This window comes from Streptacidiphilus neutrinimicus (assembly GCF_000787815.1).
GTDB lineage: Bacteria > Actinomycetota > Actinomycetes > Streptomycetales > Streptomycetaceae > Streptacidiphilus > Streptacidiphilus neutrinimicus.
Window position 1 is genome coordinate 51923 of the sequence record NZ_BBPO01000021.1, and the last position, 57006, is coordinate 108928.

Genomic DNA, 57006 nt, shown 5'->3' on the forward strand with positions numbered 1-57006 from the left:
GGCTGAACCCGCCCCGGGGCGGGGCCGCGTCGCCCCGCCGACGCGTTCCCGACGTGTTCCTGGCAGGTGCCGACGTGGCGTCACCGGCTCAGCCCAGCAGGTAGGGCAGCCTCTCCCGCAGGAAGGCGCGCGGGAACGCGTCGCGGAGCCGCCACAGGCCGGCGTCCAGGACGAAGTGCGCCATCACCGCGCCCAGGTAGGCCCCGTAGAGCGCACGCTCTACGGGGCCACCGCTGTGCAGGTGGGAGGCGAGGTTCAGCAGCAGGCCGAGCAGCAGCGCGACGTTGAGCAGCACGGCCAGCGAGATCAACCGCGGTATTCGCTCGACCGGGCCGCCGCCCGCCACCAGCCCCATCATCACCAGGTACTGGAAACCGTGCGCCATCGTCAGCCCGGCGACCGCCGCGTACGGGGAGTCGAACAGGAAGACCGGCAGGAAGAAGCCGAGTGCCGTGCCGAACAGTACGGCCACCTGCCACGGCCGCTGCTCGGGGCGGCGGCGCAGCAGCTGCACCACGCCGTAGCCGACCGAGGCGGCGAACAGCGCGGCGGCGAAGGGGAAGAGCGCGGTCAGCCGCGGCACCGAGCCCGTCAGCTGGAGCAGCGCCGGGTGGCAGAGCAGGCCGAGGATGCCGAACACCCCGGCCGCGGTGACCGCGAGGCGCTCGCCCGGGCGCAGCGGCCCGGTGCCGTAGGCGGCGGAGGCGAGCGCGGCCAGACCCAGGTTCTGCTTCTGGAAGTGGAAGAACTGCCAGGCGAAGAAGGCGAGCAGCAGCAAGGCGAACGGCTTCGGCGGGACCAGGGCGCCCAGCACCGTCATCCCGGCGACGAGGCCGATCGGCGCCGCCACGTACCGTCCGCGCCGGGCGGCCATGAACCGGCGCACCTCCGGAACGGTGCAGAACCAGGCGCTGCTGGCGACGTGCACGGAGGAGCCGAGGAAGAGCAGCAGGCCGAACCCGCGGCCGGCGCCGACCCCGGCGGGGGGCGCCGCGAGCGCGGCACCCAGCAGCGAACCCAGCGTCAGCAGCAAGGTGACGCACAGCCATACGTCGCGCGGCACGGCCCCGGACGCGTAGGGGCCGATCGCTCCGGCGCGGGGCCGGGTGCGGGCGGGGTCGACTGCTGGCATCGCGCCAGCATAGGGCGGCCGACCGACAGCCCGGCCACCCCCGACCGGACGGGCCCGCACCACCCGGTGGCGGGAAGCCGCCGTTCGGCCGACCGACGGACAGAAGACGCACAGGAAGCCGACAAGAGACCGCACGAGGAACTCAGCCGGAACTTCCCGGGCCCTTGCCAGACCTTAACCGTTGGCCCGTGTCCGTCCGCATATGATCTGAGTGCGCTCGACGGACCCCGACCGGGGGGAGGGGGTGCTGCAGCCGTTCGACGGCAGGGAGCCGGCAGTAGGAGGCCTCCTCGGAGCGTCGGCTGTTCAGCGACCGTCCCACCTGGGGGCGCCCCGGGCCTCTACTCATGTCGCGGGCGTTGCGCTGGCCCAGACCACTTGATCACTCAAGCCGACAGCGCTCGACGAGGAGAAGCAACAAGTGACCCGACGTACTCTGCGCCTCGCGGCCGTGCTCGGCTCCGCCGGGATGCTCGGCGGGGCGTTCTTCGCCCAGGCCGTGGCCTCCCCGCTGAAGAGCGCGCCGACCAGCAAGCCGCACGACGTCCTGGTCCTGTCCGTCGACGGCATGCACCAGTCCGACCTCCAGTGGTACGTCTCGACCCACCCCGGCTCGGCGCTGGCCCAGCTGGTGGAGAGCGGGACGCAGTACACCCAGGCGAGCACGACCGTCCCGTCGGACAGCCTCCCCGGCATGATCGCCCAGTTCACCGGCGGCGCCCCGGGCCTCACCGGCGTCTACGGCGACGACGCCTGGAACGCCAGGCTGCTGCCCCCAGGCACCACCGACTGCAAGGGCGTCAAGCCCGGCGCCAAGGTCGACTTCACCGAGGATCTGGACAGGAACAAGTCCAGCATCGACGCGGGCGAGGGCCTCGGGGGCCTGCCCGGCTCGGTCCTCCAGATGTCCGGCGCCCCGCAGAAGCTGATCGACCCGAGCAAGCTGCCGGTCGACCCGAAGACCTGCAAGCCGGTGTATCCGCACTCGTACCTGCTGGTCAACACCGTCTTCGAGGTGGCCCAGAACGCCGGCCTGCGCACCGCCTGGTCGGACGACCACGCCGCCGACGAGATCCTGAACGGCCCCACCGGGACGGGCATCGACGACCTGTTCACGCCGGAGATCAACTCCGACGCGCCCGGCTACCCGGCCGGCGGCGACTGGACCACGGACAGCAAGGCCACCGAGCAGTACGACAACACCAAGGTGCAGGCCGTCCTCAACGAGATCGACGGATTCAACCACCAGCACTCCGACCGCGTCGGCACGCCGTCGATCTTCGGCATGAACTTCCAGGCGGTCTCCACCGCCCAGAAGCTCCCCTCCTCCGACGGTCTGAGTGGCGGCTACGTCTCGGCGAACGTGCCTGGCCCGCTCCTGGTCAAGAGCCTCGACTTCGTCAGCGACGAGATCGGCCGCATGGTCTCCGAGCTGCACAAGCGGCGCCTGGACAAGACCACCACGATCATCCTCTCGTCCAAGCACGGCCAGTCCCCCACCGACCCGAAGGCGCTCACCCGGATCGACGACGCCCCCCTGCTGGCCGGCCTGAACGCCGCGTGGAAGAGGCTCCACCCGAGCGCGGGCAACCTCGTCGCCCACTCGGCCGACGACGACGGCATGATGCTCTGGCTGAGCGACCGCTCCCCGGCGGCCACGGACTTCGCCAAGTCGTACCTGCTGGCGCAGTCCGGCAAGGGCACCACGATCGACAACGCGTCCAAGGCGTTCACCCACAGCGGCCTCGACACGGTCTACGCGGGCGCGGCGGCGGCGAAGTACTTCGGCGTGAAGCCGGGCGACGCGCGGGTCCCGGACCTCTTCGGCGTCAGCCAGCCCGGCGTCGTCTACACCGCCGGCACGGGCGAGATCGCCGAGCACGGCGGGGCGCAGCCGGACGACCTGAACGTCCCGCTGGTGATCAGCGGCGCGTTCACGCCCAACCACGTCGTCGACACCGCACCCGTCGAGACCAAGCAGATCGCCCCGACCATCCTCACCCTCCTCGGCCTCGACCCGAGCTTGCTCGTCGGGGTCGACAAGGAGCACACCGAGGACCTCCCGATCCGCTGAGCGGATCGACCGAGCGGACCGACCGAGCGGACCGACTGAGCAGACCCGCCATGTGCCCAGCCTCCCCGAGGCCGGGCACGGTCGTCCCGTCGCGGCTCAGCGTTCGGTCGCCGGGTCCGCCCAGGTGACGAGCATCAGGGCGGCGTCGTCGCGCAGCGGGCCGCCGGTGGTACGGGTGACGTCCGCGTGGACGGCGGCCAGGCAAGCGCCGAGGTCGGGGCCGGCGGAGCCGATCAGCTCGGGGGCGCGGTCCGCGAGCGGGTAGAACGTGCCGTCCACGTCGCGCGCCTCGGCGACGCCGTCGGTGTAGAGCAGGAGCCGGTCGTCGGGGGCGAAGTGTTCGCGCCAGGGCTGGGGCTCGCCCCCGGCCAGCCGGGCCAGACCGAGCGGGACCCACGGGTCCGGCGGCTCCAGCAGGCTCGCCGTGCCGTCCGGGCGGACGCGCAACGGCGGAACGTGACCGCAGTGGACCAGCTCGATGATGTCCGGCGGCTCGAACTGCACCAACAGCGCCGTCGTGAACTCGCCCGTCGCCGCGTGCCGCGCCACGCTCCGGTCCAGCCGCGCGGCGACGCCCGCCAGCTCCGGCTCGTCGTAGACGGACTCGCGGAAGGCGCCCAGCACCAGCGAGGCCATCCGCACGGCCGGCAGGCCCTTCCCGCGGACGTCGCCGATCAGCGCCCGCACGCCGTAGGGGGTGTCCACCACCGCGTAGAGATCGCCGCCGATCTGGGCCAGGTCGGCCGCCGAGACGTACCGCGCGGCCACCCGGACGGGGCCGACGCGCGGCTCCGGCGACGGCAGCAGGGCGAGCTGGGCCGCCTCGGCGACCGTGCGGACCGCCACCAGATGACGGGTCCTGACGATCCGGGCCTGCGAGATGAACGCGGCCCCGACGGTGAGCGCGGCATAGGCCACCAGGGTGCCCTCGAAGAGCCGACGCGCCTCGGAGTCCCCGAGGCCGTCGTACCGGGTGAGCACCACCATCAGCAGCAGGCCGAGGCAACTGCTGACCACCACCTCCAGCGGATACAGCAGCAGCGCGGCCAGCGGCGGGACCACGGACATCAGCGAGGCCAGATAGGTGTCCTGACCGGACAGCAGGTCGGCGGCGCAGACGATCGCCATGGCCCCGCCGACCGGCAGCACCCGCTGCCACATCGGCAGCCCCAGCAGGGCGGCGCCGTCGTCGAGCGCCAGCCCGGCCGATGGCGCGGGGGCGCCCGCCCGGTCACCGGGCCGTGTGCGTCTCACAGGCCGAATTTATCGGAACGCCCTGTAAGCAACACGTCTGGATCACCGCAGCACCGCGCTGCGACCGATTCGGAAATATGACAGAAAGGGAGGTATCCACTCGCCTGGAGGCCCCATCATGTCCGCTGCGGCCGCCCCGCCCCCGCGCGCGCCGCAGCGCCCTCCGCTCCCCGACATGCGCACCCACCGCTGGCGCACCTGCTTTCTCGTGGGGCTCGCACTCTGGCTGGCCAGCGTGGCCGTCACCTACTGGACCGGCAACCGCAACCTGGTGCCGACCGTGGTCCTGCTGGGCAGCTTCCTCGTGCCGGGCAGCTTCGTGGTCTGGGCTCACGAGCGCTACGGGCAGGATCTCGGGACCGACCGGATCATCGCCTGCTTCGCCGTGGGCGGGGTCATCGGGGTACTGGGCTCCTCGCTGCTGGAGTACTACCTGCTCAGGTCCACGGTCTGGCTCTACCTGGGGGTCGGCCTGATCGAGGAGGCAGTCAAGGCCTGGGCGCTGATCCTGCTGACGCGGCGGATCCCCGCGGGCGGCGTCCGGCACGGCCTGGTGCTCGGCGCGACGGTGGGGTTCGGCTTCGCGGCCTTCGAGAGCGCCGGATACGCCTTCAGCGCGGTGCTGACCGAGCACGGCTACTCGCTGCCGGACCTGGTCACGACCGAGATCCTGCGGGGCGTCCTGACACCGCTGGGGCACGGCCTGTGGACGGCCATCCTGGGCGCGGTGCTGTTCCACGAGAGACGCGGCGACGGCCGGTTCCGGTTGAATCTGCGGGTGCTGCTCACCTATCTGGGCGTCTCGGTGCTCCACGCGCTGTGGGACTCCACCCACGGCATCACCACCTGGCTCGTCGGCGAGCTCACCGAGACGCGGTGGCAGCGGACCGTCTTCGAGCTCGGCTACCTGCCCAACCCGACCCGGCACCAGGTGGAGCTGTTCGCCCTCTTCTCCACGCTCGGCCTGGTGGCGGTGTCCTGCCTGGGCCTCGGCTGGCTCGGCCTGATCGTCCCTCGGGCCCGCCGCGAGGGCGACCTTCCGCCACGTCGTCGCCGCCCGCGCCCGCCGCAGCCCCCGCTCGAACCGCACCAGCACTGGTACCGGCCGCCGGCCCCGCCGAACCGGTAGCCCGGCCGCGGCCGGTACTCCGCACGATCCCGGTGAAAAAACCCAGGGCCGACCAGGAACCGGTTCGGTGAGGGCGTGAGGGCTCGGCCGGTGTGGCGTCACAACGCGACACCGGCCGAGGCGTCGCGGGGCGCGTATTCCTCGAATCGAAAGTGGCTCATCTCACCATCGTCAAGGCCTACCTACGGTGGCGTAGGTCACTTCATGAGGTGAAGTATCGTGCCATGCCGACTTCGCGATCACCTCAGGAGACCCCAGAGATCACGTCCTACGTGGCCATCGGTGACAGCTTCACCGAGGGGCTGAACGACCCCGGCCCCGACGGAGGGTTCGCCGGGTGGGCCGACCGGCTGGCACGGCTGCTGGCCGAACAGCGCCCACTGTCGGAGTCCGGCCGCTACGACCTGCGCTACGCCAACCTCGCCGTACGCGGCCGGCTGCTCGACCAGATCGCCGCGGAGCAGGTGCCGCAGCTCGAGCAGATGCAGCCGGACCTGGTCAGCATCTGCGCCGGCGGCAACGACATCCTGCGTCCGGGCAGCGACCCGGACGACGTGGCCGAACGCTTCGAGCGGGCCGTCGTGCGGATCACCCCGCACGCCGAGCGCGTGCTGATCTTCACCGGCTTCGACACCCGGGACACCCCGGTGCTCAAGCACCTGCGCGGAAAGATCGCCACCTACAACGCGCACCTGCGCGCGATCGCGGACCGCCACGACCTCGCCGTCGCCGACGTCTGGGCGCTGCGCTCCGTGCGCGACCGCCGGGCCTGGAGCGAGGACCGGCTGCACCTCTCGCCCGAGGGCCACGAGCGCGTCGCCCAGCTCGCCGCCCGTGCGCTCGGCGTGCCCGCCGGGGACCCGGAGTCCCCGTGGCCGCTGGCCGCCCCGCACACCCCGGCGGACCTGCGCCGGGAGAACATCCAGTGGGCGCGCGAATTCCTGCTCCCCTGGGTCGGCCGCCGTCTGCGCGGCGAGTCCTCGGGCGACCACGTGGTCGCGAAGCGCCCGGAGCTTGAACTGCTGTAGGGCCGGTCCACCGCAGGGCCCGTCGGGCTCGGTTGTTCGGCATGCCCGCCGCCACACCTTCGGGTGTGGTCGGCGGGCTTTCTGCTACCCCCAGCGACGAGAGCTTACTCTCGGTGCAGATGGGTTTTCCTCGCCCTTCTCCCCTGGGGGCGGCATACCCTAGGGGGGTACGGTGTTGTCATCGTCTACCGGTCCACCACACGAGCGAGCCTTCAGGAGGCAGCCATGACCACCGCCGTCTTCACCGTTTCCGGAATGACCTGCGGCCACTGCGAGAAGTCGGTCTCCGAGGAGCTCGGCGCCCTGCCCGGCGTGCTTCAGGTCTCCGCCGACGCCAAGGCCGGGACGGTGACCGTCGAGTCCGACCAGCCGCTCGACGACGCCGCGGTCCGCGCCGCCGTCGACGAGGCCGGCTACGAGCTCACCGGCCGCGGCGTCTGATCCGAGCCGGGGCGAGGAACGCCCGTCCGCGCACGTTCATCGAGGAGGGAACGGCATGACCACGGCCACGTCCGGCATAGAACCGGCCGCCCAGCGGATCGAGCTCGCCATCGGCGGGATGACCTGCGCCTCCTGTGCGGCCAGGATCGAGAAGAAGCTGAACCGGATGGAGGGCGTCTCCGCCACGGTCAACTACGCCACCGAGAAGGCCAGCGTCGACTTCGCCACGGACGTGGCCGTCGCCGACCTGATCGCCACGGTGGAGAAGGCCGGATACACCGCGGAGCCGCCACCGCCGCCCGCCGTCGCCGCGCCCGAGGAGGAGGACGCGACCCCGGCCTCCCCGCAGGACGAGGAGACGGCCCGGCTGCGGCAGCGGCTGCTGGTCACCGTGGCGCTCAGCATCCCGGTCGTCCTGCTCGCCATGGTCCCGGCCTGGCAGTTCCGCAACTGGCAGTGGCTCTCGCTGACCCTCGCCGCCCCCGTCGTGGTCTGGGGCGGCCGGCCCTTCCACCGGGCGGCCTGGACCAACGCCCGGCACGGCGCGGCCACGATGGACACCCTCGTCTCGGTCGGCACCCTGGCCGCCTTCGGCTGGTCGGTCTGGGCGCTCTTCTTCGGTGACGCCGGGATGCCCGGCATGCGTCACGGATTCGACTTCAGCCTTTCCCCGCAGGACGCCGCCCAGTCGCTGTACCTGGAGACGGCTGCGGGCGTCACCGCCTTCATCCTGCTCGGACGCTATCTGGAGGCCCGCGCCAAGCGTCGTGCCGGGTCCGCGCTGCGCGCCCTGCTGGAGCTCGGCGCGAAGGACGTCGCGGTGCTGCGCGGGGGCCGCGAGGAGCGCGTCCCCGTCACGGGGCTGGCGATCGGCGACCACTTCGTGGTCCGGCCCGGCGAGAAGATCGCGACGGACGGACGGGTCGTGGAGGGCAACTCGGCGGTCGACGCATCGATGCTGACCGGCGAGTCCGTCCCCGTCGAGGTCGGTCCCGGTGACGCGGTCACCGGAGCCACCGTCAACTCCGGCGGCCGCCTGGTCGTCGAGGCCACCCGCGTCGGCGCCGGCACCCAACTGGCCCGGATGGCCGCGCTGGTCGAGCAGGCCCAGACGGGCAAGGCCGCCGCGCAGCGGCTCGCCGACCGGATCTCCTCAGTCTTCGTCCCCGTGGTGCTGCTGATCGCCGTGGGCACGCTGGTCGGCTGGCTCGCCTCCGGGCACGGCGCGACGGAGGCCTTCACCGCCGCCGTGGCGGTGCTGATCATCGCCTGCCCCTGTGCGCTGGGCCTGGCCACCCCGACCGCCCTCATGGTCGGCACCGGACGCGGCGCCCAGCTCGGCATCCTGATCCGCGGCCCCGAGGTGCTGGAGAGCACCCGCCGCGTCGACACCGTCGTGCTGGACAAGACCGGCACCGTCACCACCGGCCGGATGGCCCTGGTCGCCGTGCACGTCGCGAAGGGAGTGGACGAGGCCGAGGCGCTGCGGCTGGCCGCCGCGGTCGAGCACGCCTCCGAGCACCCCATCGCCGCGGCCGTCGCGGCGGCGGTCGACCGCCCCGCCCCGGTGGAGGACTTCCGGAACGTGCCGGGGCTGGGCGTCCAGGGCGTCGTCGACGGCCACGCGGTCGTCGCCGGACGCGAGCGGCTGCTGGACGACTGGGCCATGCACCTGCCCACCCCCCTGGCCGAGGCGAAGGCGGCAGCGGAGAGCGCCGGACGGACGGCCGTCCTGGTCGGCTGGGACGGCGCCGCCCGCGCCGTGCTGGAGGTGGCCGACCGCCCCAAGCCCACCAGCGCCGACGCCGTCGCCCGGCTGCGCGAGCTGGGCCTCACCCCCGTCCTCCTCACCGGCGACAACTCGGCGGTGGCACACGCGGTGGCGGCAGAGGTCGGCATCGACGCCGACCAGGTCATCGCGGAGGTCCTCCCCGAGGACAAGGCCGGAGTCGTCGCCAAGCTCCAGGCCGAGGGCCGCACGGTCGCCATGGTCGGCGACGGCGTCAACGACGCGGCCGCCCTGGCCCAAGCCGACCTCGGCCTCGCCATGGGCACCGGCACGGACGCGGCCATCGAGGCCGCGGACCTGACCCTGGTCCGCGGAGACCTCCGCTCGGCGGCTGACGCCATCCGCCTGTCCCGTCGCACCCTGGGCACCATCAAGGGCAACCTCTTCTGGGCCTTCGGCTACAACGTCGCAGCGCTTCCCCTGGCCGCCCTGGGCCTGCTGAACCCGATGATCGCGGGGGCGGCCATGGCCTTCTCCTCGGTCTTCGTCGTCACCAACAGCCTCCGCCTGCGCCGCTTCCAGGCCGAGGCCCGGTAGCCCACACGGCGGCCCGCGACGGCGTCGGCGCGCTCGCGCGCGAGCCGACGGGCGGGAGCCGGAGCCCAGGCCTTCGTCGGCCTCCGTGTACGAGTGGCATCGCGCCCGCGCGAGCGCGCTGCGGCGGTCATCTGCCGAGGAGTTCGCCGCCGTTGCAGTGGAGGATCTCGCCGGTGATGTAGCCCGCGTCCGGGGAGGCGAGGAAGTGGACCGCCGCCGCCACGTCGTCCGGCTCGCCGACGCGGCCCACGAGCGTCCGGCCTGCGCGGCGGACAAGCTCCGCCTCGTCGAGGCGGTCGCCGAAGAACTCCGTGCCCGCCACCGTGCCGGGGGCGACCACGTTCGCGGTGATGCCGATGGGACCCAACTGCCCGGCGAGGAAGTGGTTCCAGGCATGCAGCGCGGCCTTGGACGCGCCGTAGGAGCCGGCGCCCCGCAGCGCCGCGATCGAGCTGATCGTCACCACGCGGCCCTGACCGGGCGTCAAACGGTCGCGGACGGACTCGGTGAGCAGCACCGCGGTCAGCACGTTGCGCTCGAAATCCCCGCGCCACCGCGCGACCAGCGCGTGCGGGCCGCCGCCGACGCTGGACTCGCGGCTGCCCGCGTTGTTCACCAACACGTCGATGCCGGCGGGCAGTTCCTGGAGCAGCTCGTCGACCGCGTCGGGGTCGGCGAGGTCGCAGACGAGCGGACGCACCGTCGGCCCCAGCGCCGCGGCGGCCTGTTCGAGGACCTCCCTGCGGCGACCCACGATCGTGACCGCGTCTCCCCCGGCCACGAACCGTCGCGACACCGCGAGTCCGATCCCGGAACCGCCGCCCGTGACGACGACACTTCTGGCCATCTACGCCCCCAGTCCACACCTCTACTCACGTGATTCCTACCACGCGCCCTTTCGCCCGCTTCGCACCGGGTCGCCCCGACCCGACCCGCGGTCGTTCGGGACTGCGGGCGCACAAACGACCACGAACCGCGATGGGACCGCTCCCGACCGGCATATGCGGTGCTGGTGAGTGTGGCGTCACATCGCCAGACCGTAACTTCGCGAGGCCGAGTTTGTGTTAGAACTCCAGAGCCGGGGTTCCGGCGGATCCCGGTGGACGGCCGCCGTCGCTGGGCGGCCGACAGCGCACGGCGCGGGCGTGATCAGGGTGGTTGAGCGGCCTCCCCCGCGCCCCGCCGTGCGCCGCAAGCGCGTCCCGCACCACCGCAGACGCGGACGGGCCCCTGCAGCCGCCACGGCGGCTGCGGGGGCCCGTTCCACGCTTCGGCGCGACCGCGCCGGAGACGTCAGCGCGTCACCGCGCCTCGATCGGGACGTAGTCCCGGATGACCTCGCCGGTGTAGATCTGGCGCGGACGGCCGATCTTGTTGGTCGGGTCGGTGATCATCTCCTGCCAGTGGGCGATCCAGCCGGGCAGCCGGCCCAGCGCGAACAGCACGGTGAACATGCTGGTCGGGAAGCCCATGGCCCGGTAGATCAGGCCGGTGTAGAAGTCCACGTTCGGGTAGAGCTTGCGGGAGACGAAGTAGTCGTCCGTCAGCGCGTGCTGCTCCAGCTTCAGCGCGATGTCCAGCAGCTCGTCGGCCTTGCCCAGCTGCGAGAGCACGTCGTGGGCCGCGGCCTTGATGATCTGGGCGCGCGGGTCGAAGCTCTTGTAGACGCGGTGGCCGAAGCCCATCAGGCGGACGCCGTCTTCCTTGTTCTTCACCTTGCGGATGAAGGCGTCCACGTCGCCGCCGTCGGCCTTGATGCCCTGGAGCATCTCCAGGACGGCCTGGTTGGCGCCGCCGTGCAGGGGGCCCCACAGGGCGTTGATGCCGGCGGAGATCGAGGCGAACAGGTTGGCGTGCGAGGAGCCGACCAGGCGCACGGTGGAGGTGGAGCAGTTCTGCTCGTGGTCCGCGTGCAGGATCAGCAGCTTCTCCAGCGCGCTGACCACGACGGGGTTGAGCTCGTACTCCTCCGCCGGGACGGCGAAGGTCATCCGGAGGAAGTTCTCGACGTAGCCGAGGTCGTTCTTCGGGTAGACGAAGGGGTGGCCCTGGGCCTTCTTGAAGGCGTAGGCGGCGATCGTCGGCAGCTTGGCGATCAGGCGGACGGCCGAGAGGTAGCGCTGCTCGGCGTCGAAGGGGTTGTGGCTGTCCTGATAGAACGTCGACAGCGCGCTGACCACGGACGACAGCATGGCCATCGGGTGCGCGTCCCGGGGGAAGCCCTGGAAGAAGCGCTTGACGTCCTCGTGCAGCAGCGTGTGCTGAGAGATGTCGTGCTGGAAGATGCGCAGCTGCTCCGCGTTGGGCAGCTCGCCGTTGATCAGCAGGTAGGCGCTCTCGAGGAAGGTGCCCTGCTCCGCCAGCTGCTCGATCGGGTAGCCGCGGTAGCGGAGGATTCCGGCGTCACCGTCGATGTAGGTGATCGCGGACTTGCAGGCGGCGGTGTTGCCGAAGCCGTTGTCCAGGGTGGTCAGGCCGGTCTGGCCAAGAAGCTTCGAGATGTCGAAGCCGCCGTTGCCGACGGTGGCCTCGGTCACCGGGTACTCGTACTCGCCGCCCTGGTAGCGGAGTACTACAGAGTTGTCGCTCACGTCTTCCCTCATCACCAGCGGAATGACCCTGTTCAAGGGTTCAAGGGGTGCCCTGACTCCCTCATACCTTCCCCCAGGCGGGTTACACCTGTGCAGGCGGGGTGGCCCGAAAGAGCCGAAGGTCACAAAGAATCGGGTCATTCGCTTTCAAGTTCTGACAGCGGAACCTACCCCCGAGCCAGCCTATGGTCCAAAGCCGTGTGTCGGCGACCTGCGGAGACCGCCCGGACGGCCTGACCGAGCGCCCGGCGCGAGCCGACCAGTACCACCAGCTTTCTGGCGCGGGTCACGGCCGTGTAGAGCAGGTTGCGCTGGAGCATCATCCAGGCGCTCGTGGTGAGAGGGATCACAACGCACGGGTACTCGCTGCCCTGCGACCGGTGGATCGTGACCGCGTAGGCGTGGGCCAGTTCGTCCAGCTCGTCGAAGTCGTAGACCACGTCCTCGTCCTCGTCTGTGCGGACGGTGAGCTGCTGCTCCTCGGGGTTCAGCGCGGTGACGACCCCGACGGTGCCGTTGAACACGCCGTTGCGCCCTTTGTCGTAGTTGTTGCGGATCTGGGTGACCTTGTCGCCGACCCGGAAGGTCCGCCCGCCGAAGCGGCGCTCGGGGCGGTCCGGCCGCGAGGGGGTGATCGCCGCCTGGAGCAGAGTGTTCAGGTTGCCGGCCCCGGCCGGCCCGCGGTGCATCGGGGCGAGCACCTGCACGTCCCGGCCGGGGTCGAGGCCGAAACGCTTCGGGATGCGGCGGGCGACCACGTCGACGGTCAGATCGGCGGTGCGCTCGGTGTCCTCCTCGGCGAAGAGGAAGAAGTCGACCAGGCCGTCCGTGATCGGCGGGACGCCCTCGTTGATCCGGTGGGCGTTGGTGACCACACCCGACTGCTGCGCCTGCCGGAAGATCCGCGTCAGCCGGACCGAAGGGAGCGGGCTGCCGGGGGCGAGCAGGTCCCGCAGGACCTCGCCCGCGCCGACGGAGGGGAGCTGGTCCACGTCACCCACCAGCAGCAGGTGGGCGCCGGGCGGGACGGCCTTCGCGAGCTTGTTGGCCAGCAGCAGGTCCAGCATGGAGGCCTCGTCGACCACGACCAGGTCGGCGTCGAGGGGCCGGTCGCGGTCGTAGGCGGCGTCCCCGCCCGGCTTGAGCTCCAGCAGCCGGTGGACGGTGGCGGCCTCACCCCCGGTCAGCTCGGCGAGCCGCTTGGCGGCCCGGCCCGTCGGCGCGGCCAGCACCACCTTGGCCTTGCGAGCCAGCGCCAGGGTGACGATCGAGCGGACGGTGAAGGACTTGCCGCAGCCGGGACCGCCGGTCAGCACGGCGACCCTACTGGTCAGCGCGAGCTTGACGGCCGCCTCCTGCTCGGGCGCGAGGTCGGCCCCCGTCTGCCCGCGCAGCCACGTCAGCGCGCGGGCCCAGTCGACGTCGGCGAAGCCGCCGAGCCTGTCCTCGGGAGTGCGCAGCAGCCGACCGAGCTGGGCCGCCAGGGAGACCTCCGCCCGGTGGAAGGGGACCAGGTAGATCGCGCTGACCGGCACCGCGTGCCCGGCCTCGTCGTGCTCCGCTCCAGGGACCTGCTCGCGGACCACGCCCTCCTCGGCGACCAACTCGGCCAGGCACTCGATGACCAGGCCCGTGTCCACGGCCAGCAGCTTGACCGCGTCGGAGATCAGCTGCTCCTCCGGCAGGAAGCAGTGGCCCTGGTCGGAGGACTGCGACAGGGCGTACTGCAGGCCCGCCTTGACCCGCTGCGGGCTGTCCTTGGGGATGCCGACGGCCTGGGCCAGCCGGTCCGCGGTCAGGAAGCCGATGCCCCAGACGTCGGCGGCCAGACGGTAGGGCTCGTTCCTCACCACGGAGATCGAGGCGTCACCGTAGTTCTTGTAGATGCGGACGGCGAGGGAGGTGGAGACGCCGACGCCCTGGAGGAAGACCATCACCTCCTTGATCGCCTTCTGCTCCTCCCAGGCGGCGGCGATCAGCTTGGTGCGCTTGGGCCCGAGTTTGGGGACCTCGATCAGGCGGGCCGGCTCGGTCTCGATGACGTCCAGCGTCTCCAGCCCGAAGTGGTCGACGATCCGCTCGGCCAGCCGCGGCCCGATGCCCTTGATCAGCCCGGAGCCCAGGTAGCGGCGGATGCCCTGGACGGTGGCGGGCAGCACGGTGGTGTAGTTCTCGACGGTGAACTGCTTGCCGTACTGGGGGTGACTGCCCCAGCGGCCGTGCATGCGCAGGCTCTCCCCAGGCTGGGCGCCGAGCAGCGCGCCGACGACGGTGAGGAGCTCGCCCCCGCCGCGGCCGGTGTCGACGCGGGCGACCGTCCAGCCCGTCTCCTCGCTCGCGAAGGTGATGCGTTCCAGCACCCCCTCGACCACCGCCAGTTGGTTCATGAGCAGCACCGTAGCGGGTGGGGCCGACAAGGCTCGATCCGCTCATTTGCGTTCGAATCTGCTCGAAAACTATCGATAAAAATCGTTCACGACCCGGCCGCCCTGGAGGGGGTGAATTGTCAGTGGAGCGCGGAAGACTGTGAGGCGGCGCACAGGACACAACCCACAGGAGCACCTGATGCTGAGCACCGACTACACCCCGGGCACCCCGCGCTGGATCGACCTCGGCAGCCCGGACGTCAAGGCCACCGACGCCTTCTACACCTCCCTGCTCGGCTGGGAGAAGGAGGACGCCGGGCCGGAGGCGGGCGGCTACGGCTTCTACCGGAGCGGGGGCAAGCGCATCGGCGGCGTCGGCCCGGTGATGGACCCGAGCGCCACTCCGGCCTGGACGATCTACTTCGGCACGGACGACGCCGAGGCCGCCGTGCGGGCGGTCGAGCAGGCCGGCGGCAAGGTCCGCGTCCCGGCCTCCGACGTGATGGGCTTCGGCCGGATGGCCCAGTTCACCGACCCGCAGGGCGGCGAGTTCGCCGTCTGGCAGCCACAGCTGACCAAGGGCTTCGACATCGCGGGCGTGCCGGTCTCGCTGTCCTGGACGGAGCTGCACACCGCCGACGCCGAGGCCGCCCGCGGCTTCTACACCTCCGTCTTCGGCTGGTCGCTGACCGACAACGACATGGGCGAGTTCACCTACACCGTCGCCTCGATGGGCAGCGACGAGTCGTCGTTCGGCGGCCTGATGGGCCACTTCCCCGGGGAGACCGTCACCATGTGGCTGCCCTATTTCGAGGTCGCGGACTGCGACGCGACGGTCGCCAAGGTCGCCGAGCTCGGCGGCGCCGTGCTGATGGGCCCGGCCTCGCTGGAGGGCGTCGGCCGGATGGCCTCCGTGCGCGACCCGCACGGCTCCCTGTTCTCGGTGATCGCCAGCGCCCCGCAGGCTCGCTGACCGCCCGGCTGACCCGCCCGGCCGCCCGGCGCCGGCCCTTCCGGAAGAAGCCGGCCCGTCGGGAAGAAGCCGGCCCGTCGGGAAGAAGCAGGCCCGTGGCGCGGTTGTGGCCGATGGTCGAGGGCCAACCTCGACCATCGGCCGACCGCGCCCTGACGAGCAGAGCCCCGGAGGATCCAAGATGAGCCTGACCGACATTCCGCTGAAGACCCTGAGCGGCGAGCCCACCAGCCTCGCCGACTACGCGGGCCAGGCGGTGCTGCTGGTCAACGTCGCGTCCAAGTGCGGCCTGACCCCGCAGTACGCCGGCCTGGAGCGCCTCCAGCAGGCGTACGCCGGGCGCGGCTTCACTGTGCTGGGCGTGCCGTGCAACCAGTTCGCCGGCCAGGAGCCCGGCTCGGCCGAGGAGATCCAGACCTTCTGCTCGACCACCTACGGCGTCAGCTTCCCCCTGCTGGAGAAGACGGACGTGAACGGCCCCGAGCGGCACCCGCTCTACACCGAGCTGACCGCCGCCGAGGACGCCGCCGGCGAGGCGGGCGACATCACCTGGAACTTCGAGAAGTTCCTGCTCTCGCCCAAGGGCGAGGTCGTGGGCCGGTTCCGCCCGCGGACCGAGCCGGAGGCGCCGGAGCTGATCGCCGCGATCGAGGGACAGCTCTCGGCCTGAGCCCCGCGCCGCAGGGTCCGCCGCGTAGGGTGATGATCATGACCGACGTCATCTTCCGGCGGGCCGCGGCCACCGATCTGCCCGCCATCGTGGCCATGCTCGCCGCCGACTCGCTCGGCGTCGGCCGGGAGTCGCCGGACGACCTCGTCCCCTACGAGGAGGCGTTCGCCCGGGTCGACGCCGACCCGAACCAGCACCAGATCGTGGCGGAGCGGGCGGGCGAGGTGGTGGGCACGCTGCAGCTGACGGTGATCCCGGGCCTCTCGCGGCGCGGGGCCACCCGCACGATCATCGAGGCCGTCCGGGTCCGCGCCGACCAGCGCGGCAGCGGGCTGGGCACGGCGCTGATGGAGCACGCCGTCGCGGAGTCGCGCCGCCTCGGCGCCACGCTGGTCCAGCTGACCAGCGACAACTCCCGCACGGACGCGCACCGGTTCTACGAGCGGCTGGGCTTCACGGGCTCACACGTCGGGTTCAAGCTGCCGTTGAGCTGATCAGGCGGAGCTGATCAGGCGGAGCTGATCAGGCGGAGCTGATCAGGCGGAGCTGATCAGGCCTGCTCGGCCGCGGCCCCCTCCTCGTTGCGCTGGACGGTGCCGGGGGTGCCGTCGGCGCGGTGCCACTCGGCGACCAGTTCGTCCTTGGTCCCGAAGCGGACCAGATGACGGCCCACGACGTCCTCCAGACGGTCGAGGTCCTCGGCGGCGCCCTCGACGACGAGCAGCAGGGCGTCCGGAGTGGCGGTCATCGCGGCCGTGCCGAGGCTGAAGCTGAGCGAGCCCTGCCCTGTCTCTTCGTCCCAGTGGGTCTCGATCTTGCGACCGAAGTGCGAGGCGAGCTGCTTGGCATAGCGGTGCGGGCGGTCGGTGGCGACGCGTGCATGAGAGCGGGCCATGGAAACCTCCAGAGAGACGGCAGCCACGGCGGACCCCTGGCTGCTTAGGCGAGCCTAAGGCATAATGAGCTTAGCTCTCTATTTATTTCCCTCGCCGGCCCTCGCCGACTCTGTCGATATCCTGGCCTCCCCCTACGCAGGAGCCCATCCGTGACCGCCGCCGTCCCGTCCGCCCCCGCGCCCGAGCCGATCCCCACCGAGGTCGAGCTCGCCGACGCGCTGATGCGCGCGAGCAAGCGCATGCGGAAGGCCACCTTCCACCGCCTGGCCCCCCACGGGCTGACACCCTCGCAGGGCCGCGCGCTGGACACGCTGGCCTGGAGCTGCGGCCGCGGCACCCGCCTCAACCAGCTCGCGGAGCGGCTGCGGATCGCCCCGCGCTCGGCCACCACGGTGGTCGACGCACTGGAGGCCGCCGGCCTGGTCACCCGCTCCCCCGACCCGGACGACCGCCGTGCCACGCTGCTCCATCTGACGGAGCAGGGCGAGGCGGCCGTGGCCCAGATCGCCGCTGTCCGCCGAGAGGTCGCCGCCGAGTACTTCGGTCCGGTCAGCTCGGCCGAACGGGTGACACTGCTGCGTCTGCTGCACGTCGCGGAGGAGGCATACGAGCAGGCTCACCCGCACCACGGCCCGCACGGCCATCCGCACGCCGCCCCCGCGGCAGGCGGGTGACGGACGCGATCGCGATCCCGGAGATCACCAGCCCGGCCGCCGCGCCGGCGAGCGGGCTGAGCGCCTCCCCGCGCAGCAGCCAGGCCGAGGACATCCCGAAGACCGGCACCAGCAGCGAGAACGGCGCGACCACGGACGCGTCGTGACGCCGCAGCAGGTGACCCCAGAGCCCGAACCCGACCAGCGTCGCGCCCCACCCGACATAGAGCAACGAGCCCACTGCGCTCGGGCTGACCGTGGTCAGCGCGCGCAGGTCCGCCCGGGGGCCCTCGACGAGGAGCGACAGCGCCGCCAGCGGCACCGGCGGCACCACGCTGACCCAGACCATCCAGCGCAGCGCGTCCGGCGGCGCGGCCTTCCGGGTGATGATGTTGGAGAATCCGAACGCGGCCGCCGCCCCCACCACCAGGGCGAACGCACCGAGTGGCGCGGCCCCGCCGCGCGACGCCTGGTCCAACGCCGCCACGACCATGCCCGCGACGGCGACCCCGAGTCCCAGCAGCCGACGCGGAGCGATCCGCTCCCGCAGCAGCGTCGCGGCGAAGACCGCGGTGAAAACCGCCTGCCCCTGCTGGACGAGTGAGCTCAGCCCCGCCGGCATGCCGGCCTTCATTCCCTCGAAGAGCAGCCCGAACTGCACTGCCCCCAGTACCAGTCCGCCCGCCAGAACGTAGCGCCACGGCACGCCCGGTCGCCCGACCAGGAAGACGGCCGGCACCGCCGCGACCAGAAACCGGAGAGCGGTGAAAAGCAGCGGCGGGTAGTGGCTCAGCCCGGCGTCGATGGCGACGAAGTTGACGCCCCAGATGGCGGCGACGAGGACGGCGAGTCCGAAGTGGCGACCTGTCATGCTCCGAGGATCACCCGGCGCATCAGTTCAGCACCAGCAAACAGTTCTTCAGTGAACCATTCATAGATGCTGAACAGTGGAGGCCGGTGTCTTTATTGAGCCGACGGGCCGTCACATCACCCGCTTGCCATCAACAGTGGCAGCTGCCCTGTTTCTGGCAAATGATGCGGTTCATGACGCTTCGTTCGTTGGCGGCCGCCGGTGCGATGCTCGCCGTGCTGCTGACTGCGCCGCAGACCCAGGTCACCGCCTCCGGAGCGATCGACTCCACGGCGTTCGGCGGGGCCTCCCGCGTCGGCGCGATCTTCGGCTCCTCCGCCGCCCACCCCGACCACCACTTCTGCAGCGGCGCCGTCGTCGACAGCCCCACCCGCGACATCGTGGTGACGGCCGCCCACTGCGTCATCTCGCCCGGCACCGGCCACGCCCGGGGCGGCCTCACCTTCGTCCCCGGCTACCACGACGGACGGCGCCCCTTCGGCACCTGGTCGGTGGCCACGGTCGTCGCCGACAGCGGCTGGACCGCCCGCGGCAGCCAGAACTCCGACGTCGCCTTTCTGATCCTGCGTCCCGACGCGTCCGGACGCAGGATCCAGGACGCGGCAGGGGCGGAGGCCCTGGCCTTCAACCCGCGCCCCGGGACCCGCGCCGTGGCCATCGGCTACCCCAGCCGCACCGACCGCCCGGTCCACTGCGCCTCCCGCCTGCGGCGCTTCAACGCCCACCAGCTCGAGTTCGACTGCCCCGGCCTCCCCGGCGGCACCAGCGGGGGCCCCTTCCTCGTCGGCACCAGCTCCGACGCCCGCACCCGCGGCGCGGTCGCGGGTGTCATCGGCGGCTACGAGGAGGGCGGTGACACGGCCGACGTCTCGTACTCGCCCTACTTCGGCCCCTCGATCGCGGCGGTCTACCGGGCTGCGGTGGCACGCGGCTGACCACCCGCCGAGCCCGCCGTCCGCGGAACCGCGCGGCCCGGTGCACTCCGCCGCGGGTCATAAGCTGCCTGCATGATGGATCTGGGACGACTCCGCGCACTGCACGCCGTGGCCGTGCACGGCTCCGTCGGACGCGCGGCCGCGGCCCTGGGCTACACCCCGTCGGCCGTCTCCCAGCAGATCAGCAAGCTGGAACGGGAGACGCGGACCCCGCTGCTGGAGAAGCGCGGCCGCGGCGTCGTGCTGACCGACGCCGCGCAGGAGCTCGTGCGGACCGCGGGGACCGTGCTGGCGCTGGTGGAGCAGGCCGAGGTGGGGCTCGAGGCGCGCCGGGGGCAGGTGACCGGGCGGCTCTTCCTCGCGGCCTTCGCCACCGCGGCGCGCGGCCTGCTGCCGGCGGTCCTGGCCGATCTGACCGCCCGTTACCCGGATCTCGAGCTGCGGGTGTTGGAGAGCGACCCCTACCTCATGGCCGAGCTGGTCGCCCGCGGGGAGATCGACCTCGCGGTGGTCCAGGACTGGCCCAACACCCCCCTCGCCACGCCCGAGGGCGTCGCCCGCCGGCCCCTGGGCCAGGACGTGGTCGACGCCGTGCTGCCCGCCGACCATCCGCTCGCCGTGCGGGAGGTGCTCAGCGTCGGTGACCTCCTCGGGCAGACCTGGGTGAACACTCCCGCCGGCACCATCTGTCACGACTGGCTGATCCGCACCCTCAGGGAGGCCGGGGAGGAACCGGACACGCGCTTCCAGGCCACGGAGTTCGACACGCAGATCGCGCTGATCGCCGCCGGGCTCTGCCTCGGCCTGGTGCCGCGCCTCGGCCGCGCGCCGCTGCCGGAGGGGGTCGTCGCCCGGCCGATCGTGCCGGAGCCGACCCGGCGGGTCTCTGTGCTCTGGCGGGAGCACGCCTCGCGCCGCCCGGCGATCATCGCCGCGCTGGAGGCGCTGCGTCGGCACTGGCCGGAGCGCACGGCGGCCCCCGAACCGACGCTGATCGCCCAGCGCGGCTGAGCGGCCGCGCGCCGGCCCGCCTCGGCCCGCTTCGGCGTCGGTCAGCTGTTGGCGAGGCCGATGACCAGCCACATGAAGCCCGCTCCGGCGACTGTGCAGAACAGCGTCGAGCGCGAGGGGTGCGGGCTGTGCGCCTCGGGGAGGATGTCCGAGGTGGCCAGGTACATCAGGAAGCCGCCGAAGAAGCCCAGGTAGAGCCCGACGACATGTTCGGGGATGGTGAAGGCCAGGGTGACAGCCGCGCCGGCGACCGGGGCGATCGCGTCCAGTGCCAGCAGGAGCACCGCCCGCCGTGTGTCGTTGCCGTAGAGGCGGGTGATCGTGAAGGTGTTGTAGCCGTCCGCGAAGTCGTGGGCCAGTACGGCGACCGCCACCACCGCGCCGAAGCTGTTCCCGACCTGGAACGCCGCGCCGATCGCGAAGCCGTCCATCACGCTGTGCACGCAGAGCCCCGACGCGGCCGCGAGGCCGAGCTTCTGGCTCCTGCCGTCGGGGCCGACCGCCGCCATGACGCCGTGCCCGTGCCCGTGCCCGTGCGCGTGCCCGTGCCCCTGGCTCGGATCGTGGGTCCGCCCCTGGCTCCCGCCCTGCCCCGGGCCGTGCGAGGGGGTGTGGACGTGAGGGAGTCCGGCGTGCTCGTGAGCGGCGTACTCCCCCTCGTGCGCCCGGTGGATCGCCACCGAGCGCTCGGCTATGTGCAGCACCAGGAAGCCGAGGACGAACATCAGCAGTGCTTCCGGCACGCCCCACAGATGCTTCCCAGCCGCCTCGACCGCCTCGGGCAGCAGGTCGAAGGAGACGACCCCGAGCATCAGTCCGGCGGCCAGTCCGAGGAGCAGGTGCCGACGGTCGCCGAACCGCCCGGCGACGAGCCCGCCGAGGAGGGTCATCACGAAGGCTCCTGCGGCCACGAGTACCGGCATCGGCCCTCCCGAGGACGGGGACGGGGCGGGATCGAGGGAGGGGACGCGGACGACAGGCGAGGGCGGCGGCGCCCTGCCCAGTCGCCGCCGCCCTCTTTGCGGGCCCACCCTCGGCGCCCTCGGCACCATCCTCGCTGACGGCCCGTCCACCCGCGCGCCGAGTGCTCCGCACGGGCGACCGACCAGGACGACCGATCACGACCGGTCAGGGCGACCGGCGACCGCTGGCCGGCTCAACCCTCGTCGGCCTCGGAGTACACCTGCCACAACGAGGGGGCTCCCTGCGCGGCCCAGTCACGGCCGACCGCCGCCACGTCGAGCTCGCGCCCGCTCGCCAGCCGGACGAAGGGGCGCCCGTCCCGCAGCAGCTCCCAGCGCGCACCGGGGACCGACGCGATGATCACCGAGCCCAGGTAGAGCCCCGCGTCGTGCCCCAGCTCGGACGCCTCCTGCGGGTCGTCACGCCAGCGCGGCGGCAGCTGGTCCAGCGCGGAGAGCGACTCGGGGGCGTCGTCCAGCTCCAACCCCATGTCGGCGGCGCGGCCGCGCAGCAGTGCGCACTCGCCGAGCAGCTCCGCGAGGCTCGCGGGGTCTCCCACTCCCCCGGGATACCGCTCGGCCCGCGCCTCGGCGTCGTCCCTGCGCGGCCGCCAGCGATCCATGAAGGGGAAGCTCATGCCTCAAGGGTGACACCGGGGAGGCGCCCGGGCCCTGAAGGGCACGGGAAAGTTGCGGGCAGCCGGGGCCGGGCGGGGTGGAGCTCTCAGCCGCCGAGCTCCGCGCCGAGGTGCTCGCGGATCAGCGCGCGGAGCTCGCCGCCGTCGATGAGGCGCAGGCCCGGGTGCTCGGCAGCGGCCAGGACGGCCTGCGGGTGGAAGCTGCCGGTCGTGGCCCAGATGCCCGCCTCCGCCTGCTCCTCCGCCATCACCTCGGCGACGTTGCGGACCGCCTCCTCGCCGACCACCGCGGGGCGCCGCGCGAGGCAGACGACGTAGGGGTGGTCGGCGAAGCCCACGCCGTCGCCGTGGGCTATCGCGAGCAGGCCGTCGCGGCCGACGATGCGGGCGTCCCAGTCCGGCAGCCCCATCGCGGCGAACAGCTCCGCCGCGAGGCCCGCGAACTCGCCCGGCGAGAGCTCCTCCGGCAGCGGCGCGGTCGCGCTGCTGACGCCGAAGGGGGCGACGGGCGCGGGGGCGTAGGGGTCGGCGGTGATCCGGCAGGGCAGCTCCCGAAGCCGCGCCCACGCCTCCGCATGCTGGGTGGGGAGCAGCGTCCGCGCATACAGATCGTGGCGGCGCGCGTCCACGCTGAGCAGCGTCGTCTCCCCGGCCTCGGCGGTGACGACCCGTCCGTTCAGCACGACGCCGTCCAGGTGCGACTCGGTGTCGGCCGCGACCACGGCGTCCAGTGCGCGCAGCGCCAGGCGGGCGACCAGGAGAAGGTACCGCTCGACGCACTCCTCGCGCGGGCGCGGCACGGGCTCGACGCCGCCGTCGGAGTCGTCCGGCGAGACGCGGAAGGCCAGCGCGGGCGGGACGACGCCCACCCCGGGCAGAACCAGGTCGATGACGGCGGTCCGGGTCAGCGGGCGGTAGCCGACGCGGGCCGGGACCTCCAGGCCGGGCAGCCGTCCGGCCGCGGCCAGGGCGCGCTCCATCACCGACTCGACCGCGGCCGGCTCGCCGTCCTCGTAGGCGTGCCGGTACTCGACGAGGCGCTCGTTGTATGTCCGCACCGCGTCGGCGCGCTCGCGCTCCTCGCGCTCGTAGGCGAGCCTGACCTCCTCGGCGCGGTCGCGCAGCGTGCGCTCCTGCTCGCGGTACTCGCGCAGGGCGCGCTGGTGGGCGAGCCGGGCGGAGGCGAGGTTCTGCTGGTAGGCGGCGTCGAGCAGGGGCTGCCCGGAGCGGCCGACGGGCAGCTGGGCCGGGTCGGGCTCGAAGTCCGCCCAGCGCGGCGGCTCGGAGACGGCGGTCGGCGGCAGCGGGCGCGGCGCGTACTCGCGGCGCAGCGCCTCGAAGTCCACGGCGGGCGAGGGGTCGGCCGTCAGGTCCAGCAGTTCGTCCAGACGCTGCTCGGCGGCCTCCGCCACCTCGGTGTACTGCTGGGCCAGCACCGCCCGCCGATGCCCCGTCACTTCGCCGTCCCCTCCACCGCGCCGCCCACGCCACAAGGGACCAAGCATCTCATCGGCAAGTCCGTCCATGTCCCCGATATGCCACACCGCGCGAGCCCACGGGCCGTCAGCGGGCGGTCCTCCCTCGCTCACTTGTCGGCGCGGTACATCGCCAGCATCAGGTGCACCGGCACGCCGTCCGGGTCGTCGGGCTCAGCGGAGAGCTCGTCCATGAGCTGCCGGAACCGCGCCTGGTAGGCCTCGGCGCGGTCGGCGGCGAGCCGGAAGTCGGCGATCATCACCATGGGCCGCCGCCGCTCGTCGGCGTCGTCGAGGCGGACGCGCCCGGAGCGCAGCGCCTCGGCGAGCTCCCGCTCGAAAGAGATCAGCGCCGAGTTGACGAGTTCGAGCGCCGCGTCGCGCTCCTCGGTCTCACCGGCCGCTGTCGAGGCAAGAAATCCCTTGCTCAACTGGATCCGGCGCTGCGCGGCGGTGTAGCGCTGCTCCACGATGCCGGAGACGACCCGGGTCTCGGCGACGAGGATCAGCCCGGCCTCCTCCAGGTGCTTGAGGTGGCGGTAGAGCTTGGTCTGCGGCTCCTTCAGCTCGCGGGCGAGCTCCTTGGCCGTCCAGAACCGGTCGGCGGGCGCACCGGTCATCGTCTGGAGGATGCTGAGCCGGAGCGGGTCGGAGAGCGCCTTCAGCGTCTCCACGTCCTCCACGATGCGTACGTCCCGAACGTCGTCCATGGCCCCCATCTTGCCAGGCGCTCACCCATGCGCCATCATTCACGTCATAGTGAACGTCAGCGAATGCGAGAACGTTCACGCCATTCGACGGATCGGGGAGGGCCTGTCATGACCGCAAGCACCATCGACAGCAGCACGGGGCAGGGGACCGGAGCACCCGCGCCGCAGCCGACCGCCCTGCCTCCGCTGCGTCGCAACTGGCGCTTCCAGCTGCTCTGGCTCGGCTCCGCCTCCGCCCTCACCGGCATCACCGCCGCCGACGTCGCCTACCCCCTGGTCGTCCTGGCGCTCACCGGCTCCCCGGCGTGGGCCGGACTGTTCGGCGTGATCCAGGCCGCAGCCACGGTGCTGTGCGGCCTGCCCGCCGGAGTCCTGCTCGACCGCCGCGACCGCCGCCGCGTGCTGATCGCCGCCGAGACGCTGCGCGTCACGGCCACCGGCTCCGTCGTCCTGGCCGGCCTGGTCGGCGCACTGACGCTGCCTCACCTCCTGCTGGTCGCCGCCGTGCTCGGCGCGGCACAGCCCCTGGGCGGTGCGGCCCGCATGCTGCTGGTCCGGGCCGTCGTCGCCCCCGAGCAGCTGTCCGCCGCGCTGACCCAGGACGAACTCCGCGTCAGCCTCGCCGAGCTGGCCGGTCCGCCGCTGGGCGGATTCCTCTACGGCTTCGGCCGCGCGGTGCCGTTCGTCTTCAGCGCGCTCGGCTTCGCCGTCTCCCTGATCTGCGCCCTGATCGTGCGCCCGCTGCAGCCGACGGCCACCGATCCCGGCGCGTCGCTGCGCACCGTCTTCGACGGCGTCCGCTCGCTGTGGCAGGCGCCGACCCTGCGGCTGGCGCTGCTGCTGGTCACCGCGCTGAACGCGTGCGGCGCGCCGCTCAGCCTCGCCGTCATCTACCGCCTCCGCGAGCAGCACACCCCCGCCTGGGCGATCGGTGCGGCGCTCGCCGGCTCGGCGGTCGGCGGCCTGGCCGGCGCCGCGCTGGTCGGCTTCCTGCACCGGAGGTTCCGCCCCGGCACGCTGCTGATCGGCATCGTCGGTCTGGAGGCCCCGGTCTTCGCCGCGCTGGGGTTCGTGGACGGCCCCTGGGCGACGGGGGCGCTGCTGGTCGCGGGCATGCTCGGCATCCCCGCCCTCAGCGTGCTGCTGGACGTTCTGATCTTCCGCCAGGTCCCGGACGCCCAGCGGGGCCGCACCATCACCGCGACGATGACCGTGGTCGGCCTCGGCATCCCGCTCGGTAGCGGAGCCGTCGGCCTGCTGCTCCAGTTTCTCGGCGGTGCCGGCTGCATGCTCCTGCTCGCCGCCGTGCTCGCCCTGGCCGCCCTCCGCGCGGCGGCGGTGCCGGAGCTGCGCCGCGCGGTCTGGCCGTCGTCCGCCGCGTGACGGCGGCCTGAGGCTCGACCGAACGCGAGGGCCGGGCGCGGGCTATCGATCGAGGTCCGTGGGTAGTTCACCTGCGACGGACGGCTGTCGGAACGGGTGGCTGGATGATCGGCGATCTCTGGGTGCTGGTGACCTTGCTGGAGACCCCGGCCCGGAAGGGTGCCGAGGTCGACGAACCGCGCCTGCTCGCGCTGACCGAGGCGGACACCGCGGACGCGGACCGCGTGGACGGCCTGATCCCCGTCGACCGGGTCGAATGGGACGCGTGGCGCACCGCCGCCGCCGACTACCAGGCCGCCGTCGCGGAGGCCGCCCGCCTGCTGGCCCCCGCGGAGCACCGCGCGCAGCGGGCCGCGAGCCGCCTGCTCCCCGGCATCCGCCGCCGCGCCGGACAGGTGGCCGAGGACACGCTCGAGGCCGCCGTCGCCGAGTACGCCCGCGCCGTACGCGCGGCCACCACGGGCTACTGGCCGATCCACTGCGAGATCCGCCGCCGCCTCGACTCCCAAGCCGTCGCCCGTCGCTGGGCCGAGATCCGTACCCGCTTCGCCGGACGGGGCGCCGAACCCGTCTGGGGTTGGTCGCTGCGCGAGCTCGACCACGAGGGCCCCGCCGGGCTGGTGGAGCTGAGGGTGTTCCGCTGGGACGGCGATGCCCCCACGCCCACCGGCCCTGCCGACTTCGTCTCACCCGACCGCTTCGGCGCCCAGGAGCTCGATCGCGAACTGCTGCGCCTCCGCGCCGAGTGGACGGTCCGCCGCATCGTCTGGGACGAGCCCGCGCGCCTCCGGGTCGAACGGGAGAACGGCGGCGTCCCGTTCGCGCTGTGGTGGCGCGCGGTGACGGCCCGCGTCGACGCGGCGGAGAAGGTGGTCCCGCCTCGCTCGGGCGACGCCTCGTTCGCCGCGCCGCCCGCCGAGCCCGGTCGCCGCCGCATCGAGGTCCTGCAACTGCCCGAGTGAAGCCATGCGGCAGCGCCCGCCTCCGCTGTGTCGGAGGCGGGCGCTGCGCTGCACGGCGTCGGTTCGTTGCTGTGCTGCGTCGGTTCGTTGCCGTGGTGCGTCGGTTCGTTGCTGTGGTGCGTCGGCTCGTTGCTGTGCTGCGTCGGTTCGTTCGGCTCGGACAGGCCGTGTGCAGACCTGGACAGGCGCTAGCCGACCCTGGCCGTCTGCTCCTCCCCCACGAACGCACGCCACAGGCGGGCGTAGGCGCCGTCCGCGGCGAGGAGTTCGGCGTGGGTGCCGTCCTCGACGACGCGGCCGCGGTCCATGACCACCACCCGGTCGGCGCGGGCCGCCGTGCTGAGGCGGTGGGCGATGACCACCGTGGTGCGACGCTTGCCGCCGTGCCGGGCCAGGCGGTCCGCGGCGCGGTTGACCGCGGCCTCGGTGGCCAGGTCCAGCGCGGCCGTCGCCTCGTCGAGCAGCAGCAGGTCCGGGTCGACCAGCTCAGCGCGTGCGAGGGCGATCAGCTGTCGCTGACCGGCCGACAGGTTCCGGCCGCGCTCGCTGACCCGGTAGAGGTAGCCGCCGTCCAGCCGGGCGATCATCGCGTGCGCGCCGACGGCACGGGCCGCCGCCTCGACCTCGGCGTCGCTCGCCTCCGGGCGCCCGTAGGCGATCGCGTCCCGGATCGTCCCCGCGAAGAGGTACGCCTCCTGCGGGACGACGCCGAGGCGGTGCCGGTACCCGGCCAGGTCCATCTCCCGCACGTCCCGGCCGTCCACGCGGACCGCGCCCCCCGTGACGTCGTAGAACCGGGCCAGCAGCTTGACCAGGGTGGACTTGCCCGCGCCCGTCTCGCCGACGAGCGCGACGGTCTGACCGGCCGGGATGCGCAGGTCCACGCCGGTGATCGCCTCAGGCTTGCGCCCCGGCTTCGTCGCGGACGAGGCCACGATCCCGCTCGACGCGAACGCGGACGCGGCGGTCGTGCCGGACGGGCCGGCGTCGGACAGGTTCGCGTCGGCGCCGAGGGCGTTGTAGGCGAAGTGCACGCCGTCGAAGTGGATGTCGCCCGTCAGGCGTCCCACGGCCTCCGGCTGTGCCGCCTGCGGCGTGGAGGTCGGGGTGCGCAGCAGTTCGCGGATCCGGCTGAGGCCGACGGCGGCCTGCTGGTATCCGTCGAAGACCTGCGAGAGCTGCTGCACCGGCGAGAAGAACAGGTCGATGTAGAGCAGGTAGGCCACCAGCGCGCCGGTCGTCAGCGTTCCCGCGTTGACCCGGTTGGCGCCGACGATCAGCACCAGGGCCGCCGCGACGCTGGAGAGCATCTGCACGAACGGGAAGTAGAGCGATATGTACAGCTGCGCCCGAACCCGGGTGCGCCGGTAGTCGTCGCTGCGTTCGGCGAAGCGCGCGCGGTTGCGGTCCTCGCGCAGGAAGGCCTGCACGATCCGCATCCCCGCGACGTTCTCCTGCAGGTCGGCGTTGACGGTGCTGACCTTCTCCCGGCCGAGCTGGTAGATCTTCGACGACTTGGTGCGGAAGACCAGGGTGGCCAGGATCAGGACCGGCAGCACGGCGAAGACGTAGAGCGCGAGCCCCGCGTCGAGGACGAGCAGCACCACGAAGATGCCGAAGAACGTGAGCAGGCTGACCACCGCGGTGACGACGCCCGTCTGCAGGAAGGACGTCAGCGCGTCGACGTCGGTCGTCATGCGCGTCATGATCCGGCCGCCGAGCTCGCGCTCGTAGTAGTCGAGGCCGAGGCGCTGCAGGTGAGCGAAGATCTTCACCCGCAGCCCGTACAGCACCCGCTCCCCGGTGCGGCCGCTGACCTGCGTCTCGGCGGTCTGCACCGCCCAGTCCGCGAGGACCACCGCCAGAGCGATCAGCGACACCACGCCGACCGCGGCGGCCGCGCCCTTGCTGACGCCGTCGTCGATGCCGCGCCGGATCAGGATCGGCAGCACGAGCGAGGCGAGCGCGTCCAGCGTCACCAGGAGCAGGGCCAGCAGCAGCGGTCCTCGGAACGGCGCCAGCATCCGGCGCACGTTGAAGGAGGGGTCCGGCCTGCGGGCCTCGTCCAGCGGGACCGCCGGAGTCTCGTCGGCCGGCGGCAGCGCCGCGACCTTGGCCAGCAGCTCGGGCGTCGCGGCCATGGCGCCCATCGCCGCGTGCATGCCGCCGTGGCCGCCCATGTGCCCGCCGCCCGCGCCCGGGCGGTTGGCGGTCACCGGCGCGTCCGGGTCGGGATCGGGGTGACGCTCCCGGTCCCACAGCTCCGGTGTCACGCCGCCGACACGGACGGCGGCCTCCACCCGGTTGAGCCGCGCCCCGTTGACCTGCGCGTCGTTGACCTGCGCGTCGTTGAGCTGCGCGTCGTGGAGCTGCGTGTCCTTGAGCCGCGCGTCGTTGAGCTGCAAGGCGTCGAGTCCGGCGAGGTCGAGCTGCGCTTCGTCCAGCTCGATCGCGGCCGCGGCCTCCAGCAGCACGGCGTCGGCCGGGCGGACGTCGGTCAGCTCGTCGTCGGCCAGCTCGGCGGCCAGCAGCGAGTCGGTGAGGATCTGCGCCGCCGGATCGGCCTGGCGGATGTCCGCCGCCATGGCGTCCGGGTCGGTCAGCAGCGAGCGGTAGAGCGGGCAGCGGGCGTCGAGCTCCTCGTGGGTGCCGAGGTCGACCAGACGGCCCTGGTCCAGCACGCCGATGCGGTCGGCCAGCTGCAGCGTCGACCGCCGGTGCGCGACCAGCAGCGTCGTACGGCCGGCCATCACCGACCGCAGCGCCTCGTGGATCTCCGCCTCCACCTGCGCGTCGACGGCGGAGGTCGCGTCGTCGAGCAGCAGGATGTGCGGGTCGGCCAGGATCGCCCGGGCGAGGGCGACGCGCTGACGCTGACCGCCGGAGAGCGTCAGCCCCTGCTCGCCGACCACGGTGTCGTAGCCGTCGGGCAGCTCCCGGATGAAGCCGTCGGCCTGCGCGGCGCGGGCGGCGGCGACCACCTCGTCCTCGGTCGCGTCGGGGCGGCCGTAGGCGATGTTGGTGCGCACGGACTCGGAGAAGAGGAAGCTGTCCTCCGGCACGATGCCGATGGCGGCACGGAGCGACCGCATCGTGAGGTCCCGCACGTCGTGGCCGTGCACCCGGACCGTGCCGGCGGTCGCGTCGTAGAAGCGCGGCACGAGCATGCCGACCGTGGACTTACCGGAGCCCGAGGCCCCGACGAGGGCCACGGTCTCACCTGCGCGCACGCTCAGGTTCAGCCCCCGCAGCACCGGCTCGGACGAGGAGGCGTAGGCGAAGTCGACGTCCTCGAAGGAGACGGCGGGCAGGCTCGACCCCGCCCCCGCCGGGCCGTCCAGGCCTTCCGCGCGCTCGAGCTGCGTGAGCTCGTCCAGTTCGAGGTCGATCGCGGAGGCGCTCTCGGTGATCACCGGCCGCTCGTCGATCAGCTGCAGGACGCGCTCCACGCTGGCGCGCGCCTGCTGCCCGACCGTCAGCAGCATGGTGAGCATGCGGACCGGGCCGGTCATCTGGGCGACGTAGGTGGAGAAGGCGACGAAGGTACCCAGCGTCACCTCGCCGCGCACGGCCAGCCAGCCGCCGAGGGCCAGCACCGCGACCTGGGCCAGCGCCGGGATCGCCTGCATCGCGGGGCTGTAGCGAGCGCTGAGCCGGATGCCGCGCAGGCGCTTGGCGTAGAGGCGGCGACTGGCGGACTCGAGGCGGCCGAGCTCCTGCTCCTCCTGGCCGAAGCCCTTGACGACGCGGACACCGGAGACCGCACCGTCCACGACGCCGGCCACCCGGCCGGCCTCCTGCTGGGCGGACCAGGTCGCGGGGAAGAGCCGCTTGCGGCTGAGCGACGCGAACCACCACAGCGCCGGGGCCATCGCCAACGCGATCAGCGTCAGCAGCGGCGACAGGAAGAACATCACCACGATGGAGAGCAGGAACATCAGCACGTTGCCGGTCATCATCGGCAGCATGCTGAGCAGCCCGACGATCATCTGCAGGTCCGAGGTGGCGCGGCCGACGACCTGGCCGGTGTCGAGCCCGTCCTGCTTGACGCCGTCGAGCCGGGTCAGCGAGTCGAACAGGTCCTGGCGCATGTCGTGCTGGACGTCCATGGCCAGACGTCCGCCCCAGTAGCGGCGGATCATGGTCAACAGGAAGACCGCGACCGCGGCGGCGACCAGCGCGATCGCCCACGGGGCCAGCGCGCTGCGGTGGGTGGTGATGACGTCGTCGATGATGTGGCGCGGGATCAGCGGCACGAGGGCGCTGATCGCCATGCCGAGCAGTGAGGCGCCGAACGACAGAAGGACATTGGTGCGGTAGCGCCAGGCATACCCGCTCAGCCGACGCACCCAACCGGACCGGCGCTCCGCGCCGGAGCCGGTGGAGGGGGCCGAGACTTCCCCCGGAGACTTATGAGCCTGAGACATATTTAGCGATACTAATCTTCTCGTCGGTCAGCTGTCCATGCCGCTTTAGGGGCTTACCCTCTCCCACTCGTGTCACCAGCCACCCCAGCCATAGACCCGCTCGACCGGGATGCGCACGACGAGCCGCCGATCGGCCACCATGGCCGCCCGGTACTCGTCCCAGTCCGGATGCTCACCGGCGATCCGCCGGTAGACGTCGACCAGCTCGTCGACGGTCGCGTCGTCGGCCTCGGCCGCGACGGGGGTGAGCCGCGCCGTCCCCTCGACGACGGCGTAACCGCCGAAGTCGGGACGGGTCACGTACAGGCTCACCCGGGCGTCCCGTCGCAGGTTGGCCACCTTCGCGCGGTCCGCCGTCGTGGAGAATCGGATCACTCCCCGGTCGCCCTCACCGCCCTCACCGCCCTCGGCACCGTCGCCCGGACCGGGCGCGAAGGTGATGCTGACATTGGAGAGCTGCGGCCGGCCGTCCCGCTTGAGGGTGACCACCGCCCCGGTCTGCGACCGCGCCACCAGATCCAGCAGATCCTTGTTCGCCATCGTGCGTCCTCCCGTGCGCCTGATGATGCCCTCTGGGCACAGCACCAGACTGCCGCCGGGTGTTCCCGTCGCGCACCGGCCGACGGTCGCGATCGGAGCTCCGCGATGGTCGTAGGTCCTAGGGCGGAGCCACTGCCCGCCGGCGGCCGCCCCTACCGCCCGGCCTGCTCCGCGGCCGCCGCGCCGAGGGCGCCGAGGGCGAGTCGGTGCAGCAGCGCGGCCATCGCCGCACGCCCGTCCGGGTGACCGGCGACGGACGGGCCGGCGGCGGCGCTGTGCGGCGTGGAGTTCAGCAGCCCGAACACGGCGTGGACGGCCGGACGCGCCTCCTCGCCCAGCCCGGGGAACACGTCGCTGGCGACGCCGACCCACAGCTCGACGTACTGGCGCTGCAGGCTGCGGACCTGGCGGCGCTCCCGGTCCGGCAGGTTGAGCAGCTCCCGGTCGTGCAGGGTGATCAGTGCGCTCTCGTCCAGGGCGAAGTCGATGTGGCACTGGAGCAGCGACTCCAGCGCCTCGCGCGGATCGGTCGATGCGTCGACCCGCCGCCGCCCCTGCTCCAGCAGTCGCTCGCTGATGCCGATCAGCAGGTCCGCCAGCATCGCGTCCTTGCCGGCGAAGTGCCGGTACAGGCCCGGCCCGCTGATGCCGACGGCCCTGCCGATCTCGTCCACGCCCACGCCGAGGAAGCCCCGCTCGGCGAAGAGACGAGCCGCCTCCCGGCGGATCTGTGCCCGCCTCGGGTTCTCCGGCACGCCGCCCGTGGAACCCATGGACGCGGCAGGACCCGAACCGCCACCGGAGGCGCCGGTCGACGTTCCGGCCGACGTCGCGGTCGCCGCGCCGGAGGGACTCGAAGGCTTGACCATTGGGCCATCGTAGACAGACCTGTTAGGCGGCGTTAACCTGAGGCGTATAAGTTAACGCTCGTTCACAGGAGCAAAGGAGCTCTCGGCGATGGCACCCGCTCCACTCCCCACCGGCTTTCCCCCGAGCCCACAGGCCCGGGCCGCCGCTCCGCGGCTGGACAGCACGGTGGATCCCACCTCGGCCTCCTACCGGAGCAACGCCGAGGGACACCAGGCCCTGGCCGACGAACTGCGGGCCAAGCTGGCCGCAGCCGCGGCGGGCGGCGGAGCGCGCGCCCGCGAACGCCACACCTCCCGCGGCAAGCTGCTGCCGCGCGACCGCGTCGACACGCTGCTCGACGCCGGCTCGCCCTTCCTCGAGCTCGCCCCGCTGGCAGCCGACGGGCTCTACAACGGGGACGCCCCCGCCGCCGGCGTGATCGCCGGCATCGGGCGGGTGGCCGGCCGTGAGGTGGTCGTCGTCGCGAACGACGCCACCGTCAAGGGCGGCACCTACTACCCGATGACGGTCAAGAAGCACCTGCGCGCGCAGGAGGTGGCCCTCGACAACCGGCTGCCCTGCGTCTATCTCGTCGACTCGGGAGGCGCCTTCCTGCCGATGCAGGACGAGGTCTTCCCCGACCGGGACCACTTCGGCCGGATCTTCTACAACCAGGCGAGGCTGTCGGCCGCCGGCGTCCCCCAGCTGGCCGCCGTGCTGGGGTCGTGCACCGCGGGCGGCGCGTACGTGCCGGCCATGAGCGACCAGGCCGTCATCGTCCGCAACCAGGGGACGATCTTCCTCGGCGGCCCGCCGCTGGTGAAGGCCGCCACCGGCGAGGTCGTCACCGCCGAGGAGTTGGGCGGCGGCGAGCTGCACTCCCGCACCTCCGGCGTCACCGACCACCTGGCCGAGAACGACACGCACGCGCTCTCGATCCTGCGCACCATCGTCGGCGAGCTCGGCCCCCGCGCGCCGCGGCCGTGGACCGTCGAGCCGTCCGAGGAGCCCGCCGTCGACCCGGCGACCCTCTACGGCGCGGTGCCCGTCGACTCGCGCACCCCCTACGACGTGCGCGAGGTCATCGCCCGCGTCGTCGACGGCAGCCGCTTCGCCGAGTTCAAGGCGGAGTACGGCCCGACGCTGGTCACCGGCTTCGCCCGGATCCAGGGCCACCCCGTCGGGATCGTCGCCAACAACGGCATCCTGTTCGCCGAGTCCGCGCTCAAGGGCGCGCACTTCATCGAGCTCTGCGACCAGCGCGGCATCCCGCTGCTGTTCCTCCAGAACATCTCCGGCTTCATGGTCGGCCAGAAGTACGAGGCCGGCGGCATCGCCAAGCACGGCGCCAAGATGGTGACCGCCGTGGCCACCACCCGGGTGCCGAAGCTGACCGTCGTCATCGGCGGCTCCTACGGCGCGGGCAACTACTCGATGTGCGGGCGGGCCTACTCCCCTCGCTTCCTGTGGATGTGGCCGAACGCCAAGATCTCCGTCATGGGCGGCGAGCAGGCCGCCTCGGTGCTGGCGACGGTGCGTCGCGACCAGATGGAGGCCCGCGGCGAGGACTGGCCGACCGAGGCGGAGGAGGAGTTCCGCCGCCCGGTACGCGAGCAGTACGACCGTCAGGGCAGCGCCTACTACGCGACGGCCCGCCTGTGGGACGACGGCGTGATCGACCCGCTGGACACCCGCACCGTGCTCGGCCTGGCGCTGAGCGCCTGCGCCAACGCGCCCCTGCCCGAGCCGCGCCCCTACGGCGTCTTCCGCATGTGACATGACGAGAGGTCACCTCCAGTGCCTATGTTCGAAAGTGTTCTGGTGGCCAACCGCGGCGAGATCGCGGTCCGGGTCATCCGCACGCTGAAGCGGCTCGGTGTCCGCTCCGTCGCCGTGCACAGCGCCGCCGACGCCTCCGCGCCGCACGTGCTCGCCGCGGACACCGCCGTCCTGATCGACAGTTACCTCGACGGCACCGAACTGGTCGCCGCCGCCAAGCGCGCCGGGGCCGTGGCCGTCCACCCCGGCTACGGCTTCCTCGCGGAGAACACGGGCTTCGCCCGTGCCTGCGCCGAGGCCGGCCTGGTCTTCATCGGGCCGCCCGCCGAGGCGATCGAGCTGATGGGCGACAAGATCAACGCCAAGGAGGCCGTCAAGGCCGCCGGCGTGCCCGTCGTCCCGGGCAGCAGCGGCGACGACCTCGACGACGACGCCCTGATCGCGGCCGCGGCCGAGATCGGCTTCCCGGTGCTGCTCAAGCCGTCCGCCGGTGGCGGCGGCAAGGGGATGCGCCTCGTCCGTCAGGCCGACCGGCTGGCCGAGGAGATCGCCGCCGCGAGGCGCGAGGCCCGCACCTCTTTCGGCGACGACACCCTCCTGCTGGAGCGGTGGATCGACCGCCCCCGTCACATCGAGATCCAGATCCTCGCCGACGCCCACGGCAACGTCATCCACCTGGGCGAGCGTGAGTGCAGCCTCCAGCGGCGCCACCAGAAGCTGATCGAGGAAGCCCCCTCCGTGCTCCTCGACGAGGCCACGCGCGCCGAGATGGGCGCGGCGGCCGTCCGTGCGGCGAAGTCCTGCGGCTACACGGGCGCGGGCACCGTCGAATTCATCGTTCCCGGCAGCGATCCCTCCTCCCACTTCTTCATGGAGATGAACACCAGGCTCCAGGTGGAGCACCCGGTGACCGAGCTGGTCACCGGCCTGGACCTGGTGGAGTGGCAGCTCCGCGTGGCCGCGGGCGAGACACTCCCGTTCGCCCAGGCCGACGTCACCCTCACCGGGCACGCCATCGAAGCGCGGATCTGCGCCGAGGACCCGAGCCGCGGGTTCCTGCCCTCCGGCGGGCAGGTCCTGCTGCTCCAGGAACCCGAGGGGGAGGGGGTCCGGGTGGACTCCGGACTGGCCCCCGGGCTGGTCGTCGGCAGCACCTACGACCCCATGGTGTCCAAGGTCATCGCCTACGGCCCGGACCGGGACACCGCCCTGCGCCGGCTGCGCGCCGCCCTTGCGGAGACGGTCGTCCTCGGGGTCGTCACCAACGCCGGCTACCTGCGCCGGCTCATCTCTCATCCCGATGTCGTCGCCGGGCGTCTCGACACCGGTCTGGTCGAGCGCCATCCGGAGCTGACGCTAGTCCCGAGCGGCGACAACGGCCAAGCGGGCACCACCCAGCCTGTGGACAACTTCCCGCTGCTGGCCGCCGCGCTGCTGCGGCAGCTGGCTCTCACGCCCGCCCCGGCCGCCGACGGCTCGGGCTGGACCGACCCGTTCGCCCGGCCCAGCGGCTGGCGGATCGGCGGCACGCCCGCGTGGACCAAGCACCACCTGCGGCTCCCCGGCGCCGACCCGGTGGTCGTCCTGGTCCGTCCGCGGCACGGTGCGGAGACCCCCGCGGTCGCCGCCGAGCGAGGCTCGTTCGGCGCCTTCGAGGCCAGGATCGGGGACGGCGAGATCCTGCGGGCCGAGGCCCGCGCGCAGCTGACCGTCGGAGCCGGCCGACTGGCCGTCACCGTCGACGGAGTGACCCGCGGCTTCGCCTGCGGCGTGGAGGGGGCCGCGCAGGGCGACGGCACCGTCTGGCTCTCCCAGGACGGCGACAGCTGGGCCTGCCACGTCCACGACCCGCTCGCCGAGCTCGCCCTCGGCGGAGCCGGCGCCCACGGCGGCTCGCTCACCGCGCCCATGCCCGGCACCGTGACACTCGTCAAGGCCTCCGTCGGCGAGCCGGTGAAGCGCGGTCAGGCCGTGCTGGTGCTGGAGGCGATGAAGATGGAGCACGTCATCACCGCGCCGCACGACGGCACGGTGGCGCAGCTCAAAGTCGTCCCCGGTGGCACCGTGGCCATGGACGACCTGCTCGCGGTGATCGCCCCCGTGGCCGACCCGACCGGCGGGACCGGCGAGACCGCGGAATCCTGAGGAGTGGTGATGACCGATCAGACCGACCGCACCGAACAGGCGGCGTCGCACGAGCCGACGGTGCTGGAGCTCGGCCTGCCGATGCCGGTGCGCGCGGACGGCCTTCCGTCGCGCGTCCGGATCCACGAGGTCGGCCCCCGCGACGGACTGCAGAACGAGTCCGTCGCGCTGCCGATAGAGGTCAAGGCGGAGTTCATCGCACGGCTCGCCCAGGCGGGTCTGAACACCGTCGAGGCGACCAGCTTCGTCCACCCCAAGTGGGTCCCCCAACTGGCGGACGCCGAGGAGCTCTTCCCGCTGGTCTCGGAGCTGCCGCAGCAGCACCCGGGGCTGCGGCTCCCGGTCCTGGTGCCCAACGAGCGCGGGCTCGACCGCGCCCTGGCCCTGGGCGCCACCGAGATCGCCGTCTTCGGCAGTGCCACCGAGACCTTCGCCGCACGGAACCTTAACCGGACCGTCGCCGAGTCGTTGGAGATGTTCGCTCCCGTCGTGCACCGGGCCACCGAGGCCGGAGTCAGGGTGCGCGGCTACCTCTCCATGTGCTTCGGCGACCCGTGGGAGGGCCCCGTCGGAGCCGGGCAGGTCGTGGCCGTCGGCAAGGCCCTGTTGGAGCTCGGCTGCGCCGAGCTGAGCCTGGGCGACACCATCGGCACCGGCACCCCCGGCCAGGTGGAGGCGCTGCTCGGCGCTTTCGCCGCGGCCGGCGTCGGCCCGGAGCGGCTCGCGGTCCACTTTCACGACACCTACGGCCAGGCGCTCGCCAACACGCTGGCGGCCCTGCGCTGCGGCGTCTCCGTGGTGGACGCCTCGGCCGGCGGACTGGGCGGCTGCCCGTACGCCAAGAGCGCCACGGGCAATCTCGCCACGGAGGACCTGGTCTGGATGCTGAACGGCCTCGGCGTCGAGACGGGCGTCGACCTCGCGGCGCTGGCGGCGACCAGTCAGTGGCTCGCCGGTCACCTCGGCCGGCCGAGCCCGTCCCGGGCGGTCCGCGCCCTCGTCGGCTCGGCCTGAGCGGCGGGGCCCACCGGCAACCGACCACGATCCCGGCCGACCAGGATCCCGGGCTGACCAGGATCCGGCCGACCAGCGGAGCCGACCGCTCACACAACTGCACACCACCCGCGCACCACCACCGGACGGCCGTCGCAGACGCCCACAAGGCCGCACGGCGGCTGCCCGTTTCCCTTCTTCCGCCTCCCCACCCTCAGGAGACCACCATGCTGGACCACCGCCTCGAGCCAGAGCACGAAGAACTGCGTCGAACTGTCCGGGAGTTCGCCCACGACGTGGTCGCCCCCAAGATCGGCGGGTTCTACGAGCACGAGGAGTTCCCCTACGAGATCGTCCGCGAGATGGGCCGCATGGGCCTGTTCGGCCTGCCGTTCCCGGAGGAGTACGGGGGCATGGGCGGCGACTACTTCACTCTGGGCCTGGCCCTGGAGGAGCTGGCACGGGTCGACTCCTCCGTGGCGATCACCCTGGAGGCCGCCGTCTCGCTCGGCGCCATGCCGATCTACCTGTTCGGCACCGAGGAGCAGAAGCGCACCTGGCTGCCGCGGCTCTGCTCCGGCGAGATGCTCGGCGCGTTCGGCCTGACCGAGCCGGAGGGCGGTTCCGACGCCGGTGCGACCCGCACCACCGCGCGCTACGACAAGGAGACCGACGAGTGGGTGATCAACGGCACGAAGTGCTTCATCACCAACTCCGGCACCGACATCACCGGCCTGGTCACCGTCACGGCGATCACCGGTTCGAGCGAAGAATCGGGCACGTCCTCGCCCACCCGCTCGATCTCGAGCATCATCGTCCCCACGGGGACCCCGGGCTTCACGGTCTCCAAGAAGTACTCGAAGGTCGGCTGGAACGCCTCGGACACGCGGGAGCTCTCCTTCACCGACTGCCGCGTGCCGGCCGCCAACCTGGTCGGTGAGCTGGGCCGCGGCTACGCCCAGTTCCTGCGGATCCTCGACGAGGGGCGGATCGCGATCGCCGCCCTGGCCACCGGTCTGGCCCAGGGCTGTGTCGACGAGTCCGTCCGCTACGCCGCCGAGCGGCACGCCTTCGGCCGTCCGATCGGCGCCAACCAGGCGATCCAGTTCAAGGTCGCGGACATGGAGATGCGGGCGCACATGGCCCGTCTGGCCTGGTACCACGCGGCCAGCAGGATGGTGGCGGGCGAGCCGTTCAAGAAGGAGGCGGCGATCGCCAAGCTGTACTCCTCCGAGGCCGCCGTCGACAACGCGCGTGAGGCCACGCAGATCCACGGCGGCTACGGCTTCATGAACGAGTTCCCGGTGGCCCGCTTCTGGCGGGACTGCAAGATCCTCGAGATCGGCGAGGGCACCTCGGAGGTCCAGCGCATGCTGATCGCACGCGAGCTGGGGATGCCCACCGCCTGACCAGGGGGCTCCCGCCTTGACTCACGGGATCCTGTCTGGCTCAGGGGGTCCCTGGGTCGAGAGAGCCCCTCTGCCCAGGGGACCCCGCCCGGTTCAGGGAATCCCGCCTCGTTCAGGGGATGACGACGACCGGGCGGTTGGCGCGCTTCGCCAGCCGTCCGGCGACAGAGCCGAAAAGGCGGCCGATCCAGCCGTGCGAGCCGCCGACCACGATGGCGTCCGCGGCGTACTCCTTGGCGACCTCTTCGAGCTCGTGGCAGATGTCGCCGCCGCGCTCGACCAGCACCCAGGGGACGTCGGCAAGGTAGTCGGCGCACGCCAGCTCCAGACCCAGCACCTCGGTGCGGTGGTCCGGCACGTCGACGAAGACCGGCGGCTCGCAGCCGGCCCAGACCGTCGCGGGCAGTCTGTTGGCCACGTGCACCAGCACCAATCCGGAACCCGACCGCCGTGCCATACCCACCGCGTAGGCGAGCGCCCGCTCGCTGGACACGGAACCGTCGAAGCCAACCACGACACCGTGGAGGAACGCCGGGTCGCAAGGGCGGACCCGTTGTGACTTGACTTCAAAACTGGGCATCGGCAGCTGGGGTCCCGTCGTCTGTTTGGGGTCGCGGGGCTCTCGGTGCTCGTAACCGGCCATGGCTTGAGGACGTTTCGCGAGGTGGGATACGAGATGTGGTGCGCTGGGCGGAGTACGGGGAGTCGACGGCAGTCGTGGCGAGGTGAGCCGATCAGCAGCCGGTTTTCCCCTTCCCTCAAGGGTACGGCGACATTGTGTCCGCGCCCAGATGCGGAGCGCACAGGGCGCGCAGTTCCCGCGAAAGGAGGATGCGCACGCCTGGGGCGTGCATGGAGCATGCCTGAGCTCCGGGCCATGTGCAACGGTGCAGACGCGGTCAGGTCGGCCTCAAGCCCGATTCACTTTCGGACAAAAGCAGGCGATCTGCCTGTCGCATATGCCAGCAGACTGAAACCATGCGCTCATGCCGCCTCTCCTCCTCTTCGATCTTGACAACACCCTCATCGATCGGAACCAGGCCTTCCGTGGCTGGGCGCAGCGCTTCCTCCGAGCACGGGCGCTTCCTTTGGAGGATCTCGGCTGGTTGTCCACCCTGGACTGCGGCGGGTACTTCCCCCGCGAGGCCCTGCTCCGGGCCACGGTCTCCCGCTACGGCCTGCACGTCTCGCTGGAGAAGCTGCTCGACGACTACGCCGAGACCATGATCGAGCTCATCGACTGCCCCGAGGAGCACCGTGCGGCGCTGCGGAAGGCACGGGCGGCCGGATGGACGCTGGGCATCGTCAGCAACGGCTCGACCAAGCAGCAGCAGGCGAAGATCGAACGGACCGGGCTGGACGGCCTCGTGGACGGCTGGATCATCTCGGAGGAGGCCAACTGCGAGAAGCCCGATCCGCTGATCTTCCGGCTCGCTGCGGATCGCTGCAGACGGAGCAGCACGACGGACGCGGCAGGACCCTCCGATCTCTCGGGCTTCCCGGACGTCTCAGGCCTCCTGGACGACGGGGACTGGACCCGCAGCACCTGGATGGTCGGCGACCACGCCCCCGCCGACATCGCGGGCGCGGCCGTGGCCGGCCTGCGCAGCGTCTGGCTCGACCACGGCCGCCCCTGGCCCGAGCTGGACTACCGGCCCACGATCACGGCGACCGGCATCCCGGAGGCCGTGGACGAGGTGCTGAGCGCCCCGCTGCTCGCCTGAGACGGCGCAGCGCCGGGCGATCCGTGGCCGGTCAACGGCGCAGTTCCGCAGGCGTGGCCGGGAACTGCCACCAGCGGGCGAGGCCGCGCTCGGTGAAGCCGAGACGGCGGTAGAGGGGTTCTCCCAGCAGGGTGGCCGTGAGGGTGGCCGGGCGGTCCGGATGGGCCGCCAGCCCGGCGCGCATCACCGCTCGCCCGGCGCCGCGCGAGCGGAACTCGGGCAGGGTTGCCACCCAGTAGAAGCCGACCGCCACACCGTCGTCGTGCGTCACGCACGCCGCCGCCGGGCGCCCGTCCACCCGTGCCAGCCAGCTCCGCTGGCCCGGCACGACGGCGTGGGCCGGAAACTGCTCGCCGCGGCGCCAGGGCAAGCGCTGCAGGATCGGGAAGCCCTCCACCACCACGCGCTCGACGGCGGCGCGGTCCTCCTCACGCAGCGCCTCCCCCACGGACAGTCCCGCATCCGTGACCGGGTCGCCGGTGGACGACCGCTCTGCGGACAGCTCGCGCGCCGGGGCGACAGCGGGGACGGGGACGGTCGGCCACTGGCCGCGGCTCGGCGTCTCGGGCGCACCCGGGTCACGCACCATCAGCGGCATGGTCAGCGCCGCCTCGAACCCCAGGTCGGTGAGGTCCAGGGCCTGCGTCGGGTCCTCCAGGCAGAGCTGCCGCGAGTCCCACTCCCGGAACACCGCCAGCAACTCCCGTCGCAGCGCCGCCGCGTCCGCGATCGGCTGAACCGCGAGCAGGACCCGGTGGGCGTTGTCGGACCGCACCGCGAGGAAGCCGGGGCCGTCGACACATGCCCAGCCCCGTGCCCGCGCCATGGCCTTCCAGTGGCTTGCGGCATTGCCGACCGCGAGTTCGACTCCCATCCGTTCACCCTAGAGCCTGGCCCGCTGCTGCCGGGTCGCGAGGAGCTCATCCGACCACGTCCCAACTCGCCTCACAGGGAGCGATGGCGCTGTCGACCCGATCCCGCCGACCCGCCGGTCGGGTTGTAGCGCGGATCGGCTCAAGGTGGAGTGCAGGAGAAAATGTGCGCGGGCCGTGCGCCCCCTACGCTCCAGGACGCCTCTTTTCGGTCAACTTGAGGACACATGGTCGTGGTTGGCCATATGCCCAGCCCAGGCCCTTGGGCCGAGCCCCTGTCCGATCGTCAACTGTGTTGGAACCGCGCGACAACTGGCCACAGCGCGGTATGCCCCCTTCCCTGACGGGGTGATGGGTGCCACGCTTCGAGATCGAATGCTTCACGCCAAATTGCCATGTCGACATAGCGTCTGATGGTGAACTAGTCGCAACAGCCGTGCCCGAGCCAGTAGATTCGATCTTGATGGGAACATGCGAGAGGCGGGGGCTCGCCAGGACCATCGCAGGACAGGTGCGGACGGCACCGCGGAACCACAGGACCGGGACGACCATGACAGCGAGGGGGGCCGGAGCGCCTTGAGCAGGGTCAGCAGGACTACCGTCACCGGGGACGAGGCGATCGCCGGGGTTCCGGTCGGCGCCACCGGTTCCGGCAGCCTCGCCAGCGGATCAACCGGCCTCGCCACCGCCGCCCCCCGCAAACTCTCCAGCCGACGACGCGCCGAGATCGTGGCCGTGCTGCTGTTCAGCGGCGGTCCGATCTTCGAGAGCTCGATCCCGCTCTCGGTCTTCGGCATCGACCGGCAGGACACCGGGCTCCCGCACTACCGCCTGCTCGTGTGCGCAGGGGAGAACGGTCCGCTGGCAACGACCGGCGGTCTCACCATGACGGCGCCCTACGGCCTCGAGGGCCTGGCCCGAGCCGGCACCATCGTCGTCCCTGCCTGGCGCTCCGCCGGCCAGACCCCGCCGGCCGAGGCGCTCTCCGCGCTGCGCAAGGCCCACGCCGAGGGCGCGCGGATCATAGGCCTGTGCACCGGCGCCTTCGTCCTCGCCGCGGCGGGCCTGCTGGACGGCCGTCCCGCGACCACGCACTGGATGTACGCGCCGACCCTGGCCAAGCGCTACCCCCAGATCCAGGTCGACCCGCGTGAACTCTTCATCGACGAGGGCGACGTGCTGACCAGCGCCGGCACGGCCGCAGGCATCGACCTGTGCCTGCACGTGGTCCGCACCGACCACGGCGCGGAGGCCGCGGCCGCCCTGGCCCGCCGACTCGTCGTGCCGGTCCGCCGCTCCGGCGGACAGGCCCCGTACGTCGACAGGTCTTTACCCGAGGAGATCGGCAACGACCCGCTCGCCGAGGTCGTCACCTGGGCCCTCGACAACCTCTCCAAGCAGTTCGACGTGGAGGTGCTGGCGGCCCGCGCGTACATGAGCCGTCGCACCTTCGACCGGCGCTTCCGGGCGCTGACCGGCAGCGCGCCGCTGCAGTGGCTGATCTCGCAGCGCGTGCTGCAGGCGCAGCGACTGCTGGAGACCACGGAGCTCTCCGTCGACGAGGTCGCACGCCGCTGCGGCTTCCGCTCGCCGGTGGCGCTGCGCGGCCACTTCCGGCGTCAGCTGGGCGTCTCCCCCGCGGTGTACCGCAGCACGTTCCGGGCACGTCGCCCGGAGCCCGGCGCGCCGGGCGGCAACGGCGGCGCCGGGGGGCTCGCCGGCGGCACCACGACGGGTACGGGGACGTCCGTGCCCGCGCAGGGCGTCGCGCCGACCGCGGGCGGGGACCAGTTCGGCGCCTCGCTGCCCACGGTGCCGCCCCAGGGCGCCCCCGGGCGCAGCCGTCCGCCCCAGCGCGTGAGCAACCGCTCACGTCAGCCCGGCGCGAGCCGCCCGGCGTCGGCCGACCACTCCTCCCCCACGGAGGACGGCCGCCCCGGCCCCGCCCAGGCTCTCAGTCATCCCGACAGCGCCACCGCCGCGCTCCGCCGCCGCGGCGCGGAACGCCGGTAAGAGGTCCCGGGCGGGCCCGGCCGGGGCCTGCCCAGGAGGCGCACGTCGGCAGCATCGGCTTCGCGCGGCTGCGCAGCGACACCGCTTGCGGGCACCAGGCGGGCAGTGGCCCCGGAGCCGTGAGGCGGTCCACTGGAGCCACCCCCGTTCGGTGCTCCCCGCATCCGCCCGTGCCCTGCTCCGCCGGGGTCTCCCGCCGCGCCAGAGCTTCGACTCCAGCCCCTTGTGGGCCAGCGGGGTCGACGTGTCGACTTGCACGGGCGAAGCGCGATGATCGACCATGACGGGTCAGCCGATCGCCCGCCCGGGTCCGTCGCGGAGGTCGCGGTTGACGTCGAAGGCAGGACGCGCACAAGCCCCGGGACGGTGAGCCGGATGAACGATCGCATGGTGTGGATCGACTGTGAGATGACGGGACTCGACCTTGAGCGAGATGCCCTGGTGGAGGTCGCCGCCCTGGTGACCGACTCGGAGCTGAACGTTCTGGGCGAGGGCGTCGACATCGTGGTCCGTCCTCCGGACGCGGCGCTCGCACAGATGCCGGACGTGGTGCGGGAGATGCACACCTCCTCCGGGCTGCTGGAGGAGTTGGCCGAGGGCGTCACCCTCGCGGAGGCGGAGGCGCAGGTCCTCGCCTACGTCCGGGCCCACGTGCCGGAGGCCGGCAAGGCGCCGCTGTGCGGCAACTCCGTCGCGACCGACCGCGGCTTCCTCTCGCGCGACATGCCGGCGCTGGAAGGTCATCTCCACTACCGGATCGTCGACGTGTCGTCGATCAAGGAGCTGGCTCGCCGCTGGTACCCGCGCGCCTACTACAACAGCCCCAAGAAGCAGGGCAACCACCGCGCGCTCGCGGACATCCGGGAGAGCATCGCGGAGTTGAAGTACTACCGGGAGGCCGTCTTCGTGCCGCAGCCCGGCCCGGACACCGAGGCCGCGCGGACGATCGCGGCACGCTACGAGCAGCCGCCGGCCTGAGACCGGTACGCCGGTGACACCCCCACGACCGGGGGTGCGCCGGACCGGCCGCGGCCACCGCAAACGTGGTCGTGAGCATCCCGACGGATCCTGTAGAGTTATCTCCGTCAGCGCGCGAGAGCGCAGCGGACAGATGGTGGGCGTAGCTCAGCTGGTAGAGCACTGCGTTGTGGTCGCAGGTGTCGCGGGTTCGAGCCCCGTCGCTCACCCCACCGAAGGCTTCGGGCCCGACCGTTCAGCGGTCGGGCCCGAAGTCGTTTACGGTCGTCAGGGCCTGAGGCCCGCTCAGGATCCGGGGCGCTCCTCCGGCTGTCCCTCCGGGCCCCCCTCCGTGGTCTCCTCCGGATCCGGGAACACCAGACCACCGGCCTCCAGCTCCGCGTCCGCCTGAGCCTCGAGCTCAGGGACGCTCGGCACCGGAGGCACGCTCGGCACGTGCTCCTCGGGCTTCGCCGCGGCTGCGGCCGTCACAGCGGCCGCAGCGCCCGCCGCCGCACTGGCGCTCGGAGCTCCGCCGTTGCTCCCCGGCTTGGGCGTCATCCCGTCCAGGAAGCGGAGCAGCTCGACCGGGAACGGCAGGACCAGCGTCGAGTTCTTCTCCGCGGCCACCTCGACGACCGTCTGCAGCAGACGCAGCTGCAGCGCGGCCGGGGTGTCGGACATGATCGTCGCGGCCTCGGAGAGCTTCCGCGAGGCCTGGAACTCGCCGTCTGCGGTGATGATGCGCGCACGACGCTCGCGCTCCGCCTCGGCCTGCCGGGACATGGAGCGCTTCATCGACTCCGGCAGCGCGACGTCCTTGATCTCGACACGGTCGATGTGGATGCCCCAGCCGACCGCCGGACTGTCGAGCATGAGCTCCAGGCCCTGGTTGAGCGGTTCGCGATTGGTGAGCAGGTCGTCGAGCTCGCTCTTGCCGATGATCGAGCGGAGTGAGGTCTGCGCCACCTGCGACATCGCGAAGGTGTAGTTCTGCACCTGGACGGTCGCGAGCACCGGGTCCTCGACCCGGAAGTAGACGACGGCGTCGACCCGGACGGTGACGTTGTCACGGGTGATGCCCTCCTGCGCGGGCACCGGCATGGTGATGATCTGGACGTTCACCTTCCGCAACCGGTCCGCGACGGGTAGCAGCAGGGTCAGGCCGGGCTCCTTGATGCCGCTGCGAACCTTGCCGAAGCGGAACACGACACCGCGCTCGAACTGCTGGACGACACGCACCCCCGTCGCCAGCCACACGGCACCCACGCCGAGCACCCCCAGGACGACATCCACAGCCAGCATCGCCATCACCCGATCTCGTCCGTACAGGACACACGGCAGCCACCCCGTCACCCTCCACGCTACTCGCGGGTCCGGCCAGGAGGAACGGTCGTGCGGACCTGATGATCAGCCGTTCGGGTCCAGGCCGGACCGTGGCAGCACGGCCGCGTCCCGGCCCGACGGGAGCCGCAGACCGGGCAGGCTAGGCGGACTCGCGGACCACCAGATCCGTGGAGAGGATGATCTGCCGATGACTACGACCGGGCGCCGCGATCTCCTCCAGTAGCAGCCGGGCCATGGCACGGCCCATCTCCTCGCTCGGCTGACGGACCGTGGTCATCGGGGGCTCCGTGTGCCGCGCCAGCGGTGAGTCGTCGAAGCCCACCACGGCCACGTCCGTCGGTATCCTGCGGCCGACCCGCCGCAGCGCGCGCATCGCGCCCGCCGCCATCAGGTCGGAGGCGCAGAAGACCGCGTCGAGGGTCGGCTCGCGCACCAGCAGCTCCGCCATGGCCCGCTCGCCCGACTCCTCGGAGAAGTCACCGTGGGCGATGAGCCCGGGCTCGACCGCCACCCCGGCCTCCTCCAGCGCCCGCCGGTAGCCCTCGATGCGGACGCAGGACGCCTCCATGTCCAGCGGGCCGGTGATCGTCGCCACCCGCCGCCGCCCCAGGCCGAGCAGGTGCCGAACCGCCGACCACGCACCACCGAGGTTGTCCGAGTTGACGTAGCTGAGGGGCTCCAGCTCGGAGCGGCGACCGCCCAGCACCGTGGGCAGCCCCGTGCTCTCCACCAGCTCGGCCACGGGGTCGTCGGCGTGGACGGAGACCATGAGCACCCCGTCGACCCGCCGCCCGTCCAGGAAGCCGGCCAGCCGGCGGCGCTCACGCTCGGTGCTGACCAGTATCAGCAGCAGCTGCAGCTCCGTCTCCGAGAGCTCGCTCGCCACCCCGCGGATGATCGAGGCGAAGAAGGGCTCGGAGGCGAGCCGGGTCTCCGTCTCCGGGATGATCAGAGCCACGGCGTCGGCCCTGCTGGTCGCCAAAGAGCGGGCGGCGCGGTTCGGCACGTAGCCGAGCTCGGCGATGGCCTGCTCGACAGCCGTGCGCGCCCGGGGGCTCACCCCGGCGGCGCCGTTGACCACGCGCGACACCGTGCCGCGGCCGACACCGGCCAGCGCGGCGACGGCCTCCAGCGTGGGCCGTCCCTCGCCGCGACCGGCGGACCTGCTGCTCATGGCGTTCCCTTCGTTCCCCTCGTGTACGGCGCGGACCGCTCGCGACCCGGCCCGACGCCCTGATGCGCGCCACGTGTCCCAACGCACCCGAGACCGGCCTCGTCACGTCAGCGTTCGGGTCTCGCGCGATCCGGGCACCTCGTGATGCGGGTCCATCGTGCCAGCGGCCGCCGGGCCGCATGTACGGAGTCGCGCGGGGCCCACGCTAGACGGGCGTCCACAGCGCCGTGGCCTCACCCTAGCGCGATCCCACGTCGAATGGGAGCGCTCCCAACTTTCGAGGGAAAGCCGGACCGGAGTCCTTGACATCCGTACACCGCAGGGCTCAGGCTTCCGGCATCAGGAACTGGGAGCGCTCCCATCGCCGACCGTCCATCGGCCCCGACCGGGAGCGCTCCCGCTCCTCCCGCCTCACCGCCATCCGTCTCGGAAATCTCGGGAGACTGCTGCGATGACCTCCGTCGGCACCACGCCGTCACTCCGCCCGCCTGGCCCTGCCGCCATGACGCGTTCCGCACGGCCCGACGACGGCCTGCTCCACTTCCCGCCCGACTTCCTCTGGGGCGCGGCCACCTCGGCCTACCAGATCGAGGGCGCCGCGGCCGAGGACGGACGCACCCCCTCCATCTGGGACACCTTCAGCGCCACGCCCGGCAAGGTGCACCACGGCGACACCGGAGCGGTCGCGGTGGACCACTACCACCGCTTCCGCGAGGACGTCGCCCTGATGCGCGACCTCGGGCTCAGCGCCTACCGCTTCTCGATCGCCTGGCCCCGGGTCCAGCCCACCGGCCACGGTCCGGGGGTCGAACGCGGGCTCGACTTCTACCGCCGTCTGGTGGACGCCCTGCTCGAGGCCGGGCTCACTCCGGTTGCGACGCTCTACCACTGGGACCTGCCGCAGGAGTTGGAGGACGCCGGCGGCTGGCCCGCCCGGGACACGGCCGAACGCTTCGGCGCCTACGCGGCCCTGGCCGCCGAGGCCCTGGGCGATCGGGTGAGCCACTGGACGACGTTGAACGAGCCGTGGTGCTCGGCCTTCCTCGGCTACGGCTCCGGTGTGCACGCGCCCGGCCGGACCGATCCGGCCGACGCCCTGCGCGCGGCACACCACCTGAACCTCGCCCACGGACGCGCCGCCGCCGCCGTACGTGCCGCGGTGCCGGACGCCCGGCTGTCCGTCAGTCTGAACCTGCACCAGGTCCGCCCGCTCACCGACTCCGCGGCGGACGCCGAGGCGGCGCGCCGGATCGACGCCGTCGGCAACCGGGTCTTTCTCGGTCCCATGCTGCACGGCCGGTACGACGACGACCTGCTCGGCGACACCGCCCATCTGGTCGACTGGGACCGGCTGATCCAGCCCGGCGACACCGTGGCCGCCCACGCGCCGCTCGACGCGCTCGGGATCAACTACTACACCCCGGCCTGGGTTTCGGCTGACGGGCCGAGCACCAGCGTGGCCCACGGGACGGGCAGCGGATCGCCCTGGCCCGGCTCCGAGTCGGTCGCGTTCCACCAGCCTGCCGGCCCCGCCAGCAGCATGGGCTGGCCGATCGACGCCACCGGACTGTTCGACCTGCTCTCTCGGGTGCACCGAGAGCGCCCCGACCTTCCGCTCCTCATCACCGAGAACGGGATGGCCTGCGACGACTACCCGACCCCCGAGGGCGAGGTGCGGGATCCGGAGCGGATCGCGTATCTGCAGGACCACCTGACGGCGGTGCACCGGGCGATCGCGGCGGGCATCGACGTTCGCGGCTACTTCCAGTGGTCGCTGATGGACAACTTCGAGTGGGCCTACGGCTACGCCAAGCGATTCGGCGTGATCTACGTCGACTTCGCCACCCAGCGCCGCACGCTCAAGTCGAGCGCGTACTGGTACGGCGAGGCCGCGCGCAAGGGGGCGATACCGACGCCCTGACAGTAACGCTGCGTAGCTCACGATCGTTGGACCGGGCGTGCACGTGTTCGCCACTCTGTTCGCCCGAGCGCCCTCACCGGCACCCGCCCAAGGCGCGGTTCCGGTTCCGGCCGATCATGTCGGCACCATGGCGTGGCTGCTGCCGGTCCTTCTGGGCCTGCTGCTGACAGCGATCGCGTGCTACAAGCACCGCGGCCTGCCCGGGGGGCACTGAGCCGCCTGCGGCCCGCCTCGTGCGGTGCTCGCGCAGTGCTCCCGCGGTGCTCCCGCAGAGACGGGCGCCGCCCGTCCACGTGTACGCACCTTTTGGCAACCGATCACCGTGCCCCGGCCCGTTCAGGGGATCAGCACGCAAGCCTCCGAGGTCCACCCATGATCACCTCACATCAGATACCCGCTGATGACTCACTGTCAGATGCCCTGCCCATCCATGACCAGGTGACGCCCTTCGGGCCTCGCCTCGGCTGAGCGGAGGCCGGCATGCGAGCACTCCTGCGAAGGCTCTGGTTCTATCTCATCGCCGCCTACGCGGCGATCACGCTCAACTTCTTCATCCCCCGGATGGTGCCGGGCAGCGCCCTGCAGAACTTCCTGGCCAAGATGAACACGGCCTCTCTGACCCCCGCCCAGCTCCAGGCCCTCCAGGCCCAGTACGGCGGCGGTCACCAGGGCCTGGTCGCGCAGTACCTCACCTACCTGGGCAACCTCTTCCAGGGCGACCTGGGCGTCTCGACCTCGCTGTCCGCGCCCGTCTCGACCGTGCTCGCCAACGACCTGCCGTGGACGATCGGCCTGGTCGGCTCGGCGACGGTGATCGCCTTCCTGGTGGGCACACTGATCGGCGTGCTGGCGGGCTGGCGGCGCAGCGGCCTGCTGGACGCCCTGCTGCCTGCGGCCACGTTCTTCCAGGCCGTCCCGTACTTCATCCTGGCCTCGCTGCTGATGCTCAGCTTCGGCTTCTACGGAGGGATGTTCCCGACCGGCGGCGCCTACGACACCGGCCGCTACGCGACGGTCACCCCGGGCTGGAACTGGCCCTTCATCGCCAACGTGATCGACCACGGGGCCCTGCCCGCGGCGACGGTGGCGCTGGCCTCGATCGCCGGGTGGATCCTCGGCATGCGCAACATGATGATCACGACCATGGACGAGGACTACGTCCTGGTCGCCGCCGCCAAGGGCCTGCCCAGGCACAAGGTCGTGGCGGTCGCAGCCCGCAACGCGCTGCTGCCGAGCATCTCCAACTTCGCGCTGTCGATCAGCCTCGTGGTCACCGGCTCGATCGTCACCGAGATCGTCTTCAACTACGCCGGTGTGGGCCGGGAGATCTTCAACGCGGCCCAGGCGGCCGACTACCCGGTGATGCAGGGCATCCTGCTCGTCGTCACCTTCACCGTGCTCGGCGCCAACCTGCTCGCCGACCTCGTCTACGTCGCGCTCGACCCACGCGCGAGGAAGGTGGCCTGAGCCGTGTCGCCCGTTCTCCGACCACGACAGCCGCGCCGCTCGGGCGGCGGCCGCACCCGCCTGCTGCGCTCGCCCAAAGTGGCCGTCGGCTCGCTGATCCTGCTCTTCTTCGTGCTGCTCGCGCTCTTCGGCCCGATGGTCGCGCCGCACTCGACCGACTGGCGGGCCTCCCGCCTCGACAACGTCCCGCATCCGCCCTCGGGCCGGTTCTGGCTGGGCACCGACGTGCAGCAGCACGATCTGTTCTCACAACTGCTGGCCGGCGGCCGGGACACCCTGCTGATCGCCTTCGTCGCCGGGATCATCGCCACCGTGCTCTCCGTGCTCGTCGGCGTGAGCGCGGGCTACCTCGGCGGCAGGGCGGACGAGGTGCTGTCGATCCTGACCAACATCTTCCTGGCCCTGCCCGGCCTGCTGATCCTCATGGTCGTCATGAAGATGATGCCGGACGGCGACACCGGGAACCCGCTGCTGATCGGTGCGGTCATCGCCCTCAGCGCCTGGGCCTGGGGCGCCCGCGTGCTGCGCGCGCAGACGCTGGCCCTGCGCAACCAGGACTACGTCGAGTCGGCACGGGTCGTCGGCGAGGGCCGGGTGCGGATCATCCTCTTCGAGATCCTCCCCAACCTGCTGCCGATCCTGGCCTCCTCCTTCATCTTCACCGTGATCTACGGGATCGGCGCCTACGCCTCGCTCTCCTGGCTGGGCCTGATCAATCCGACCAACGCCTCCTGGGGCACCATGCTCAACACCGCCCAGCAGTTCAGCGCGACCACCAGCGGCACCTGGTGGTGGTACGGGCCTCCGGCCCTGTGCGTCGCCTTCGTCGGCATCGCCCTGGCGCTGCTCAACTTCGGCATCGACGAGATCGTCAACCCCCGGATGCGCAGCACCCGTCGAGGTCTGGGCCGCGGGCGCGGTCCGCGCTTCCAGCTCGGCCTCACGCCGGTCGTCCGCGCCGAGGAAGGAATACGCCGATGACGCAGAGCCAGACCATCAGCCCTGCGCCGACCGCGCGAGAGCGCGAGGCCGTCCTGGAGGTCCGTGGCCTCGACGTGGACTACGGGCACGGGCCCGACGCGGTCCGCGCCGTCAGCGGAGCCGATCTCGTCCTGCACCGGGGCGAGGTGCTCGGGCTCGCGGGCGAGAGCGGCTCCGGCAAGTCGACGCTCGCCTACGCGCTCACCCGCCTCCTCCGTGCGCCCGGCGTGATCACCGGCGGCGAGGTGCTCTTTCACTCCCGGCCGCAGGGCTCCGACGCCGGCCCCCCCGAGACGGTGGACCTGCTGGCCGCCGACGCGGCCACACTGCGCCGGATCCGCTGGTCGGAGCTGGCGGTGGTGTTCCAGAGCGCGATGCACGCGCTCAACCCGGTGGCCCGCATCGACGCCCAGTTGACCGACGTTCTCAAGGCGCACCGCCGGTCGATGACGCCGGCCCAGCGGCGCGAGCGCGCGGTGGAGCTGCTGCGGATGGTCGGGATCAGCGCCGACCGCTTGCGCAGCTACCCGCACGAGCTCTCCGGCGGCATGCGGCAGCGTGTGATGATCGCGATGACGCTGGCTCTGGAGCCGCAGGTGGTCATCATGGACGAACCGACGACCGCTCTGGACGTGGTGACGCAGCGGGAGATCCTCGAGGAGCTGATGCAGCTGCGCGAGCGCCTCGGCTTCGCGGTCGTCTTCATCACCCACGACCTGTCCCTGCTGCTGGAGCTGGCCGACTCGATCGCGGTCATGTACGCCGGGCGCATCGTCGAACGGGCCAGCGCGGCGGAGCTGTTCCGGGCCCCGCGGCACCCGTACAGCCTCGGCCTCAAGGGCTCCTTCCCGAGCCTGCACGGCGAGCGGGTCCGGATGGAGGGCATCCCCGGCTCCCCGCCGAGCCTGCGCTCCATGCCGAGTGGCTGTGCCTTCCACCCGCGCTGCGCCTTCGCGATGGATCGCTGCGCCGAGGAGCAGCCCCTGCTGGTCACCCCGTCCCTGGAGCTGCCCGACGGTCGGGCCGGAACGGCAGGCGGACCGCCCAGCGACCGGTCGAGCGCCTGCTGGCTGCAGGACGGGCGACAGCCGGTTCCCGCCGCGCTGGCCCTGCCGTTCCCGCCCCTGCCCGCGACGGCCACCGTCGCGACGCCCGAGCCGCCCGCGACGCCCGAGCCGAACCGCTCCGCGGCCGGCATCGCGCCGGTGCCCCTGCCCGCGCCCGCTCCGATCGGCGCCGCGCCGACCAAGTCTGCGCCCACCAACGCTGCGCCCACCAACGCTGCGCCGACCGACTCGGCGCCGGTCGACTCGGCTCCGGTCGACTCGGCGCCGGCGGGTGCGACATCCGGCGCGACCGCGGCCACCCCTCCACTCGGGAGCTCCTCATGACCGACACCGCCACCCCGGCCCGCTCCGAGCGGGTGATCCACGGACCGGACCGGCCCGGCACCCCGGCCCTGGAGGCCCGCGGCCTGACCAAGCACTTCAAGGTCCACGGCGGCCTGGGCCGGGGTGCGGGGACCGTGCACGCCGTCGAGGACGTCTCCCTCGCCCTGCCGCGCGGGACCGTCACGGCGGTGGTCGGCGAGAGCGGCTCGGGCAAGTCCACCCTGGCCCGGCTGCTGACCCAGCTGATCACCCCGACCACCGGCGAGCTGCTGCTGGACGGCGAGCCGGTGCGCGGCGACGCCCGGTCCCGCCGCGCCTACACCAGCCGCGTGCACCTGGTGCTCCAGGATCCGTTCTCCTCGCTGAACGCCGTGCACACCGTCCGCTACCACCTGGAGCGACCGCTCAGGCTGCACGCGGGACGTCGTCTGAGCCGGGAGGAGCTGGACGCGCGCGTCCTCGCGCTGCTGGAGCGCGTCTCGCTCACTCCGGCAGAGAACTACGCCGACAAGTACCCTCACGAGCTCTCCGGCGGGCAGCGCCAGCGCGTCGCCATCGCGCGCGGCCTGGCGGTCGAGCCTGAGGTGCTGCTGGCCGACGAGCCCGTCTCCATGCTGGACGTGTCGATCCGGCTCGGCGTGCTCAACCTGCTCGACGAGCTGCGTGAGCGCGAGCAGTTGGCGATCCTCTACGTCACCCACGACATCGCCTCGGCGCGGTACCTCGCCGACTCGATCGTGGTGATGTACGCGGGGCAGATCGTCGAGTCAGGCGACGCGGTGCGGGTCACCGACGCACCGGCCCATCCGTACACCCAGCTCCTGCTCAGCGCCGCGCCCGACCCCGAGCGGGTCGAGGCTCCCGTCCTGCGCGGGCGGGGAGCGCCGCCCAGCCTGGTCTCCCCGCCCAGCGGCTGCCGCTTCCACCCGCGCTGCCCCTTCGCGATGCCGGTCTGCTCGGAGGAGGCGCCGCCGACGCTTCCGGCCCGCGACGCCTCCTCCGCCCGGCATGTCGCCGCCTGCTGGCTGCTGGATCCGGAGCACGCGTCGGGCGCGGCAGCGGGAGGCTCCCCGGCAGAGCCGGGGTCCTCGAAGACGTCGGCGGGCCCGGCGTGAGCCGGCCGGCCGGTGGCCCGCGTCCTCCGCCCCGGCGGCGGTGCCGCGGAACCTCGGGCGAGCGCCAACTCGCCCGAGGCGGTGTCCGCCTCGACTCACCGTGACCGTCCGGCGCTCGCCGGCCGGATCACGGCACCAGCACCGAACCACCCTTCACGGACCTGGACATGGTCGCTCATCACTGGCCGGCGCCCGCCGGTCGGACACAAGGAGCGTACGACAATGAGACGCAGCACCACCATCAAGAGCATGGCCGTCGTGGCTGCCCTGGGACTGGGCCTGACGGCCTGCTCGAGCTCCTCCTCCAAGGCCGGGGGCTCGGGCGGCAAGGGCAACATCGCCGCGGAGACCCTCTATCTGGAGGACAACACCGGCGCCACCTCGTTCACCGAGGACTTCAACCCCTTCGACGGCAACTCCTTCGGCCGGACGCAGAACACCGACGCGCTGATCTACGAACCGCTGCTGCAGTACGACACGCTCAACCCGAGCCAGGCGCCCACCCCGTGGCTGGCCGACAAGATCGACTGGTCGGCGGACGGCAAGACCGCCACGATCCACCTGCACGCCGGGGTCAAGTGGTCCGACGGCTCTCCGCTCACCTCGGCTGACGTCGCCTTCACCTACCAGCTGGTGACGGACAACGCCGCGGCGAACACCCAGGGCGTGCCGAAGGCCGCCTCGATCACCACGCCCGACACCGACACCGTGGTGCTCAGCTTCGCCGCGCCCGAGATGGCGAGCGCACAGGCCATCGGCAACCAGCTGATCGTGCCCAAGGCGCAGTGGTCCTCGATCTCCTCCCCGGCCACCGCGGTGATCAAGTCCTCGCAGGCGATAGGCACCGGGCCCTACCTGGTCGACGCCTTCTCCGCGCAGAAGGTCAGCTACAAGACCAACCCGAGCTACTGGGGCGGCAAGCCCAAGGTGCCCGAGGTCGCGGTGGCCAACTACGCGAGCAACGACGCGGCCACCACCGCGCTCGCCCAGGGACAGCTCGACCTCGCGGGCAACGACATCAACAACGTGCTCACCTCGTTCGTCGCCAAGGACTCCCAGCACAACCACCTGTTCCAGAGCGACGCGCCTTACTTCCCGGCAGGCAACACGGTCGCGCTGCTGCTCAACACCAAGAGCCCGACGGCGCCGGCCCTGGCCGACGTGGCGGTGCGCAAGGCCATCAGCGCGGGCATCGACCGCGCCTCCATGGCCAGCCAGTGCGAGACCGACTACGAACTCCCGGCCTCCTCGTCCGGCGGCCTGACCCTGCCGCTGGACCAGAGCTCGCTCAACCCCGCCACGGCCAACGACCTCAAGCCGGCCTCGGACGCGTCCGCGGTCCAGTCGCTGCTGAGCGCCGACGGCTGGTCCAAGACCGGCGGCAAGTGGACCAAGGGCGGCAAGACGATCTCCTTCACGATCATCGACCCGAACTCCTTCACGGACTACTGGTGCGACGCCAAGGCCATGCAGCAGACGCTCAACGGCCTCGGCTTCGACGTGAAGGTCAACGGCGACATGGACTACAACGGCTGGAACACGGCCATCACCACCGGCAAGTACGACGTGGCACTGCACTGGGGCCAGGGCACGACGGCCTTCCAGCGGCTTCAGTTCATCCTGGACTCCACGCTGACCTCGCCGGTCGGTCAGCCGTCCGCGGGCGACTTCAGCCGGTACCAGAGCAACGCGGCGGACACGGCGGTCAAGCAGTACGAGAACGCGACCACCCCGGCCGGCCAGCAGTCGGCGCTCAACGCCCTGCAGCAGCAGCTCTCGACGGACGTTCCTGCGGTCCCGGTGCTGTACGGCGCGGCCTGGTACGAGTTCAGCACGGCCAACTTCACCGGCTGGCCGACGAAGGACAACCCGTACGTCAACCCGTCGCCCCAGGATCAGGCGTACGAGTACATGATCCTGCACCTCACCCCGGTCAAGTGAGGCACGCCGTCAGGTGACGGTACGTCAGGCCGACGAAGGCTGCCTCCTGCCGTCGGCCTGACCGCCGACGGCGGGACCGCCGTCAGGACCGGAAGACCGCCGACGGCGGCTCCGGGGAGGCCTCCGCCTCGGCGTCGCGCACCGGCAGGGCACCGGCCTGGAAGTCCTCCAGGTCGGCGCCCTGCACGATGCGTCCGAGCACCGGATCGCCGGCCATCGACCGGCCGAGCTCCGCCAAGGGCAGCGGCGTGGCGGCGGCGAGCAGGATGAGGTTGCCGAACCGCTTTCCGCGCAGCACCGCGGGGTCCGCGACCATGGCGACCTCGGGGAAGACCGCCCGCAGCGTCGCCACCTGTCGGCGGGCGAAGGGGAGCCGCCCGCCGTCGGCGATGTTGGCCGCGTATCGACCACCGGGGGCCAGGGCGCGGGCGGCGGCCTCGGCGAACTCGACGGTGGCGCAGTGGGCGGGCACCCGGGCGCCGCTGAAGACATCGGCGATCACCAGGTCCGCCCACGCCTCCGGGGTGCGCGTGAGCACCTCGCGGGCGTCGCCGCCGCGCACGCGGATCTGCCAGGCCCGCTCCAGCGGCAGCTCGCGGCGGACGAGTTCGGTCAGCATGGTGTCGATCTCCGCGACCTGCTGCCGGGACCGCGGACGGGTCGCGGCGATGTATCGCGGCAGGGTCAGCCCGCCACCGCCAAGGTGGAGCGCGTTCAGCGGCCGCCCCGGCGCCGCTGCCAGATCGGCCACACGGCCGAGACGGCGCTGGTACTCGAAGGTCAGCCGGCTCGGGTCGCCGAGGTCCACGTGCGACTGCGGCGCACCGTCCAGCAGCACGGTCCAGGCCTGCGGCCGGTCTCGGTCGGGCACGAGCTCGGCGGTGCCGAAGGCCACCGGCTCACCGATCGGCGCGACGGCAGAGCCGCCCCGCCCGCCCGCGCCGCCACGCCCCGGCACGGCTGCATTCGCCGTCGTGGCCTCGCTGACCTGGGCCTTCCGCTTTCTCGCCATCGGTCCAGTATCCGTGATCCGATGAGGGCACCGGTCCGCGACCGTTGGTTGCCTCGGCGGCCTCGACGGATCCGCCCGGCGGAGCGGGCCTCCGGTCAGAGCCTGTCGCTGGCCGCGAGGGTGCGGGCCGCCTCGCCCAGGGCCGCGCGGAGCTCGACAGGATCGGTGAGCACGGGGCTCGGGCCGCCCACCGCGGGCGGCAGCAGCCAGTGCGACCCCGCGCCGGGGGCGGGCACGGTCCGACAGGAACTGCCCGCCAGCTGCCACTGCGCGGCTGTGCCGAAGGGGACGAGGAAGGACAGCGTCGACTCGGCGTCCTCCAGCAGCACGGCGCCGCAACCCCCGCGCAGCCGCAGGATGTCCACCGTCTCCAGCCCCTGCCGCTCGGGGACGGTGACGACCTCACACGCCGGACGGGCGACGGGCCGCCTGACCCCGCTGCGCCACCCCGCCCACCCCGCGTCGGCGC

At 72.3% G+C, this 57006-nt stretch carries 44 protein-coding genes, 1 tRNA gene and 2 pseudogenes; 27 read left to right on the forward strand and 20 right to left on the reverse strand.

Annotated elements, in window-relative coordinates; translation table 11 throughout:
• Positions 1–88: 88 nt before the first annotated feature.
• Positions 89–1132, reverse strand: a complete 1044-nt coding sequence (locus TR48_RS15890) for a hypothetical protein (protein WP_152627991.1) — start codon at positions 1130–1132, stop codon at positions 89–91.
• A gap of 421 nt (positions 1133–1553) precedes the next feature.
• Here TR48_RS15890 and TR48_RS15895 point away from each other — a divergent pair, with 421 nt between their 5' ends.
• Positions 1554–3206, forward strand: a complete 1653-nt coding sequence (locus tag TR48_RS15895; protein WP_236652168.1) for an alkaline phosphatase family protein — start codon at positions 1554–1556, stop codon at positions 3204–3206.
• 96 nt (positions 3207–3302) lie between these two features.
• Here the strand turns inward: TR48_RS15895 and TR48_RS15900 are convergent, their stop codons facing one another.
• On the reverse strand, positions 3303–4460 hold the full coding sequence (locus TR48_RS15900; protein WP_052442704.1) for a PP2C family protein-serine/threonine phosphatase: 1158 nt from the start codon (positions 4458–4460) through the stop codon (positions 3303–3305).
• Positions 4461–4578: 118 nt separating this feature from the next.
• Between TR48_RS15900 and TR48_RS15905 the strand changes: the two genes are divergently transcribed.
• From TR48_RS15905 to TR48_RS15920, 4 genes are all read left to right on the forward strand, one after another.
• Positions 4579–5589, forward strand: coding sequence for a PrsW family intramembrane metalloprotease (locus TR48_RS15905; protein WP_063770996.1), 1011 nt, complete (start codon positions 4579–4581; stop codon positions 5587–5589).
• Positions 5590–5813: 224 nt separating this feature from the next.
• The gene (locus tag TR48_RS15910) at positions 5814–6617 is read left to right on the forward strand and encodes an SGNH/GDSL hydrolase family protein (protein WP_042367441.1); all 804 of its coding nucleotides are present in this window, start codon (positions 5814–5816) and stop codon (positions 6615–6617) included.
• A 225-nt stretch (positions 6618–6842) separates the two neighbouring features.
• Entirely contained in the window at positions 6843–7058 is a 216-nt protein-coding gene (locus TR48_RS15915) for a heavy-metal-associated domain-containing protein (protein WP_084729471.1), read from the forward strand.
• A gap of 55 nt (positions 7059–7113) precedes the next feature.
• The gene (locus TR48_RS15920) at positions 7114–9384 is read left to right on the forward strand and encodes a heavy metal translocating P-type ATPase (protein ID WP_042367443.1); all 2271 of its coding nucleotides are present in this window, start codon (positions 7114–7116) and stop codon (positions 9382–9384) included.
• 127 nt (positions 9385–9511) lie between these two features.
• On the opposite strand, the gene TR48_RS15925 is transcribed toward TR48_RS15920, so the two are convergent.
• The 3 genes from TR48_RS15925 to recD2 form a co-directional block, all read right to left on the reverse strand.
• On the reverse strand, positions 9512–10231 hold the full coding sequence (locus TR48_RS15925; protein ID WP_042367445.1) for an SDR family NAD(P)-dependent oxidoreductase: 720 nt from the start codon (positions 10229–10231) through the stop codon (positions 9512–9514).
• A gap of 454 nt (positions 10232–10685) precedes the next feature.
• A complete protein-coding gene (locus TR48_RS15930) occupies positions 10686–11975 on the reverse strand; it encodes a citrate synthase (protein WP_042367447.1) in 1290 nt (429 codons plus the stop codon).
• Between the two features lie 167 nt (positions 11976–12142).
• Positions 12143–14362 carry an SF1B family DNA helicase RecD2 gene (gene recD2, locus TR48_RS15935; RefSeq protein ID WP_042367558.1) on the reverse strand — a complete coding sequence of 740 codons (2220 nt, stop codon included), beginning with the start codon at positions 14360–14362 and terminating at the stop codon, positions 12143–12145.
• Positions 14363–14540: 178 nt separating this feature from the next.
• On the opposite strand from recD2, the gene TR48_RS15940 reads away from it, so the two are divergent.
• The 3 genes from TR48_RS15940 to TR48_RS15950 all read left to right on the forward strand — a co-directional run bounded on the left by TR48_RS15940 (position 14541) and on the right by TR48_RS15950 (position 16478).
• Entirely contained in the window at positions 14541–15314 is a 774-nt protein-coding gene (locus TR48_RS15940) for a VOC family protein (protein WP_042367449.1), read from the forward strand.
• A 181-nt stretch (positions 15315–15495) separates the two neighbouring features.
• Positions 15496–15984: a glutathione peroxidase gene (locus TR48_RS15945; protein WP_042367451.1), complete on the forward strand. Its 489-nt coding sequence runs from the start codon at positions 15496–15498 to the stop codon at positions 15982–15984.
• Positions 15985–16022: 38 nt separating this feature from the next.
• The gene (locus TR48_RS15950; RefSeq protein WP_042367561.1) at positions 16023–16478 is read left to right on the forward strand and encodes a GNAT family N-acetyltransferase; all 456 of its coding nucleotides are present in this window, start codon (positions 16023–16025) and stop codon (positions 16476–16478) included.
• A 56-nt stretch (positions 16479–16534) separates the two neighbouring features.
• Here the strand turns inward: TR48_RS15950 and TR48_RS15955 are convergent, their stop codons facing one another.
• Entirely contained in the window at positions 16535–16879 is a 345-nt protein-coding gene (locus tag TR48_RS15955) for a DUF2218 domain-containing protein (RefSeq protein WP_042367453.1), read from the reverse strand.
• A 240-nt stretch (positions 16880–17119) separates the two neighbouring features.
• On the opposite strand from TR48_RS15955, the pseudogene TR48_RS45570 reads away from it, so the two are divergent.
• A pseudogene (locus TR48_RS45570) lies at positions 17120–17326 on the forward strand (MarR family winged helix-turn-helix transcriptional regulator); the annotation flags it as partial.
• A 103-nt stretch (positions 17327–17429) separates the two neighbouring features.
• On the opposite strand, the gene TR48_RS15960 reads toward TR48_RS45570, so the two are convergent.
• Complete coding sequence (locus tag TR48_RS15960; protein ID WP_042367456.1) at positions 17430–18404, reverse strand: EamA family transporter; 975 nt, start codon at positions 18402–18404, stop codon at positions 17430–17432.
• A 173-nt stretch (positions 18405–18577) separates the two neighbouring features.
• Here TR48_RS15960 and TR48_RS15965 point away from each other — a divergent pair, with 173 nt between their 5' ends.
• Both TR48_RS15965 and TR48_RS15970 read left to right on the forward strand, forming a co-directional pair.
• Complete coding sequence (locus TR48_RS15965) at positions 18578–19339, forward strand: trypsin-like serine peptidase (RefSeq protein WP_052442705.1); 762 nt, start codon at positions 18578–18580, stop codon at positions 19337–19339.
• A 72-nt stretch (positions 19340–19411) separates the two neighbouring features.
• A complete protein-coding gene (locus tag TR48_RS15970; protein WP_042367458.1) occupies positions 19412–20350 on the forward strand; it encodes a LysR family transcriptional regulator in 939 nt (312 codons plus the stop codon).
• Positions 20351–20391: 41 nt separating this feature from the next.
• Here TR48_RS15970 and TR48_RS15975 read toward each other — a convergent pair whose 3' ends face one another.
• The 4 genes from TR48_RS15975 to TR48_RS15990 form a co-directional block, all read right to left on the reverse strand.
• Positions 20392–21273, reverse strand: coding sequence for a ZIP family metal transporter (locus TR48_RS15975; RefSeq protein WP_042367460.1), 882 nt, complete (start codon positions 21271–21273; stop codon positions 20392–20394).
• Positions 21274–21506: 233 nt separating this feature from the next.
• On the reverse strand, positions 21507–21950 hold the full coding sequence (locus TR48_RS15980; protein ID WP_042367461.1) for a DUF6278 family protein: 444 nt from the start codon (positions 21948–21950) through the stop codon (positions 21507–21509).
• A gap of 86 nt (positions 21951–22036) precedes the next feature.
• Complete coding sequence (locus TR48_RS15985; protein ID WP_152627992.1) at positions 22037–23407, reverse strand: restriction endonuclease; 1371 nt, start codon at positions 23405–23407, stop codon at positions 22037–22039.
• 128 nt (positions 23408–23535) lie between these two features.
• Positions 23536–24135 carry a winged helix-turn-helix domain-containing protein gene (locus TR48_RS15990; RefSeq protein WP_042367466.1) on the reverse strand — a complete coding sequence of 200 codons (600 nt, stop codon included), beginning with the start codon at positions 24133–24135 and terminating at the stop codon, positions 23536–23538.
• Positions 24136–24243: 108 nt separating this feature from the next.
• Here TR48_RS15990 and TR48_RS15995 point away from each other — a divergent pair, with 108 nt between their 5' ends.
• Positions 24244–25518 (forward strand): MFS transporter, encoded by a 1275-nt coding sequence (locus TR48_RS15995; protein WP_052442706.1) that lies wholly within the window; start codon positions 24244–24246, stop codon positions 25516–25518.
• A gap of 104 nt (positions 25519–25622) precedes the next feature.
• Entirely contained in the window at positions 25623–26480 is an 858-nt protein-coding gene (locus TR48_RS16000; protein WP_042367467.1) for a hypothetical protein, read from the forward strand.
• Between the two features lie 188 nt (positions 26481–26668).
• On the opposite strand, the gene TR48_RS16005 is transcribed toward TR48_RS16000, so the two are convergent.
• The 3 genes from TR48_RS16005 to TR48_RS16015 form a co-directional block, all read right to left on the reverse strand.
• Complete coding sequence (locus tag TR48_RS16005) at positions 26669–30907, reverse strand: ABC transporter ATP-binding protein (protein ID WP_042367469.1); 4239 nt, start codon at positions 30905–30907, stop codon at positions 26669–26671.
• A 72-nt stretch (positions 30908–30979) separates the two neighbouring features.
• On the reverse strand, positions 30980–31447 hold the full coding sequence (locus TR48_RS16010; protein ID WP_042367470.1) for a PPOX class F420-dependent oxidoreductase: 468 nt from the start codon (positions 31445–31447) through the stop codon (positions 30980–30982).
• A gap of 152 nt (positions 31448–31599) precedes the next feature.
• Positions 31600–32220, reverse strand: a complete 621-nt coding sequence (locus TR48_RS16015) for an SACE_7040 family transcriptional regulator (RefSeq protein ID WP_042367472.1) — start codon at positions 32218–32220, stop codon at positions 31600–31602.
• 184 nt (positions 32221–32404) lie between these two features.
• Here TR48_RS16015 and TR48_RS16020 point away from each other — a divergent pair, with 184 nt between their 5' ends.
• The 4 genes from TR48_RS16020 to TR48_RS16035 all read left to right on the forward strand — a co-directional run bounded on the left by TR48_RS16020 (position 32405) and on the right by TR48_RS16035 (position 38622).
• On the forward strand, positions 32405–34072 hold the full coding sequence (locus tag TR48_RS16020; protein WP_042367474.1) for a carboxyl transferase domain-containing protein: 1668 nt from the start codon (positions 32405–32407) through the stop codon (positions 34070–34072).
• A 27-nt stretch (positions 34073–34099) separates the two neighbouring features.
• Positions 34100–36220, forward strand: coding sequence for an ATP-binding protein (locus tag TR48_RS16025; protein WP_042367476.1), 2121 nt, complete (start codon positions 34100–34102; stop codon positions 36218–36220).
• Between the two features lie 81 nt (positions 36221–36301).
• Positions 36302–37234 (forward strand): hydroxymethylglutaryl-CoA lyase, encoded by a 933-nt coding sequence (locus TR48_RS16030; RefSeq protein ID WP_042367567.1) that lies wholly within the window; start codon positions 36302–36304, stop codon positions 37232–37234.
• 209 nt (positions 37235–37443) lie between these two features.
• The gene (locus tag TR48_RS16035; RefSeq protein ID WP_042367569.1) at positions 37444–38622 is read left to right on the forward strand and encodes an acyl-CoA dehydrogenase family protein; all 1179 of its coding nucleotides are present in this window, start codon (positions 37444–37446) and stop codon (positions 38620–38622) included.
• Between the two features lie 112 nt (positions 38623–38734).
• Here TR48_RS16035 and TR48_RS16040 read toward each other — a convergent pair whose 3' ends face one another.
• Positions 38735–39265, reverse strand: coding sequence for a universal stress protein (locus TR48_RS16040; RefSeq protein WP_042367478.1), 531 nt, complete (start codon positions 39263–39265; stop codon positions 38735–38737).
• Between the two features lie 343 nt (positions 39266–39608).
• On the opposite strand from TR48_RS16040, the gene TR48_RS16045 reads away from it, so the two are divergent.
• The gene (locus TR48_RS16045) at positions 39609–40346 is read left to right on the forward strand and encodes an HAD family hydrolase (protein WP_042367480.1); all 738 of its coding nucleotides are present in this window, start codon (positions 39609–39611) and stop codon (positions 40344–40346) included.
• Positions 40347–40377: 31 nt separating this feature from the next.
• Here the strand turns inward: TR48_RS16045 and TR48_RS16050 are convergent, their stop codons facing one another.
• Complete coding sequence (locus tag TR48_RS16050; protein ID WP_152627994.1) at positions 40378–41220, reverse strand: GNAT family N-acetyltransferase; 843 nt, start codon at positions 41218–41220, stop codon at positions 40378–40380.
• A 724-nt stretch (positions 41221–41944) separates the two neighbouring features.
• Here TR48_RS16050 and TR48_RS16055 point away from each other — a divergent pair.
• The 3 genes from TR48_RS16055 to TR48_RS16065 all read left to right on the forward strand — a co-directional run bounded on the left by TR48_RS16055 (position 41945) and on the right by TR48_RS16065 (position 44421).
• Entirely contained in the window at positions 41945–43231 is a 1287-nt protein-coding gene (locus TR48_RS16055) for a helix-turn-helix domain-containing protein (RefSeq protein ID WP_236652170.1), read from the forward strand.
• 375 nt (positions 43232–43606) lie between these two features.
• Positions 43607–44209 (forward strand): oligoribonuclease, encoded by a 603-nt coding sequence (gene orn, locus TR48_RS16060; RefSeq protein WP_042367485.1) that lies wholly within the window; start codon positions 43607–43609, stop codon positions 44207–44209.
• Between the two features lie 136 nt (positions 44210–44345).
• Positions 44346–44421, forward strand: a tRNA-His gene (locus tag TR48_RS16065).
• A 73-nt stretch (positions 44422–44494) separates the two neighbouring features.
• On the opposite strand, the gene TR48_RS16070 is transcribed toward TR48_RS16065, so the two are convergent.
• Both TR48_RS16070 and TR48_RS16075 read right to left on the reverse strand, forming a co-directional pair.
• Positions 44495–45493, reverse strand: a complete 999-nt coding sequence (locus TR48_RS16070; protein WP_084729483.1) for a slipin family protein — start codon at positions 45491–45493, stop codon at positions 44495–44497.
• A gap of 181 nt (positions 45494–45674) precedes the next feature.
• Positions 45675–46709: a LacI family DNA-binding transcriptional regulator gene (locus TR48_RS16075; RefSeq protein ID WP_042367488.1), complete on the reverse strand. Its 1035-nt coding sequence runs from the start codon at positions 46707–46709 to the stop codon at positions 45675–45677.
• Positions 46710–47211: 502 nt separating this feature from the next.
• On the opposite strand from TR48_RS16075, the gene TR48_RS16080 reads away from it, so the two are divergent.
• The 6 genes and pseudogenes from TR48_RS16080 (at position 47212) to TR48_RS16105 (ending at position 55525) form a co-directional block, all read left to right on the forward strand.
• Positions 47212–48630, forward strand: coding sequence for a GH1 family beta-glucosidase (locus TR48_RS16080; RefSeq protein ID WP_042367576.1), 1419 nt, complete (start codon positions 47212–47214; stop codon positions 48628–48630).
• A gap of 480 nt (positions 48631–49110) precedes the next feature.
• Positions 49111–50097, forward strand: a complete 987-nt coding sequence (locus tag TR48_RS16085) for an ABC transporter permease (RefSeq protein WP_042367490.1) — start codon at positions 49111–49113, stop codon at positions 50095–50097.
• Between the two features lie 3 nt (positions 50098–50100).
• Positions 50101–51078 carry an ABC transporter permease gene (locus TR48_RS16090; RefSeq protein WP_042367492.1) on the forward strand — a complete coding sequence of 326 codons (978 nt, stop codon included), beginning with the start codon at positions 50101–50103 and terminating at the stop codon, positions 51076–51078.
• A pseudogene (locus tag TR48_RS16095) lies at positions 51075–52079 on the forward strand (ABC transporter ATP-binding protein); the annotation flags it as partial. The gene TR48_RS16090 and the pseudogene TR48_RS16095, both read left to right, overlap by 4 nt.
• A gap of 386 nt (positions 52080–52465) precedes the next feature.
• The gene (locus TR48_RS16100; RefSeq protein ID WP_042367493.1) at positions 52466–53584 is read left to right on the forward strand and encodes an ABC transporter ATP-binding protein; all 1119 of its coding nucleotides are present in this window, start codon (positions 52466–52468) and stop codon (positions 53582–53584) included.
• A gap of 222 nt (positions 53585–53806) precedes the next feature.
• Positions 53807–55525 carry an ABC transporter substrate-binding protein gene (locus TR48_RS16105; protein WP_042367495.1) on the forward strand — a complete coding sequence of 573 codons (1719 nt, stop codon included), beginning with the start codon at positions 53807–53809 and terminating at the stop codon, positions 55523–55525.
• 82 nt (positions 55526–55607) lie between these two features.
• On the opposite strand, the gene TR48_RS16110 is transcribed toward TR48_RS16105, so the two are convergent.
• Both TR48_RS16110 and TR48_RS45575 read right to left on the reverse strand, forming a co-directional pair.
• A complete protein-coding gene (locus TR48_RS16110) occupies positions 55608–56537 on the reverse strand; it encodes a spermidine synthase (RefSeq protein WP_170183534.1) in 930 nt (309 codons plus the stop codon).
• Positions 56538–56632: 95 nt separating this feature from the next.
• Positions 56633–56902 (reverse strand): hypothetical protein, encoded by a 270-nt coding sequence (locus tag TR48_RS45575; RefSeq protein WP_236652169.1) that lies wholly within the window; start codon positions 56900–56902, stop codon positions 56633–56635.
• Positions 56903–57006: the final 104 nt, after the last annotated feature.

What these genes read in the sequence shown, in the direction of transcription:
- TR48_RS15910 (WP_042367441.1), top strand. Translation starts at nt 5,814, where the DNA reads ATGCCGACTTCGCGATCACCTCAGGAGACCCCAGAGATCACGTCCTAC.
- TR48_RS15915 (WP_084729471.1), top strand. Translation starts at nt 6,843, where the DNA reads ATGACCACCGCCGTCTTCACCGTTTCCGGAATGACCTGCGGCCACTGC.
- TR48_RS15945 (WP_042367451.1), top strand. Translation starts at nt 15,496, where the DNA reads ATGAGCCTGACCGACATTCCGCTGAAGACCCTGAGCGGCGAGCCCACC.
- TR48_RS16015 (WP_042367472.1), bottom strand. Translation starts at nt 32,220, where the DNA reads ATGGGTTCCACGGGCGGCGTGCCGGAGAACCCGAGGCGGGCACAGATC.
- TR48_RS16000 (WP_042367467.1), top strand. Translation starts at nt 25,623, where the DNA reads ATGATCGGCGATCTCTGGGTGCTGGTGACCTTGCTGGAGACCCCGGCC.
- TR48_RS15970 (WP_042367458.1), top strand. Translation starts at nt 19,412, where the DNA reads ATGATGGATCTGGGACGACTCCGCGCACTGCACGCCGTGGCCGTGCAC.
- TR48_RS16110 (WP_170183534.1), bottom strand. Translation starts at nt 56,537, where the DNA reads ATGGCGAGAAAGCGGAAGGCCCAGGTCAGCGAGGCCACGACGGCGAAT.
- TR48_RS16030 (WP_042367567.1), top strand. Translation starts at nt 36,302, where the DNA reads ATGCCGGTGCGCGCGGACGGCCTTCCGTCGCGCGTCCGGATCCACGAG.
- TR48_RS16100 (WP_042367493.1), top strand. Translation starts at nt 52,466, where the DNA reads ATGACCGACACCGCCACCCCGGCCCGCTCCGAGCGGGTGATCCACGGA.
- TR48_RS16005 (WP_042367469.1), bottom strand. Translation starts at nt 30,907, where the DNA reads ATGTCTCAGGCTCATAAGTCTCCGGGGGAAGTCTCGGCCCCCTCCACC.
- TR48_RS15995 (WP_052442706.1), top strand. Translation starts at nt 24,244, where the DNA reads ATGACCGCAAGCACCATCGACAGCAGCACGGGGCAGGGGACCGGAGCA.
- TR48_RS15925 (WP_042367445.1), bottom strand. Translation starts at nt 10,231, where the DNA reads ATGGCCAGAAGTGTCGTCGTCACGGGCGGCGGTTCCGGGATCGGACTC.
- recD2 (WP_042367558.1), bottom strand. Translation starts at nt 14,362, where the DNA reads ATGAACCAACTGGCGGTGGTCGAGGGGGTGCTGGAACGCATCACCTTC.
- TR48_RS16025 (WP_042367476.1), top strand. Translation starts at nt 34,100, where the DNA reads ATGTTCGAAAGTGTTCTGGTGGCCAACCGCGGCGAGATCGCGGTCCGG.
- TR48_RS16040 (WP_042367478.1), bottom strand. Translation starts at nt 39,265, where the DNA reads ATGGCCGGTTACGAGCACCGAGAGCCCCGCGACCCCAAACAGACGACG.
- TR48_RS15960 (WP_042367456.1), bottom strand. Translation starts at nt 18,404, where the DNA reads ATGACAGGTCGCCACTTCGGACTCGCCGTCCTCGTCGCCGCCATCTGG.
- TR48_RS16045 (WP_042367480.1), top strand. Translation starts at nt 39,609, where the DNA reads ATGCCGCCTCTCCTCCTCTTCGATCTTGACAACACCCTCATCGATCGG.
- TR48_RS16070 (WP_084729483.1), bottom strand. Translation starts at nt 45,493, where the DNA reads ATGCTGGCTGTGGATGTCGTCCTGGGGGTGCTCGGCGTGGGTGCCGTG.
- TR48_RS15955 (WP_042367453.1), bottom strand. Translation starts at nt 16,879, where the DNA reads ATGGCCCGCTCTCATGCACGCGTCGCCACCGACCGCCCGCACCGCTAT.
- TR48_RS15920 (WP_042367443.1), top strand. Translation starts at nt 7,114, where the DNA reads ATGACCACGGCCACGTCCGGCATAGAACCGGCCGCCCAGCGGATCGAG.
- TR48_RS16085 (WP_042367490.1), top strand. Translation starts at nt 49,111, where the DNA reads ATGCGAGCACTCCTGCGAAGGCTCTGGTTCTATCTCATCGCCGCCTAC.
- TR48_RS16075 (WP_042367488.1), bottom strand. Translation starts at nt 46,709, where the DNA reads ATGAGCAGCAGGTCCGCCGGTCGCGGCGAGGGACGGCCCACGCTGGAG.
- TR48_RS16020 (WP_042367474.1), top strand. Translation starts at nt 32,405, where the DNA reads ATGGCACCCGCTCCACTCCCCACCGGCTTTCCCCCGAGCCCACAGGCC.
- TR48_RS15905 (WP_063770996.1), top strand. Translation starts at nt 4,579, where the DNA reads ATGTCCGCTGCGGCCGCCCCGCCCCCGCGCGCGCCGCAGCGCCCTCCG.
- TR48_RS15940 (WP_042367449.1), top strand. Translation starts at nt 14,541, where the DNA reads ATGCTGAGCACCGACTACACCCCGGGCACCCCGCGCTGGATCGACCTC.
- TR48_RS15965 (WP_052442705.1), top strand. Translation starts at nt 18,578, where the DNA reads ATGACGCTTCGTTCGTTGGCGGCCGCCGGTGCGATGCTCGCCGTGCTG.
- orn (WP_042367485.1), top strand. Translation starts at nt 43,607, where the DNA reads ATGAACGATCGCATGGTGTGGATCGACTGTGAGATGACGGGACTCGAC.
- TR48_RS15980 (WP_042367461.1), bottom strand. Translation starts at nt 21,950, where the DNA reads ATGAGCTTCCCCTTCATGGATCGCTGGCGGCCGCGCAGGGACGACGCC.
- TR48_RS15950 (WP_042367561.1), top strand. Translation starts at nt 16,023, where the DNA reads ATGACCGACGTCATCTTCCGGCGGGCCGCGGCCACCGATCTGCCCGCC.
- TR48_RS16105 (WP_042367495.1), top strand. Translation starts at nt 53,807, where the DNA reads ATGAGACGCAGCACCACCATCAAGAGCATGGCCGTCGTGGCTGCCCTG.
- TR48_RS16050 (WP_152627994.1), bottom strand. Translation starts at nt 41,220, where the DNA reads ATGGGAGTCGAACTCGCGGTCGGCAATGCCGCAAGCCACTGGAAGGCC.
- TR48_RS15890 (WP_152627991.1), bottom strand. Translation starts at nt 1,132, where the DNA reads ATGCCAGCAGTCGACCCCGCCCGCACCCGGCCCCGCGCCGGAGCGATC.
- TR48_RS16080 (WP_042367576.1), top strand. Translation starts at nt 47,212, where the DNA reads ATGACGCGTTCCGCACGGCCCGACGACGGCCTGCTCCACTTCCCGCCC.
- TR48_RS16010 (WP_042367470.1), bottom strand. Translation starts at nt 31,447, where the DNA reads ATGGCGAACAAGGATCTGCTGGATCTGGTGGCGCGGTCGCAGACCGGG.
- TR48_RS15990 (WP_042367466.1), bottom strand. Translation starts at nt 24,135, where the DNA reads ATGGACGACGTTCGGGACGTACGCATCGTGGAGGACGTGGAGACGCTG.
- TR48_RS15975 (WP_042367460.1), bottom strand. Translation starts at nt 21,273, where the DNA reads ATGCCGGTACTCGTGGCCGCAGGAGCCTTCGTGATGACCCTCCTCGGC.